The 57,671-nt window shown below is 65.9% G+C and carries 51 protein-coding genes (1 of these 51 running past the window's edge); 48 read left to right on the forward strand and 3 right to left on the reverse strand.

Annotated elements, in window-relative coordinates:
• Window positions 1-315 precede the first annotated feature (315 nt).
• The 13 genes from CH275_RS00105 (at window position 316) to aroB (ending at window position 19,274) form a co-directional block, all read left to right on the forward strand.
• Window positions 316-3,705 (forward strand): transglutaminase family protein, encoded by a 3,390-nt coding sequence (locus tag CH275_RS00105; RefSeq protein WP_094674098.1) that lies wholly within the window; start codon window positions 316-318, stop codon window positions 3,703-3,705.
• 126 nt (window positions 3,706-3,831) lie between these two features.
• Window positions 3,832-6,549: a circularly permuted type 2 ATP-grasp protein gene (locus CH275_RS00110; RefSeq protein WP_094674100.1), complete on the forward strand. Its 2,718-nt coding sequence runs from the start codon at window positions 3,832-3,834 to the stop codon at window positions 6,547-6,549.
• Window positions 6,549-7,448: a transglutaminase family protein gene (locus tag CH275_RS00115; RefSeq protein ID WP_094674102.1), complete on the forward strand. Its 900-nt coding sequence runs from the start codon at window positions 6,549-6,551 to the stop codon at window positions 7,446-7,448. The genes CH275_RS00110 and CH275_RS00115 overlap by 1 nt, the downstream gene beginning before the upstream one ends.
• 158 nt (window positions 7,449-7,606) lie before the next feature.
• Window positions 7,607-8,776 (forward strand): phosphotransferase, encoded by a 1,170-nt coding sequence (locus CH275_RS00120; protein WP_094674104.1) that lies wholly within the window; start codon window positions 7,607-7,609, stop codon window positions 8,774-8,776.
• A 49-nt stretch (window positions 8,777-8,825) separates the two neighbouring features.
• Window positions 8,826-10,232 carry a replication-associated recombination protein A gene (locus tag CH275_RS00125; protein ID WP_373453649.1) on the forward strand — a complete coding sequence of 469 codons (1,407 nt, stop codon included), beginning with the start codon at window positions 8,826-8,828 and terminating at the stop codon, window positions 10,230-10,232.
• A gap of 42 nt (window positions 10,233-10,274) precedes the next feature.
• Complete coding sequence (alaS, locus tag CH275_RS00130) at window positions 10,275-12,944, forward strand: alanine--tRNA ligase (protein WP_094674106.1); 2,670 nt, start codon at window positions 10,275-10,277, stop codon at window positions 12,942-12,944.
• A gap of 2 nt (window positions 12,945-12,946) precedes the next feature.
• Window positions 12,947-13,480 carry a Holliday junction resolvase RuvX gene (gene ruvX / locus CH275_RS00135; RefSeq protein WP_094674108.1) on the forward strand — a complete coding sequence of 178 codons (534 nt, stop codon included), beginning with the start codon at window positions 12,947-12,949 and terminating at the stop codon, window positions 13,478-13,480.
• Window positions 13,477-14,910 (forward strand): endolytic transglycosylase MltG, encoded by a 1,434-nt coding sequence (locus CH275_RS00140; RefSeq protein WP_094674110.1) that lies wholly within the window; start codon window positions 13,477-13,479, stop codon window positions 14,908-14,910. The genes ruvX and CH275_RS00140 overlap by 4 nt, the downstream gene beginning before the upstream one ends.
• A 1-nt stretch (window position 14,911) precedes the next feature.
• Complete coding sequence (locus CH275_RS00145; protein ID WP_094674112.1) at window positions 14,912-15,724, forward strand: shikimate dehydrogenase; 813 nt, start codon at window positions 14,912-14,914, stop codon at window positions 15,722-15,724.
• A 103-nt stretch (window positions 15,725-15,827) separates the two neighbouring features.
• Window positions 15,828-16,400, forward strand: a complete 573-nt coding sequence (locus CH275_RS00150) for a prepilin peptidase (protein WP_256990795.1) — start codon at window positions 15,828-15,830, stop codon at window positions 16,398-16,400.
• 12 nt (window positions 16,401-16,412) lie between these two features.
• Window positions 16,413-17,600, forward strand: a complete 1,188-nt coding sequence (gene aroC / locus CH275_RS00155; protein ID WP_094674114.1) for a chorismate synthase — start codon at window positions 16,413-16,415, stop codon at window positions 17,598-17,600.
• Window positions 17,597-18,151: a shikimate kinase gene (locus CH275_RS00160; protein WP_094674116.1), complete on the forward strand. Its 555-nt coding sequence runs from the start codon at window positions 17,597-17,599 to the stop codon at window positions 18,149-18,151. The genes aroC and CH275_RS00160 overlap by 4 nt, the downstream gene beginning before the upstream one ends.
• A gap of 10 nt (window positions 18,152-18,161) precedes the next feature.
• The gene (gene aroB / locus CH275_RS00165; RefSeq protein ID WP_094674118.1) at window positions 18,162-19,274 is read left to right on the forward strand and encodes a 3-dehydroquinate synthase; all 1,113 of its coding nucleotides are present in this window, start codon (window positions 18,162-18,164) and stop codon (window positions 19,272-19,274) included.
• 115 nt (window positions 19,275-19,389) lie between these two features.
• Here aroB and CH275_RS00170 read toward each other — a convergent pair whose 3' ends face one another.
• Window positions 19,390-20,028, reverse strand: a complete 639-nt coding sequence (locus CH275_RS00170; protein WP_094674120.1) for a B-4DMT family transporter — start codon at window positions 20,026-20,028, stop codon at window positions 19,390-19,392.
• A gap of 107 nt (window positions 20,029-20,135) precedes the next feature.
• On the opposite strand from CH275_RS00170, the gene CH275_RS00175 reads away from it, so the two are divergent.
• The 17 genes from CH275_RS00175 (at window position 20,136) to CH275_RS00255 (ending at window position 38,584) form a co-directional block, all read left to right on the forward strand.
• Window positions 20,136-21,239, forward strand: a complete 1,104-nt coding sequence (locus CH275_RS00175; protein WP_094674122.1) for a M24 family metallopeptidase — start codon at window positions 20,136-20,138, stop codon at window positions 21,237-21,239.
• Between the two features lie 76 nt (window positions 21,240-21,315).
• Window positions 21,316-21,879: an elongation factor P gene (gene efp / locus CH275_RS00180; RefSeq protein WP_027496978.1), complete on the forward strand. Its 564-nt coding sequence runs from the start codon at window positions 21,316-21,318 to the stop codon at window positions 21,877-21,879.
• Between the two features lies 1 nt (window position 21,880).
• On the forward strand, window positions 21,881-22,435 hold the full coding sequence (gene nusB, locus CH275_RS00185) for a transcription antitermination factor NusB (protein ID WP_094674124.1): 555 nt from the start codon (window positions 21,881-21,883) through the stop codon (window positions 22,433-22,435).
• Between the two features lie 139 nt (window positions 22,436-22,574).
• The gene (pyrR, locus tag CH275_RS00190; RefSeq protein WP_094674126.1) at window positions 22,575-23,162 is read left to right on the forward strand and encodes a bifunctional pyr operon transcriptional regulator/uracil phosphoribosyltransferase PyrR; all 588 of its coding nucleotides are present in this window, start codon (window positions 22,575-22,577) and stop codon (window positions 23,160-23,162) included.
• On the forward strand, window positions 23,159-24,205 hold the full coding sequence (locus CH275_RS00195; RefSeq protein WP_094674128.1) for an aspartate carbamoyltransferase catalytic subunit: 1,047 nt from the start codon (window positions 23,159-23,161) through the stop codon (window positions 24,203-24,205). The genes pyrR and CH275_RS00195 overlap by 4 nt, the downstream gene beginning before the upstream one ends.
• On the forward strand, window positions 24,202-25,536 hold the full coding sequence (locus tag CH275_RS00200) for a dihydroorotase (RefSeq protein ID WP_094674130.1): 1,335 nt from the start codon (window positions 24,202-24,204) through the stop codon (window positions 25,534-25,536). Before CH275_RS00195 ends, CH275_RS00200 begins: the two co-directional genes overlap by 4 nt.
• A gap of 4 nt (window positions 25,537-25,540) precedes the next feature.
• Complete coding sequence (locus CH275_RS00205; RefSeq protein ID WP_094674132.1) at window positions 25,541-26,047, forward strand: PH-like domain-containing protein; 507 nt, start codon at window positions 25,541-25,543, stop codon at window positions 26,045-26,047.
• Complete coding sequence (gene carA, locus CH275_RS00210; RefSeq protein ID WP_094674134.1) at window positions 26,044-27,174, forward strand: glutamine-hydrolyzing carbamoyl-phosphate synthase small subunit; 1,131 nt, start codon at window positions 26,044-26,046, stop codon at window positions 27,172-27,174. Before CH275_RS00205 ends, carA begins: the two co-directional genes overlap by 4 nt.
• Window positions 27,174-30,515 (forward strand): carbamoyl-phosphate synthase large subunit, encoded by a 3,342-nt coding sequence (gene carB / locus CH275_RS00215; RefSeq protein WP_094674136.1) that lies wholly within the window; start codon window positions 27,174-27,176, stop codon window positions 30,513-30,515. Before carA ends, carB begins: the two co-directional genes overlap by 1 nt.
• On the forward strand, window positions 30,512-31,339 hold the full coding sequence (pyrF, locus tag CH275_RS00220; protein WP_094674138.1) for an orotidine-5'-phosphate decarboxylase: 828 nt from the start codon (window positions 30,512-30,514) through the stop codon (window positions 31,337-31,339). Before carB ends, pyrF begins: the two co-directional genes overlap by 4 nt.
• Window positions 31,340-31,554: 215 nt before the next feature.
• Window positions 31,555-31,875: an integration host factor, actinobacterial type gene (mihF, locus tag CH275_RS00225; RefSeq protein ID WP_027496987.1), complete on the forward strand. Its 321-nt coding sequence runs from the start codon at window positions 31,555-31,557 to the stop codon at window positions 31,873-31,875.
• Window positions 31,876-31,880: 5 nt separating this feature from the next.
• Complete coding sequence (gene gmk, locus CH275_RS00230; RefSeq protein ID WP_094674140.1) at window positions 31,881-32,492, forward strand: guanylate kinase; 612 nt, start codon at window positions 31,881-31,883, stop codon at window positions 32,490-32,492.
• Window positions 32,493-32,564: 72 nt separating this feature from the next.
• Window positions 32,565-32,870 (forward strand): DNA-directed RNA polymerase subunit omega, encoded by a 306-nt coding sequence (gene rpoZ, locus CH275_RS00235; RefSeq protein WP_032377808.1) that lies wholly within the window; start codon window positions 32,565-32,567, stop codon window positions 32,868-32,870.
• Between the two features lie 23 nt (window positions 32,871-32,893).
• Complete coding sequence (coaBC, locus tag CH275_RS00240; protein ID WP_094674142.1) at window positions 32,894-34,144, forward strand: bifunctional phosphopantothenoylcysteine decarboxylase/phosphopantothenate--cysteine ligase CoaBC; 1,251 nt, start codon at window positions 32,894-32,896, stop codon at window positions 34,142-34,144.
• Window positions 34,145-34,328: 184 nt separating this feature from the next.
• Entirely contained in the window at window positions 34,329-35,543 is a 1,215-nt protein-coding gene (gene metK, locus CH275_RS00245; protein ID WP_094674144.1) for a methionine adenosyltransferase, read from the forward strand.
• A gap of 58 nt (window positions 35,544-35,601) precedes the next feature.
• Complete coding sequence (locus tag CH275_RS00250) at window positions 35,602-37,653, forward strand: primosomal protein N' (RefSeq protein ID WP_373453650.1); 2,052 nt, start codon at window positions 35,602-35,604, stop codon at window positions 37,651-37,653.
• A gap of 79 nt (window positions 37,654-37,732) precedes the next feature.
• A complete protein-coding gene (locus CH275_RS00255) occupies window positions 37,733-38,584 on the forward strand; it encodes a cyclase family protein (RefSeq protein ID WP_094674146.1) in 852 nt (283 codons plus the stop codon).
• Here the strand turns inward: CH275_RS00255 and CH275_RS00260 are convergent.
• Window positions 38,500-40,197 (reverse strand): GGDEF domain-containing protein, encoded by a 1,698-nt coding sequence (locus tag CH275_RS00260; RefSeq protein WP_094674148.1) that lies wholly within the window; start codon window positions 40,195-40,197, stop codon window positions 38,500-38,502. The two genes, CH275_RS00255 and CH275_RS00260, sit on opposite strands and share 85 nt — an antisense overlap.
• A 297-nt stretch (window positions 40,198-40,494) precedes the next feature.
• Between CH275_RS00260 and CH275_RS00265 the strand changes: the two genes are divergently transcribed.
• From CH275_RS00265 to CH275_RS00275, 3 genes are all read left to right on the forward strand, one after another.
• Window positions 40,495-41,199: a PadR family transcriptional regulator gene (locus CH275_RS00265; protein WP_373453657.1), complete on the forward strand. Its 705-nt coding sequence runs from the start codon at window positions 40,495-40,497 to the stop codon at window positions 41,197-41,199.
• A gap of 88 nt (window positions 41,200-41,287) precedes the next feature.
• Complete coding sequence (fmt, locus tag CH275_RS00270) at window positions 41,288-42,211, forward strand: methionyl-tRNA formyltransferase (protein WP_094674150.1); 924 nt, start codon at window positions 41,288-41,290, stop codon at window positions 42,209-42,211.
• Entirely contained in the window at window positions 42,208-43,677 is a 1,470-nt protein-coding gene (locus CH275_RS00275; RefSeq protein ID WP_094674152.1) for an RsmB/NOP family class I SAM-dependent RNA methyltransferase, read from the forward strand. The genes fmt and CH275_RS00275 overlap by 4 nt, the downstream gene beginning before the upstream one ends.
• Here CH275_RS00275 and CH275_RS00280 read toward each other — a convergent pair whose 3' ends face one another.
• On the reverse strand, window positions 43,678-44,067 hold the full coding sequence (locus CH275_RS00280; protein ID WP_094674154.1) for an MmcQ/YjbR family DNA-binding protein: 390 nt from the start codon (window positions 44,065-44,067) through the stop codon (window positions 43,678-43,680). It lies immediately after the preceding gene.
• A 36-nt stretch (window positions 44,068-44,103) separates the two neighbouring features.
• On the opposite strand from CH275_RS00280, the gene rpe reads away from it, so the two are divergent.
• The 15 genes from rpe to ppc all read left to right on the forward strand — a co-directional run.
• Window positions 44,104-44,778 carry a ribulose-phosphate 3-epimerase gene (gene rpe, locus CH275_RS00285; RefSeq protein WP_094674156.1) on the forward strand — a complete coding sequence of 225 codons (675 nt, stop codon included), beginning with the start codon at window positions 44,104-44,106 and terminating at the stop codon, window positions 44,776-44,778.
• Window positions 44,778-45,809 (forward strand): bifunctional diaminohydroxyphosphoribosylaminopyrimidine deaminase/5-amino-6-(5-phosphoribosylamino)uracil reductase RibD, encoded by a 1,032-nt coding sequence (ribD, locus tag CH275_RS00290; protein ID WP_094674158.1) that lies wholly within the window; start codon window positions 44,778-44,780, stop codon window positions 45,807-45,809. Before rpe ends, ribD begins: the two co-directional genes overlap by 1 nt.
• Window positions 45,810-46,421 carry a riboflavin synthase gene (locus tag CH275_RS00295; protein WP_094674160.1) on the forward strand — a complete coding sequence of 204 codons (612 nt, stop codon included), beginning with the start codon at window positions 45,810-45,812 and terminating at the stop codon, window positions 46,419-46,421. It abuts the gene before it with no gap.
• Window positions 46,422-46,506: 85 nt separating this feature from the next.
• Window positions 46,507-47,760, forward strand: coding sequence for a bifunctional 3,4-dihydroxy-2-butanone-4-phosphate synthase/GTP cyclohydrolase II (locus CH275_RS00300; protein WP_094674162.1), 1,254 nt, complete (start codon window positions 46,507-46,509; stop codon window positions 47,758-47,760).
• Window positions 47,757-48,254 carry a 6,7-dimethyl-8-ribityllumazine synthase gene (gene ribH, locus CH275_RS00305; RefSeq protein WP_094674164.1) on the forward strand — a complete coding sequence of 166 codons (498 nt, stop codon included), beginning with the start codon at window positions 47,757-47,759 and terminating at the stop codon, window positions 48,252-48,254. Before CH275_RS00300 ends, ribH begins: the two co-directional genes overlap by 4 nt.
• Window positions 48,251-48,742, forward strand: coding sequence for a PH domain-containing protein (locus CH275_RS00310; RefSeq protein WP_094674166.1), 492 nt, complete (start codon window positions 48,251-48,253; stop codon window positions 48,740-48,742). The genes ribH and CH275_RS00310 overlap by 4 nt, the downstream gene beginning before the upstream one ends.
• A 72-nt stretch (window positions 48,743-48,814) precedes the next feature.
• A complete protein-coding gene (gene uvrC / locus CH275_RS00315) occupies window positions 48,815-50,902 on the forward strand; it encodes an excinuclease ABC subunit UvrC (protein WP_094674579.1) in 2,088 nt (695 codons plus the stop codon).
• A 95-nt stretch (window positions 50,903-50,997) separates the two neighbouring features.
• Complete coding sequence (gene rapZ / locus CH275_RS00320) at window positions 50,998-51,864, forward strand: RNase adapter RapZ (RefSeq protein ID WP_094674581.1); 867 nt, start codon at window positions 50,998-51,000, stop codon at window positions 51,862-51,864.
• Window positions 51,861-52,880 (forward strand): gluconeogenesis factor YvcK family protein, encoded by a 1,020-nt coding sequence (locus tag CH275_RS00325; RefSeq protein WP_094674168.1) that lies wholly within the window; start codon window positions 51,861-51,863, stop codon window positions 52,878-52,880. Before rapZ ends, CH275_RS00325 begins: the two co-directional genes overlap by 4 nt.
• Complete coding sequence (gene whiA / locus CH275_RS00330) at window positions 52,871-53,854, forward strand: DNA-binding protein WhiA (protein ID WP_008716540.1); 984 nt, start codon at window positions 52,871-52,873, stop codon at window positions 53,852-53,854. Before CH275_RS00325 ends, whiA begins: the two co-directional genes overlap by 10 nt.
• Before the next feature lie 120 nt (window positions 53,855-53,974).
• The gene (gene gap, locus CH275_RS00335) at window positions 53,975-54,994 is read left to right on the forward strand and encodes a type I glyceraldehyde-3-phosphate dehydrogenase (protein ID WP_032365753.1); all 1,020 of its coding nucleotides are present in this window, start codon (window positions 53,975-53,977) and stop codon (window positions 54,992-54,994) included.
• A gap of 5 nt (window positions 54,995-54,999) precedes the next feature.
• On the forward strand, window positions 55,000-56,211 hold the full coding sequence (locus CH275_RS00340; protein WP_032377823.1) for a phosphoglycerate kinase: 1,212 nt from the start codon (window positions 55,000-55,002) through the stop codon (window positions 56,209-56,211).
• 3 nt (window positions 56,212-56,214) lie between these two features.
• Window positions 56,215-57,000, forward strand: coding sequence for a triose-phosphate isomerase (gene tpiA / locus CH275_RS00345; protein WP_094674170.1), 786 nt, complete (start codon window positions 56,215-56,217; stop codon window positions 56,998-57,000).
• Window positions 57,001-57,146: 146 nt separating this feature from the next.
• Entirely contained in the window at window positions 57,147-57,380 is a 234-nt protein-coding gene (gene secG, locus CH275_RS00350) for a preprotein translocase subunit SecG (RefSeq protein ID WP_068050526.1), read from the forward strand.
• Window positions 57,381-57,431: 51 nt separating this feature from the next.
• Window positions 57,432-57,671, forward strand: the 5' end (the start) of a protein-coding gene (gene ppc, locus CH275_RS00355; protein WP_094674172.1) for a phosphoenolpyruvate carboxylase. 2,592 nt of this gene lie beyond the right edge of the window; the window shows 240 of its 2,832 coding nt (coding positions 1-240); its start codon is at window positions 57,432-57,434; the stop codon falls past the right edge of the window.

Genomic DNA, 57,671 nt, shown 5'->3' on the forward strand with positions numbered 1-57,671 from the left:
GGGGCGGGTAGTTCCCGGGCGGTGGGTACCCGGACGCTGGATTCGTCGGATATTGGGGTTGGTTCGGATCGGAGCCGTATTGCGGTCCGTTGGGTGGGTTGTCGCTCACGAAATTCCCCTTGGCTGGAAAGTTTGACGTGCGTAGGACGAAGACTCGATTCTCGCTGAGCGAACCGCACCGCGAAGTGGGTGTCAAGCACTACACGCCTAGTCGGTCGGCACATTTCGGACACGATTCCTCGCCGAGCGCAGCGGGCCCGGTCCTACTAGGGTTGGCTGTTCTACCCATACCGGGACTATCACGAGGGGCTCGCCGTGGGCATCAAGGTTGCACTCGAACACCGCACCAGCTACCAGTTCGACCGCACAGTCAAGATCTTTCCGCACGAAATTCGGTTGCGCCCCGCGCCACATTCGCGCACACCGATCGAGGCGTACTCGCTGAAAATCGAACCAGCGGAACATTTCGTCAACTGGCAGCAGGACGTCTTCGGCAACTTTCTTGCTCGGGTCGTGTTCCCCGAGCGCACCGACCATCTGTCGATCACGGTCGGGCTCGTCGCGGACATGGCGTCGATCAACCCCCTGGACTTCTTCGTCGAGGAATGGGCCGAGCACTTCGGCTTCGCGTACGAGGAGCACGACCTTCCCGACCTGGAGCCGTACCTGCGCCCGGTGGACGAGGGCAAGCCCGGATCGGGGCCCGGTCCGGTGGTCGCAGCCTGGGTGGAGAAGCTGCAGGCCGCGGTGGTCGAACGTGGAGAGTCGTTGCGCACCATCGACTTTCTCGTGATGGCCAACCAGGCCGTCATGGGCGACGTGGGGTACTCCGTGCGCATGGAACCCGGGGTGCAGACGCCTGACCTGACGCTGACGTCGGCAATCGGGTCGTGCCGCGATTCGGCATGGTTGCTGGTGTCGGTGCTCCGTCAGATGGGTCTCGCGGCACGCTTCGTCTCCGGGTATCTCGTTCAGCTGTCCTCGGACGTCAAGTCGCTGGACGGACCGTCCGGACCGATGGAGGATTTCACCGACCTGCACGCGTGGACGGAGGTGTATCTCCCCGGAGCGGGCTGGGTCGGGATGGATCCGACGTCGGGTCTGTTCGCCGGCGAGGGCCACATCCCACTGTCGGCTACGCCGCATCCGTCGACTGCTGCCGCCATCTCGGGTGCGACGAGCAAGTGCAAGGCCGAGCTCGACTTCTCCAACACCGTCGTCCGCGTGCACGAGGATCCGCGGACGACGTTGCCGTACACGGCAGAGCAGTGGGAGTCGATCAAGGCCACCGCCGAGAAGATCGACCAGCGCATGCTCGATCAGGACATTCGATTGACGGTCGGCGGTGAGCCGACGTTCGTCGCCATCGAGAATCAGGAAGCGCCCGAGTGGAACACCACAGCCGATGGCCCGCACAAGCGCGAGCGGGCAAGTGTTCTGGCAGAGAAGCTTCGGACCATCTACGCGCCCGACGGGCTGGTGCAGCGCAGTCAGGGCAAGTGGTACCCCGGTGAGCCGCTACCGCGGTGGCAGGTGGGATTGTTCTGGCGCACCGACGGTCAGGCACTGTGGCACGATTCCGACCTGATCGCCGATCCCTGGTTGGCCGAGGAACTGCGACCGGAACCGGTGGACAACTCGGCGTCGCAGGAACTGATCGACGAGTTGGTCGAGGCGCTCGGACTGCCTGCCTCCCAAGCGCGTCCCGCCTACGAGGACCCATTGGTGAAGCTGCTGGACCTGGTGCGTCAGCCCTACGGTGACCCGCCCGCCGACGACGATGATCTCGAGCCGGGAGCCGATTCCGCGGACGCCAGAAAACAATTGCTCGAACGGCTCGACGCCAGTACCGACGAGCCGGCGGCATTCGTGTTGCCGATCTCTCGCACCGAGGACGGCTCCGGCTGGGAGAGCTCGGACTGGAAGTTGCGACGCGGCCGAATCGTGTTGCTGGAGGGCGATTCTCCCGCGGGCCTACGGTTGCCGCTGCGGGCGATCTCCTGGGACGGCGGGCCGGTCGAGAATCCGGCCGACCCCACCGCGCCCAAACCCGATCTGCCCACTCCGCAATTGACGCAGCAACCGCCACGTGCGGTGAACCCGGCCGAGTCGCGATATGCGCAGTTGGTGAACGAGACGTCCGGGGTCGGCGGCACCGCCGTCACGGCCCTGGTTGCCGAGGTCCGCGACGGCATCCTGCACGTGTTCATGCCGCCGATGGATCGACTGGACGATTTCGTCGACCTCGTCTCGCGCGTCGAACAGGCGGCGTCGAGCATCGACACGCCCGTCGTCATCGAGGGCTACGGTCCGCCGTCGGATCCTCGGATCCAAACACTGACCGTCACACCGGATCCCGGTGTGATCGAGGTCAACGTTCAACCGACGTCCTCGTGGGCCGAACAGAACGAGCTGATGGAGCGTCTCTACCTGGAGGCTCGTAAGTCCCGGTTGAGTACCGAGGGATTCGACAACGACGGTACGACTCGGGGAACGGGCGGCGGCAACCACATCACGCTCGGTGGCGTGACGCCGGTGGATTCGCCCGTCCTGCGACGCCCGGACCTGCTGGTGTCGATGCTGACGCACTGGCAGCGGCACCCGTCGTTGTCGTACCTGTTCTCGGGCCGATTCATCGGAACCACGTCGCAGGCCCCTCGCGCCGACGAGGGTCGAGAAGAATCGCTCTACGAACTCGAAGTGGCGTTCAGTGAGATCGAGCGCCTCACCGGTGCCGATCGATCGGCGTCGCCCTGGGTGGTCGATCGGGCGCTGCGTCACCTGCTGACCGATATCACCGGGAACACGCACCGCGCCGAGTTCTGCATCGACAAGCTGTACAGCCCCGACTCCACCCGCGGCCGATTGGGACTGCTCGAGCTGCGCGGATTCGAGATGCCACCACATCATCAGATGGCCATGGTGCAGTCGCTGCTCGTGCGATCCATGGTCTCGCGGTTCTGGGACACCCCGTTGAAGGCACCTCTCATCCGGCACGGTGCCAACCTTCACGGTCGCTACATGCTGCCGCATTTCGTCATCAACGACATCGGCCGCGTCGTAGAGGACCTCCGCGAGCACGGAATCGACTTCGACACCAGCTGGCTCGACCCGTTCACCGAGTTCAGATTTCCCAGGATCGGGACCACGGTGGTCGGTGACGCGGAGATCGAACTTCGGGGTGCGATCGAGCCGTGGAACACTCTCGGCGAGGAATCGACGTCGTCGGGTACCGCACGCTACGTGGACTCGTCGGTGGAGCGAATTCAGGTTCAGGTCGCCGGAGCCGACGCGGGCCGGTACCTGTTGACATGCAACGGGGTGCCGGTGCCGATGCTGCGCACCGATCGTCAGGATGTTCAGGTCGCCGGGGTGCGCTATCGCGCGTGGCAGCCGCCGAGCGCCCTGCACCCGACGATCGAGGTGCAGAGCCCCTTGCGTTTCGATCTCGTGGAGATGCAGACCGGCCGCGCGGTCGGAGGCTGCTCGTACCACGTCGTGCACCCGGGCGGGCGGTCGTACGACGGCCCGCCGGTCAACTCGGTCGAAGCCGAAGCGCGCCGCAACGGCCGCTTCGAGGAGGGCGGGTTCACCTCGGGAAAGGTGGACATAGCAAGATTGCTCGAGATACACGCTCGACAGGCGATCGATGTGACCGCTCCCGGCATGCTGGACCTACGCCGAACAGGAGTTCACACGCCCTGAGACGTGCCTGCACGAGAGAACGAGTCGACCGGTAGCGATTCTCGGTCCGACGCGCATCGGGTGAATTCGAACACGTACGCACCCGGCGTCGGAGTGTGATCGACCGACGGAAGGAACAGCGGCTCGATGGTGCCCGTAGATACCACCCTGAGTGGAGCCGGCAGGAACGAAGATGTCTCGAGTGGAGCCGGCAGGAACGAAGATGTCTCGAGTGGAGCCGGCAGGAACGAAGCTGTCTCGAGCGAGGCACCGTGGCTTGCGTATCGCGGTCGGCGTGAGGCCGTGACCGGTCGCGCCGATCGGTTCGACGAGATGCTCGATGCGCAGGGCTCTGTCCGTCCGCATTGGGCGGAATTGATCGACGGTATGCGCGAGGCGGGCTCCGGCGCCATGCAGACGCTGCAGTCGCGGGTCAGTCGGCTGGTCGACGACCATGGCATCACGTACAACCCCATTCCTTCCGGCGCTGGTGAAGCCATGCCCAGTGCGGTCCGGTGGGGGTTGGACAGCGTTCCATTGGTGGTCGCGGCGGACGAGTGGGATCGTCTGGAAGCCGGTTTGGTTCAGCGTTCGATGTTGCTCGATGCGATCCTCACCGACATCTACGGAAGCCAGGAGACCATTCGTCGAGGTCTGATCCCACCCGAGTCGATCTTCGGTAACCCCGGTTATCTGCGGACGGCCCATGCGATCACCATTCCCGGACCGCATCAGCTGTTCATGCATGCCGCCGACGTGGCCCGCGGTTCGGACGGTCAGTTTCGGGTGATCGCCGACCGTACGCAGGCACCGTCCGGGGTGGGCTATGCGCTGGCGGATCGGCGAGTGATGTCGCGGGCAATGCCGGAGTTGTTCCAGGCGAGCAATCCGAGGCCGCTCTCGACTTTCGCGCGGGCGATTCGGTTGGCGCTGCGCGACGCCGCGCCCGCATCGGCCGAGGATCCTGTGGTGGTGGTGCTGAGCCCCGGTTCGCATTCCGAGACGGCGTTCGATCAAGCTTATCTCGCAACGGTTCTCGGCTTCCCGCTCGTCGAGAACGCCGATCTGGTGGTGCGGGACGGTTGCTTGTGGATGCGCTCGCTCGGGAAGTTGCGCCGAGTGGATGTGGTGCTCCGCCGGGTCGACGCCGAGTTCGCCGATCCACTCGATCTGCGCCCCGATTCGCACCTGGGTGTCGTCGGGTTGGTCGAGGTCCTTCGGCGTGGGGCTGTCAGCGTCGTCAACACCCTCGGTAGTGGGGTCCTCGAGAACCCGGCACTCCTTCCGTTGTTGCCTGCGTTGAGCAGGGCATTGCTGGACGAGGATCTGGTTCTCGGTTCGGTCCCGACCTACTGGGGCGGTGAGCCGAATCAGCTCTCGCACATGCGAAGTCGACTGCGTTCGCTGGTGCTGCGATCGACCACGTCGCGTCGTACGGTGGTGGGGCACGATCTGACGGACGTCGCCGCCCGCGAATTGTGGGATCGGATCAGTGCCGAGCCATGGAAGTGGACCGGTCAGGAAGTGCCCGAGTTCTCGTTGGCACCGGTCGGTTCGTCGCTCGACGGTGGACCGGGGGAGCAGCTGTCGGTTGCACCCGCGCAGGTGGGGATGCGGTTGTTCACGGTTGCTCAGCGGGTCGGGTACACGCCGATGCGAGGCGGTCTGGGACAGGTGGTCATCACGGCTCCGGTCACCGATCCGCTCATCACGGTGGCGTCGAAGGACGTGTGGGTCAAGTCGGTGGAGCGGGTCACCCCGGCCGACTCTGCTCCGCATACCCCGCCGGCGACGGTGGAGGAGCTGCCGCAGTACGCCGCGACGGACATCGAGGTCGTCAGCTCGCCGCGTGTGCTGGGCGATCTGTTCTGGTTCGGCCGCTACAGCGAACGCGCCGAGGACATGACCCGCTTGCTCATCGCCGCCCGGGAACGCAATCAGGACTATCGTTCGATGCCCTGGTTGGAGGGCAGTGCGAGTCTGCCGATTCTGCTCGAAGCGGTCACCAAGGTCTCGCGCACCGGTCCGGGATTCTTCGACGAGAAGACCCGTGCCGATGCGATCGTCGAAATGCGATCGCTGATGCTGTCGACGGCACGTCTCGGTTCGCTTGCGCACTCGGTGGACCGGATGCAGCAGGCGGCGCGAGCAGTGCGCGACCAGCTCTCCAACGACACCTGGGCGGTGCTCAATCGAATAGACACCGCACTCGAAGAGCTGGCCGAATCCCCTGTGCAGAACGGCGCGCAGTTGGCTGCGTCGCAGTCCGGTGTGCTGAGGGGACTGCTCGCGCTGGCCGGCCTGGCGTCGGAGTCGATGGTTCGAGACGCCGGTTGGTACCTGATGGATGCGGGCAAACGGATCGAACGTGGCCTGCAGCTGACGGCGCTGGTCTCGGCCACGCTGAGCCACGCCCTCACCCCGTCCACCGAGCAGGCGGTCATCGATTCGGTGCTGTCCGCGGCGGAGTCCTCGGTGATCTACCGCAGGCGCAACAGCGGACGTGCGAGGCCGGCCGCCGTCGCACAACTGTTGTTGTTCGACGAAGGCAATCCGCGAGCCCTGGTCTACCAGCTCGATCGCCTTCGCGAGGACTTCGGATCGCTTCCCGACGCCTCGGGCACGTCACGGCCCGAGCAGCTCGTCGAGCAGATGCGGGTGCGTTTGCGGCGCGTCGATCCGGGCGATCTGGAATCGGTCGACGCGAACGGTCGCAGAGTCGAGCTCATCGAATTGGTGGACGGCATCCACGACTCTCTCGAAGAGTTGTCTCGAGTGGTCCTCGCGACTCACATGTCGTTGCCGGGTGGCACGCAGCCGCTGTGGGGCAGCTCCAACATCCGGACTACGAACGGGGTGCGGTGATGAGCCGTCGGTACCGAATCAAGCACATCACCACCTATACCTACTCCGATCGCGTGTCCTCCTCGTACGGACGGGGATTCCTCGCGCCGCGAGACATGGACGGACAGCACTGCGTGGAGAAATCCGTCACCGTGGAGCCTGCACCCACGGACCAGTCCTTCGGTGTCGACGTCTACGGCAACGAGGACGTGTACTTCCACGTCACACACGATCACGTGAAGTTGGTGGTGACCGCGGATTCACTGGTGGAGGTGTATCCACGCCCAGTGGACGAGACGACGTCGTGGCCGGCGACGGCAGCGTGGGAGTCCGCCCGGATGGCGTTGTTCGACGCGAACGTGCCTGCCGATCCGGCCCGCGCGTCGGCGGTGGAGTTCGCCCTGGATCTCCCGAGTCCCGAGATCACCGATGAGGTGCGTGCGTACGCAGCACCCAGCTTCTGGCCCGGGCGTCCACTCGCGGACGTCATCGTCGACCTGACGCATCGCATCTTCACGGATTTCCGATATCTGTCCGGCTCGACCACGGTCTCGACCACCGTGGTCGATGTGCTCGCCGCTCGTTCGGGGGTCTGTCAGGACTTTGCGCGTCTGGCCATCGCCTGCCTGCGGTCGCAGGGTCTGGCCGCCAGGTACGTCTCGGGGTATCTGGCGACCGAGCCGCCACCCGGCAAGGAGAGAATGATCGGTGTCGACGCCACCCATGCGTGGGCCGCGGTGTGGATGCCCAACGATCGGTGGCTCGCGTTCGATCCCACCAACGATCAATTGGTCGACGAGCGGTACGCAACCGTGGCGTGGGGGCGTGACTATGCCGATGTGCCACCGTTGCGCGGGGTGATCTACACCGAGGCGGAAGAGAGCACGATCGCCGTGTCGGTGGACGTTGCGCCGCAGTAGCGAACTCGGCATAATCGTGTGGCTCGGGGGTTAACCGACCATCTGGTCGAATGTGGGGTTCTGACGGGGGCGAAAAGCCGCAAAACGGACAATCGTGTCTCATTCGTAGCCTTCGACACGCCACAGCAGAACGCAGCGAACGGGTAGCTTGGACATCGATGACCGCAACACTGGCAGACCCTGTATCAGAGGTAGTAGCAGCCGCTCAGCGACTGCTCGCCAAGCGCACCGGAGCTCCGGTGACGTTGATCGATCCGGTGAATCTGGGAGGTAGCGGCCAGGCGATCGTGCTGCGAGTCAGGGTTTCCGAGAACCCTTTTCAGCTGCCCCGTACCCTGGTGCTCAAGCAGGTACGCGATGTAGTCGGCGAGTCCGAACTGCATTCCGAACTGGCCGACGTCGCGGGCTCGAGTGCATTCCTTCGGGAAGCTGCGTCCTACCAATTCGCCAACGCACTGGCCACCGACAGCAGGCCGGGGCCGGAACTGCACGCCTACGATCTCGACGCCCGACTGCTCGTGCTCAGCGATCTCGGTGACGCAAGCCCGATCACCAGCCTGCTGCGCAATTCGGACGAAGCCGCAGTGACGAACTCGCTGATGGCAATGGCGCAGGCGCTCGGCCGAATGCACGCCGCAACGGTCGGCCGCGAGGACGATTTCGCAGCCCTCCTGCGTCGCGTAGGGCAGCCGGATTCGACCGATGGAATCTCTGCGCAGATCCCCGACGCCCTCGCGGAGGTCCCCGGCCTGCTGGCCGTTCTTTCGGGCGTCGGCACGACGCCGGATGCGATTCTCGAACGAGTGTCCCGCAGCGCACGACTGTTCGCTCACGGTGCCTTCCGTGCGTTCAGCCCGTCCGATCTGTGCCCCGACAACATCATCGTCAACGACGAAGGCGTGCGGTTCCTCGATTACGAGTGGGGCGGGTTCCGCGATGCCACCCTCGACATCACCTACGCATTGGCGTCGTTCCCCGGGTGCCTGTGCAGCTTCGAGCTCTCGCACGACCGCGAGCAGGCGATGATCGACGCGTGGCGCGCGGAGGTCGTGGGCATCTGGCCGGCGTTGGCCGACGACACCGCCCTGGCGAGCAAGATCCTGGATGCGCGTCTGATCTGGGTGTGGCTGACCACCTACTGGTTCCTGCCGGATGATCACACTCGGATCGCGGCGGCGCGGGCACACCATCTGTCGGTACCGCGGTCGCAGGCGCTGATCTCGCGGTGGGCCGTGCTGGCCGACAGTGCCGAACGATCCGGGGAGATCGGTATCGCCGAATACGCGGCATCGGTCGTTGCCGCTCTGCGGTCGAAGTGGGAACGGTAGCGACAGCGTCGTTGGCGTTTTCGACACCTCGATCGGTAGCGTTCGACAAGTGAGTGGCGGCTTCGGTAGTGACATCTCGGGCGGCGATAGTTCGAGCGGCGACGAATCCGGTGACGGGCTCTTCGACGCACCCGCGCCGCCGGAGGCAATGGTTGCCGAATCGCGTCCTGCCACGACGTACATCAGGCCTGACGCCCCGTTGGCCGTGAGAATGCGTCCGACGACCCTCGACGAGGTGGTCGGCCAATCTCATCTGCTGGCACCTGGCGCGCCGCTGCGTCGCCTCGTCGAGGGCTCCGGCGCATCCTCGGTGATGCTCTACGGTCCGCCGGGGACGGGAAAGACGACGCTCGCGTCGTTGATCTCGGGGGCGACCGGACGCAAGTTCGAGGCGCTGTCTGCGCTCTCTGCCGGGGTCAAAGAGGTTCGCAACGTCATCGAACTGGCCCGGCGCCGACTGCTGTCCGGTGAACAGACCGTGCTGTTCATCGACGAGGTGCACCGCTTCTCCAAAACTCAGCAGGATGCATTGCTCGCAGCCGTCGAGAATCGAATCGTGTTGTTGGTGGCGGCCACGACCGAGAATCCGTCGTTCTCCGTGGTGTCGCCTCTGCTGTCGCGGTCACTGGTGTTGCAATTGCAGCCGCTGGGATCCGAGGACATCGAGCTGTTGCTCACTCGCGCTGCCAACGACCCACGTGGTCTGGACGGTGCGGTGACGATCGCCGAGGACGCGATGGACCACCTCGTTCGGCTCGCAGCCGGTGATGCGCGCAGGGCGCTGACGGCCCTCGAGGCCGCAGCGGGCGCCGCGACGGACGGGATCCTGGACCTGGCGACGGTCGAGGCCAGTGTCGACAAGGCCGCCGTGCGTTACGACCGCGACGGAGATCAGCACTACGACGTCATCAGCGCGTTCATCAAATCGATCAGAGGGTCCGACGTCGACGCCGCCCTGCACTACCTGGCGCGGATGATCACGGCAGGCGAGGACGCGCGTTTCATTGCTCGACGGCTGGTGGTCCACGCCAGCGAGGACATCGGCATGGCCGACCCCACGGCACTGCAAACTGCGACCGCCGCAGCGAGCGCAGTGCAGATGATCGGAATGCCCGAAGCGCGGTTGGCTCTGGCCCAGGCGACGATCCACCTGGCCACCGCGCCGAAATCGGGTGCCGTGATCGCGGCGCTCGGCGCGGCCATGGCCGATGTCGCGGCAGGCAAGTCGGGATCGGTGCCGCCGCATCTGCGCGACGGGCACTACAAGGGAGCTCAGGGGCTGGGCAACGCCGTCGGATACAAGTACCCGCACAGCAGTCCCGGTGGCGTGCTCGGTCAGCAATACCCGCCGGACGAACTGGTGGGTGTGAACTACTACGAGCCGACCGAACACGGTGCCGAGCGCGAAATTGCGACCAGGGTGGGCAAACTCCGTCGGATCATCCGAGGCCGATAGGCCCTGGAGTCGGCACGGGGTCTCGAACGCTAACCTGTATCAGTGCAGACCCATGAGATCCGCAGGCGTTTCCTCGACCACTTCGTCAAGGCGGGACACACCGAAGTACCCAGTGCGTCGTTGATTCTCGACGACCCGAACCTGCTGTTCGTCAATGCGGGAATGGTCCCCTTCGTGCCGTTCTTCCTCGGTCAGCAGACGCCGCCGTACAACACCGCGACGAGCGTCCAGAAGTGCGTTCGCACCCTCGACATCGAGAACGTCGGCATCACCACACGGCACAACACGTTCTTCCAGATGGCCGGCAACTTCTCGTTCGGCGACTACTTCAAGCGCGACGCGATCAGGCAAGCCTGGTCGCTGTTGACCGACAGTGTGGAGGACGGTGGGTACGGATTCGACCCCGAGCGCATCTGGGCCACCGCCTATCTCGACGACGACGAGGCGATCGAACTGTGGAAGGAGATCGCGGGTCTGCCAGACGAGCGCATTCAACGGCGCGGTATGGCCGACAACTACTGGTCGATGGGCATACCGGGACCGTGTGGCCCATGCTCGGAGATCTACTACGACCGCGGTCCCGAGTTCGGTGTCGAGGGAGGCCCCGAGGCCGACGAGGATCGGTACATCGAGATCTGGAACCTCGTGTTCATGCAGAACGAGCGTGGCCAGGGGATCAGCAAGGACGACTTCGAGATTCTCGGTCCGCTGCCGAAACAGAACATCGACACCGGCATGGGCGTCGAGCGCGTCGCGTTCCTGCTGCAGGGCGTGGACAACGTGTACGAGACCGACCTCGTCCGACCGGTGATCGCCAAGGCCGAGGAACTCTCGGGGCGCGCATACGGTGCGAATCACGACGACGACGTGCGCTTCCGCGTCATCGCAGATCACGCTCGCACCGCTGCACTGCTCATCTCCGACGGAGTCAACCCCGGCAACGACGGTCGGGGCTACGTACTGCGCCGACTGCTGCGCCGCATCGTGCGCTCGGCGCGCCTGCTCGGTGCGCCCGACGAGACGATGGCGCAGTTCGTCACCGTCGTGCGCGACACGATGGCGGAGTCGTACCCGAATCTGGTCACCGACTTCGATCGCATTCTGACCGTCGCAGTGGGGGAGGAGACGGCATTCCTCAAGACCCTCACCTCCGGTTCGCGACTGTTCGAGGGCGCGGCGGAGGCCGTCAAGGCGTCGGGCGCGAAGAAGATCGGCGGTGCCGAGGCGTTCGCGCTGCACGACACCTACGGCTTCCCGATCGATCTGACTCTCGAGATGGCCGCCGAGGCGGGTCTGTCGGTCGACGAGGACGGTTTCCGGTCGTTGATGGCCGAGCAGCGCAACCGAGCCAAGGACGACGCACGCGCTCGTAAGCATGCGCACGCCGACCTCACGGTCTACAAGGACTTCGTCGACGGTTCGCCGACCGAGTTCACCGGGTTCGACGAACTCGGCTCCGAGGCAACGGTATTGGCGTTGATCTCCAACGGCGTCCGGGTTCCGACCGCGATAGCGGGAGAGAACATCGAGGTCATTCTCGACCGCAGCCCGCTCTACGCCGAGTCCGGTGGCCAGATCGCCGACATCGGCACCATCTCCGCACCCGGCCTCGTCGTCAAGGTCAACGACGTGCAGAAGATCGCCAAGAAGGTCTGGACGCACAAGTCCGTGGTCGAATCGGGTCAGATCACCGAGGGCGACACCGTTCACGTCGATGTCGACCACGCATGGCGTAAGGGCGCGACTCAGGGTCACTCGGGCACCCACATGGTGCACGCCGCCCTGCGACAGGTCCTCGGGCCCAACGCGACGCAGGCGGGATCGCTCAACAAGCCCGGTTACCTGCGATTCGATTTCTCCTGGCAGGGCGCGCTCTCCGAGGCGCAGCGCGACGACATCGAGAATGTCGCCAACGACGCCGTCGGTTCGGACTTCGAGGTCAACACACTGGTCACCGATCTCGACAGCGCCAAGAAGATGGGCGCGATGGCGCTGTTCGGTGAGAACTACGGCGACGAAGTCCGCGTGGTCGAGATCGGCGGACCGTTCTCGATGGAGCTGTGCGGTGGTACGCACGTGCAGCACTCGTCGCAGATCGGCCCCGTCACCATTCTCGGTGAATCGTCGGTCGGCTCGGGAGTGCGCCGCGTCGAGGCCTTCGTCGGTCTCGACTCGTACCGCTACCTGGCCAAGGAACGTGCGCTGCTGGCAGGCATCGCATCGTCGCTGAAGGTGCCGTCCGAGGAAGTGCCGGCGCGCATCGAGACACTGGTCGAACGTCTTCGCGTCGCCGAGAAGGAACTCGACGCCGTCAAGGCCGCAGCGGTGCTGGCCTCGGCGGGTGAGTTCGTCGGCAAGGCCGAGCGATTCGGTGATGTGCGAGCGGTGATCGCGCAGGCACCCGACGGCGTGGGAGGCAACGATCTGCGCACTCTGGTGACCGACATTCGTGGACGACTCGGCGCGGACCCGGCCGTGGTGGTGCTGTTCGGCACGGCCGGCGGCAAGGTTCCGTTCGTCGTCTCGACCAACAAGGCTGCTCAGGATGCGGGCATCGCTGCCGGTGACCTGGTAGCTGCCTTCGGTCCGAGCATCGGTGGCCGGGGCGGCGGCAAGCCCGAGCTGGCTCAGGGTTCGGGTTCGGATGTATCCGGAATTTCTGCCGGTATCGATGCTGCTCGGGCCCGACTGTCCGAACTCACGACCCGCTGACGATCGTGACAACTCAGGGGCGCGGCCCCGATCGGCCGGGCGTGGACGATCCCGGGCGGGGCCGTCGCATCGGCATCGACGTCGGCAGTGTCCGCATCGGAATTGCCTCCAGCGATCCCGACGGTGTACTCGCCACCCCGGTCGAGACCGTGCCGAGATCGAAGATCAAGGGGCCCGATGCCCCGGATGTGGTGCGAGTATCGGAGATCGTCGCCGAGTACGAGGCCGTCGAGATCGTCATCGGATTGCCCCGCACACTTCGCGGCGAGCGTGGCAGCGCCGTCGATGCCGCCGAGAGATTCGGACGCTCGTTGCACAGGCGTTTGGGTGACGTACCGATTCGGATGGCCGACGAGCGACTGACTACCGTGAGTGCGTCGCGCGCCCTTCGAGACAGCGGTGTGCGAGCCAAGAATCAACGATCGGTGATCGATCAGGCTGCAGCGGTGGCGATATTGCAAGGGTGGCTGGACGAGCGCCGTGCCGTGTCCGATCGTGCAGCGAACAATTCAGGATCGACGGAGGTCGACGAGTGAACTACCAGGGGTCCGATCGGGAACGGCGACATGCGCGCTCGGACGAGGCGCATACCGATCCGATCGGGTATCGCGTGGACGAGGGCAGCGACTTCGATCGACGTATGCACGGCAATTCGCGACCGCCGCAGCGGCACGAGCCGCACCCCACACCGACCCGCGGCTCCGACCGGAACTCCGAGCGCAACTCCGGCCCTGCTGCGGACCGTGGCGCAGCGCCACGGGAAGTGGGCCGCAGTCGCGCTGCGAGGCGCAAGGACCGGGCCGCGAGCAGTCGCAAGCGTCGCGGCCGGTTGGTGGCTCTGATGCTCGGGCTGGTGCTGGTCGTCGCAGTGGCAGGCGGAGGTTATTTCGCGGTGAGCAAGTTCGGTAATCGCACCACTCCTAACGCGGACTTCGCCGCCGGCTCTCCCGGCGACGGCGTCGTCATTCAGGTTCGGCCGAACGACACGGCGCAGCAGATCGGCACCGAGGCCGCAGACAAGGGTGTCGTCGCCAGCTCGGGGGCGTTCCTCGAAGCCGCGTTGCTGAACAACGCCATCACCTCCGTCCAACCGGGATTCTATCTGCTCACCAGCAATGTGCCCGCGTCGCGAGCAGTGAGCGAACTGGTCGACCCCACCTCCCGCGTGGGCAACATGGTGATCTCGGAGGGACGACAGCTGCACGACGCACGCGACGTGAACACCGGCGCGGTCAAGAAGGGTATCTACACACTGATCTCGGAGGCCAGCTGCGTGGATCGAACCGGGAATGGCAGTCCTACCTGCGTGAGCTACGACGATCTCAACGCCGCGGGAGCGGTGGACGACCCCGCGGCACTGGGTGTTCCCGGCTGGGCCACCGATCGTGTCGAGGGAGTCCCGGATCGCGATCGCCAACTCGAAGGCCTGATCGCTGCGGGCACATGGGATTTCGATCCGAGTGCCGCCCCCGCAGACATTCTGAAGCAGCTGGTGTCGGAGAGCGCCACTCGCTACGAGGACACCGGCATTCTGACCGCGGGTGCCAATTCCGGGCTGACGCCGTACGACACCTTGGTCGCCGCGTCTCTCGTCGAACGTGAGTCTCTGCCTCAGGATTTCAGCAAGGTGGCCCGAGTGATTCTCAATCGACTCGCGGTGCCGCAGAAGCTCGAATTCGACTCGACGGTGAACTACTCGCTCGATACGACCGAGGTGGCCACCACCGACGCGGACCGTGCTCGCGTGACTCCGTGGAACACCTACGCGAGCGAAGGACTACCGGCAACTCCGATCTCCTCGCCGAGCATCGGTGCGGTTCAGGCGGTCGAGATGCCTGCCGACGGAGACTGGTTGTACTTCGTGACCATCAACCAGGCGGGCGAAACACTGTTCACCCGCAGCTACGAGGAGCACCTGGCCAACATCGGCAAAGTCGAGGGCGGCTTCCTCGACAGCGGACGCTGAGGTGCGCGCCGCCGTTCTGGGCAGCCCGATCGAGCACTCGAAGTCGCCGCTGCTGCACCGCGCGGCCTACCGTGCCCTCGGCCTGGACGACTGGACCTACGAACGCATCGAGTGCACGGGTGAGCAGCTGCCGGCCCTGCTCGACGGTTTCGGTCCCGAGTGGGTCGGCGTGTCGGTCACGATGCCCGGCAAGGTCGCAGCGTTGACGTTCGCCACCGAGCGCACCGAACGGGCAGTCCTGGCCGGCTCGGCCAACACTCTCGTGCGCACGGCATCGGGCTGGCGTGCCGACTGCACCGACGTCGACGGTGTCGTGGGTGCCCTGCGCGACGCCGGGGTCGTGGACCTGTCGGGTGCCTCCGTGACTGTGGTGGGCGCCGGTGGCACGTCGCGGCCGGCGATCGTCGCACTGGCCGAACTGGGCGCGGCCGCCGTCACCGTGGTCGCACGCTCGGCCGACCGCGCCCGGGACACGGTGGACTGCGCCGTCGCCGCAGGCATGCGCGCGGAGTTCTCCGCCATGACCGATCCGCGTCTCGCCGCGATAGCAGCGGGGTCGGCGGTACTGGTCAGCACCGTTCCGGCGGCCGGAGCCGCAGACATCGCGACGGCTCTCGCACACGCACCGATCGTCCTCGACGCCATCTACGACCCGTGGCCGACGCCCCTGGCAGCCGCTGTGGCCGCAGCCGGGGGAACTGTGATCAGCGGCTTGTCGATGCTGCTCGAGCAGGCGTATGGACAGGTCGAGCAGTTCACCGGTAGACCGGCACCCCGAGCGGTCATGCGGGAGGCGTTGACCGCCGCCGAGTGAGCGCGGACACCTGATTGTCCACAGACAGCAGTTTGTCCACAGGTCAATCTGCGGCCAGGTCTTTCTCGCGGCCGAGCACTACGGGGGTGCGACCCTGTGGACCATGTTCAGTCTGTGTACTGCAGCCGCGGTCGGTGCCGTTGCCGGTGTGGCGATGCGTTCCGGCCTGGTCCGGTGGAATCCTCGGTGTCTGCCGTTGTTGTGCGCGGTCGCCACGGGGTGGATCTGGTGGCGGTTCGGCGGTACCGAGTATGCAGTCCCGTTGTGCATCCTCACGTGGTGGTTCGCGGCGCTCAGCGCCGTCGACCTGCGGCGGCGTCGACTGCCGAACGTCCTGACCGTTCCGGGTGCCATCGTGGTGACCGCGGCGCTGGTCTCGACAGGCTCGGCCGACGCAGTGCTCGGCGGAGCTCTGCTGTTCGCGATCTATCTGATCGTGCACCTTCTCGCACCTGCGGCATTCGGGGCGGGAGATGTGAAACTCGCGTGGTCGGTGGGATCGATAGCGTCCCTCGGCGGTGCGGAGGGATGGGCGATCGCGGCGCTGTCGGCCCCGCTGGCGACCGCCGTGGTGGGCTGTGTCGTCGCGACATTCGTGCACCGGCGAGCGCGCATCCCGCACGGCCCGTCCATGTGCGCGGCGACCCTGCTGGCATCCGCAGCTTGCCTGACGTGAAAAGATGCTCGAGTGCTGCGCTGGATAACTGCCGGAGAATCCCACGGACCCGCTCTCGTCGCCATCCTCGAAGGAATGGTCGCGGGAGTCGAGGTGACCTCGGACGATATTGCCTCCCAACTCGCTCGCCGTCGCCTCGGTTACGGACGCGGTGCCCGAATGAAGTTCGAGGCGGACAAAGTAACGCTCACCGGTGGTGTACGGCATGGACGAACCATGGGCGGGCCCGTCGCTATCGAGGTCGGCAACACCGAGTGGCCCAAGTGGGAGCAGGTGATGTCTGCCGACCCCGTCGACGAGGCAGTGCTTGCCGATCTCGCACGCAACTCTCCGCTGACGCGACCACGGCCGGGGCACGCAGACTTCTCCGGAATGCTCAAGTACGGCTTCGACGACGCTCGTCCCGTCCTCGAACGCGCCAGTGCGCGGGAGACCGCTGCCCGGGTCGCGATCGGGACTGTGGCGCGTCTGTTCCTGAAGCAAGCGTTCGGTGTCGATGTCGTCTCTCATGTGATCTCGATCGGTGCATCGGATCCCTATGTGGGGCCGCCGCCCACCGGTGACGATCTGGAGGCGATCGACTCCAGTCCGGTGCGTTCGTTCGACAAGGCCGCGGAAGAGTCGATGATCGCCGAGATCGAAGCAGCCAAGAAGGACGGCGACACCCTCGGTGGAGTCGTCGAGGTCGTCGTGCACGGCCTGCCCGTCGGCCTCGGGTCGTTCGTCTCCGGGGAGCGCAAGCTGGACGCGAGGCTGGCCGCTGCACTGATGGGAATTCAGGCCATCAAGGGTGTCGAGATCGGTGACGGTTTCGAGACCGCGCGTCGACGCGGCAGCGTCGCCCACGACGAGATCAAGCCGGGGCCCGACGGCGTACTGCGCTCCACCAACCGTGCAGGTGGTGTCGAGGGCGGAATGACCAACGGGGAAGCACTGCGAGTGCGGGCGGCGATGAAGCCCATCTCCACGGTTCCACGCGCGCTGGCGACCGTCGACATGACGACCGGCGACGAGGCAGTGGCCATTCATCAGCGCTCGGACGTCTGTGCTGTTCCGGCCGCCGGTGTCGTGGCCGAGACGATGGTCGCCCTGGTCATCGCGCAGGCAGCGTTGGAGAAGTTCGGTGGGGACTCGCTGGCGGAGACGACGAGCAACGTCGACCACTACGTGAAGGGCACCGCCGCCCGACCTCCACGATGACCCCGTACGCGGTCCTCGTCGGACCGCCGGGAGCTGGGAAGTCGACCATCGGCAGACGGCTAGCTCAGGCGTTGAACATCGATCTGTTCGACACCGACGTGGCCATCGAGCGAGACACCGGGCGGACGATCGCCGATATCTTCTCGCACGACGGTGAACCGGCTTTTCGGCAGATCGAGGAGCGGATAGTGGCCGGTGCTCTGGCCTCGCACAACGGGATCGTCTCCCTCGGTGGTGGTGCTGTGCTGTCGCCCGCGACCCGGGCCCTGCTGTCCGAGCACACCGTGGTGTACCTGGAAATCAGTGTGGCAGAGGGGCTTCGGCGTACCGGCGCGAACACTGTTCGGCCGCTGCTCGCCGGTCCCGACCCGCGTGCGAAGTATCAGGAACTCATGCGTCATCGTCGGCCGCTCTATCGTTCGGTGGCCACGGTACGAGTGCGCACCGACAGTCGCAGCCCGGCTCGGGTGGTGGGCCAGTTGGTGGCGAAGCTGACGGCGATCGCCCCTGTTCCCGGGCGCGACGCGAACGACGAAACCCCCAGTAGATGAAGGTGATTCGATGACAGAGCCAGTGCGCGTCCAGGTCGAGACAGCCAACCCGTACCCGGTGATCATCGGTCGAGGTCTGTTGACGGACCTCGTCGACGAGCTCGCCGGAACTGCCACGGTGGCGATCTTCCACCAACCACCGTTGGCCGAGACCGCCGAGGCTGTGCGAGCGGCCCTGGCGGACAAAGGAATCGACGCGCACCGCATCGAGATCCCGGACGCCGAGGACGGCAAGGACCTGGCTGTGGCGGGGTTCTGCTGGGAAGTCCTGGGTCGAATCGGTCTCACGCGGAGCGACGCCATCGTCAGCCTGGGCGGGGGAGCCGCAACGGACTTGGCCGGATTCGTCGCAGCGACGTGGATGCGCGGAGTCCGTATCGTTCACGTTCCGACGACGCTGCTCGCCATGGTCGATGCGGCAGTCGGCGGCAAGACGGGTATCAACACCGATGCCGGCAAGAACCTCGTAGGGTCGTTCCACGAACCGGCCGCAGTGTTGATCGATCTGGCGACGCTCGAGACCGTGCCGAAGAACGAGATCGTGTCCGGCCTGGCCGAAGTGATCAAGACCGGGTTCATCGCCGATCCGGTGATTCTGGACATCATCGAGGCCGATCCTGCCGCGGCACTCGATCCCAGCGGCGACGTTCTGCCGGAGTTGATCAGGAGGTCGGTGGAGGTGAAGGCGAAGGTCGTGGCGGCGGATCTACGCGAGTCGAACCTCCGCGAGATTCTCAACTACGGACATACGCTCGCCCACGCCATCGAGCGGCGCGAGCAGTATCGCTGGCGCCACGGCGCGGCTGTGTCCGTCGGTCTCGTGTTCGCGGCCGAGCTCGGCCGCCTCGCCGGTCGCCTGGACGACGCCACGGCCGATCGGCACCGCTCGATTCTCGAATCGGTCGGCTTGCCGGTCACCTACGACGAGCATGCGTTCTCGGACTTGCTGAAGGGAATGCAGACGGACAAGAAGAACCGTGCCGGTCTGTTGCGGTTCGTGGTTCTGGACGGTCTGGCCAAGCCCGGACGGCTCGAGGGCCCCGATCCGGCATTGCTCGTCGCCGCATTCTCCGCGGTCGGTCGTGAGGCCCCTGCTGCTGGAGGTTCGGCCATCCTGCTGTGAGGCCGGGCCGGCCCCGACCCCGGACGAGATGATTCCGACTCGGACGAGAAAGACTATGGGCGGTGAGCGACGCGTAGTGCGTCGGTCACCGCCCGTTTGTCGTACAGGAGGAGTGTCAGGAACCGTCGGCAGTCCCGTGCCGACTGCTTCGCTTGTCCATCCGGGGCTTGCCGTCGGCGTCCACCGCCGAGAACACCTCGGTGTCCGCCTCGTCGTGCTCGGCGGCCCACTGTGGCTCAGCTCTGTTGGGCTCCGCGTTGCCTGCGTTGCCTGCGTTGACCAGCTGGCGGTCGTGTGCCCGTTCGGCGTCGGACGCCGTCAACTTCTTCTTCGCCTCGCGGTTGACGATCAGCCGACCCACGAACACCGCAATGCTGGCGGTCACGAAGATGGTGAGAACAGTGAATGCAGCACCGGACGTGAGCTCGAAGATCAGTCCGTTCTGACCCAGGCTGAAGTCGACGAAGAAGTCGACGATCCAGCTCAGTAGGCCACCGAGGAGTCCACCGACGACGGCCGCCTTGAGCCAGACCATCGTCAGGTCCTCGCCGTTGTCGGGGTCCGGATGCTTGCGACGATCGCGAACTCCGTCGATGCCGGCCCACACGATGATCACGAGCAGCACCAGGGCGTACGCCACCCAGCGCAACGCCGATCCGCTCAGCGGCCACATCGACACTGCTGCCCCCAGCAACAGTCGAACGACGACGTTGAACAATCCCATACCTATGCCACGCACTGCCCACCCAGTCATGCGGCACAGCATATCCGCACGTCGGGCAATTGTGTGTCAGGGCCCACAAAGTTCCGGTCGGATCCGTCCGGCCGGAGTCGGGCGGAACGAGCAGTAATGTCGAACGCATGCCTGCTGATTTCGGTGCCCGTCGTGGTGCCCTGCGAGAACTGTTGGCCGCCGACGGCCTCGATTCGATGTTGATCACCGATCTGCTCAATGTCCGATACCTGACCGGATTCACCGGCTCGAATGCCGCGTTGCTGGTCGCGGCGGCCGATTCTGCAGGGGACGAGGATCGGACGGTGATCTGCACCGACGGTCGATACGTCACTCAGGTGGCGGAGCAGGTGCCGGATCTACGCGCCGAGATCGACCGGGCATCCGCCGTGCATCTACTTCGCACGGGTGCGCCCGGGAGCGGTGGTCGAGTGGGTTTCGAAAGCCACGTGGTGACGGTGGACGCGCACCGAGCGTGGTCCGAGCTCGACAGCGCTGTGGAGTTGGTGCGTGCACCGGGTGTCGTCGAGTCGTTGCGCATGGTCAAGGACGAGTTCGAGGTGGGGTTGCTCAGGGACGCGTGCCGCGCTGCCGACGATGCCCTTGCCCAATTGGTGAGCGGTGGCAGCATTCGCGCCGGTAGAACCGAGCGTGAGGTGGCCCGCGAACTCGAATCTGCGATGCTCGACCGCGGTGCCGATGCGATCTCGTTCGAGACCATCGTTGCTGCCGGGGCCAACTCGGCGGTCCCGCATCACCGGCCCACCGATGCGGTGCTGGCCGACGGCGACTTCGTCAAGCTCGACTTCGGTGCACTCGTCGGCGGCTACCACTCGGACATGACTCGGACCTTCGTCATCGGGACTCCCGCGCAGTGGCAGCGCGATCTGTACGAGCTGGTGCAGCGGTCGCAGACGGCCGGTCGAGAAGCGCTGGCACCGGGAGTGACCACCGCCTCGGTCGACGCGGCGTCGCGCTCGGTGATCGAGGATGCGGGGTACGGGGAGTACTTCCTGCACGGGCTCGGCCATGGCGTGGGCCTGGAAATCCACGAAGCGCCGGGAATCGCGAAGACGAGCACCGGTACACTGCTGAGCGGTGCAGCGGTCACCGTCGAGCCGGGTGTCTACTTCTCCGGTCGCGGCGGCGTTCGGATCGAGGACACACTCGTCGTTCGCGACGGGGGTCCGGAACTGCTCACCCTGACAAGCAAGGAACTCACGTCCGTCTAGCGCGCGGGCGGGAGCGAATCCCGCACGTGACCGACGGCGCGTCACGCGCACAAACGATTGAGGAGACGCGAAGCAAGTGGCTTCCACCAGCGATTTCAAGAACGGACTGGTTCTCAACCTGGAGAACCAGCTGTGGTCGATCATCGAATTCCAGCACGTCAAGCCCGGCAAGGGACCCGCATTCGTGCGGACCAAGCTCAAGAACGTGCTCTCGGGCAAGGTCGTAGACAAGACGTTCAACGCCGGTGTGAAGGTCGAGACCGCAACGGTCGACCGACGCGACATGACGTACCTGTACCACGACGGTAGCGACTACGTGTTCATGGACGCCGACACCTACGACCAGCTCTCGATCGGTGAGGCCACCGTCGGTGACGGCGCACGCTTCCTGCTCGAGAACCTGCGCGTTCAGGTCGCCATGCACGAGGGCGTTCCGCTGTACGTCGAGCTCCCCGTCACCGTCGAGCTCGAGGTCAAGCACACCGATCCCGGCCTGCAGGGCGATCGATCCACCGGCGGCACCAAGCCTGCGACCCTCGAGACCGGTGCCGAGATCTCGGTGCCCCTGTTCATCAACACCGGCGACAAGCTCAAGGTCGATTCGCGTGACGGCAACTACCTCGGGCGTGTGAACTCCTAACGTGTCATCGAAGAAGTCGACATCCTCCGCCTCGCAGAACGGTGCGCCCGGTGCGAAGAAGCTGGGTGCGCGTCACAAGGCGCGCAAGCGTGCGGTGGACTTTCTGTTCGAGGCGGAGGCGCGCAACGTCGATCCGGTGAACCTCACCACCGAGCGCATCGAACTCGCACGGGGCGACGACACCATTGCCCCGGTCAGCGACTACACCTCAACTCTGGTCGAGGGCGTCGCGGAGAACCTGGATCGACTCGACGGCGTGATTGCCGATCACCTCAAGGATTGGACGCTCACCCGTCTGCCTGCGGTCGACCGGGCAATCCTTCGGGTCGCGGTGTGGGAGTTGTTCCATGCCACCGATGTACCGCCGGTCGTCGCCGTCGACGAGGCCGTCGAGCTGGCCAAGCAGTTGTCCACTGACGATTCGCCCGGCTTCGTCAACGGCGTGCTGGGTCAGATCGTGTTGGTCGCGCCGCAGGTCCGTGCCGCGGCTGCGGCGGTATCGAGCCGTACGCAGACCGACGCGCCCGATGCAGCGCCGGTCGACGCCGAGCAGTGATCGGACGTTCGACGCACGTGTGACCGAACGCTCTGCGAGCCTGCTTCTCCTGGTTCGCAGAGCGTTGCTAGGCTCTACGCAGCTGTTGTCAGACATCCTTTAACGATCCGTCCAGAGAGGCGGAGAAGGAGGTCGTAGTTTGCCTGCGCCCGAAAGCTCGTCCGCGAACTCTGCCGTTCGCGAATTGCTGTCCTCGGCCGATGTGGGACGCACCATCTCCCGCATGGCCCACCAGATCATCGAGAAGACGGCCCTCGACGCCGCAGACTCGCCGCGCGTCGTCCTGCTGGGCATTCCCACTCGCGGTACCACCCTGGCCGAGCGCCTCGCCGAACGCATCGAGGCGTTCTCCGGCGTGCGGCCCCCGCTGGGGTCTCTCGACATCACCCTGTACCGCGACGATCTGCGGAACAAGCCGCACCGCCCACTCGAGCGGACGTCGGTCCCGGTCGGCGGCGTCGACGACGCGTTGGTCGTCCTGGTCGACGACGTGCTGTTCTCGGGCAGAACGGTCCGCTCCGCGCTCGATGCGCTGCGTGACCTCGGTCGTCCCCGAGCGGTTCAGCTGGCGGTCCTCATCGACCGCGGCCACCGCGAACTGCCCCTCCGCGCGGACTACGTGGGCAAGAACGTCCCCACTGCGCGCACCGAGGACGTCTCGGTGTTGCTCTCCGAGCACGACGGCCGCGACGGAGTCAGCCTGTCCGAGGGCGAGGCAGCTCGATGAAGCATCTGCTCTCTGTCGCCGACCTCACCGTCGACTCGGCCACCGAGCTCCTCGACGAAGCCGAACGCTTCGAGCAGGCTCTCCTCGGCCGCGAGGTCAAGAAGCTGCCCACGCTGCGCGGTCGTACGATCATGACGGTCTTCTTCGAGAACTCGACGCGCACTCGCGTCTCGTTCGAGGTGGCAGGCAAGTGGATGAGTGCGGACGTGATCAACGTCAGTGCCAGCAGTTCGTCGGTGTCGAAGGGGGAGTCGCTGCGCGACACCGCGATGACGTTGCGCGCTGCCGGAGCCGACGCCCTCATCGTTCGACACCCGGCATCGGGTGCGGCACACCAGATCGCCCAATGGACCGCCGATCAAGGCACCGGCCTCGATGGTCGTTCCGGAAGCTCGACTCCTGGCCTCGATGGTCGTTCCGCAGGCTCCACTCCTGGCCTCGATGGTCGTTCCGCAGGCTCCACTCCTGGCGGTGGTCCTGCGGTGATCAATGCCGGTGACGGCACTCACGAACACCCCACCCAGGCCTTGCTCGATGCTTTGACGGTTCGTCAGCGTCTGGGAACCATCGCCGGCCGTCGGATCGCGATCGTCGGCGACATCCTGCACAGTCGGGTAGCGCGCTCGAATGCGATTCTGCTGGCCAAGCTCGGTGCCGAGGTAGTGCTCATCGCACCGCCCACTCTGCTTCCCGTCGGAGTGAGCGGCTGGCCGGTGCGGGTGTCGCACGACATCGACGCCGAGCTGCCCGGGTTGGACGCGGTGCTGATGCTGCGAGTCCAAGCAGAACGAATGAACGGCGGCTTCTTCCCCTCCGCCCGGGAGTACTCCATCACGTACGGGCTGTCGCAGCGCAGGCTGGAACTGCTGCCGGAGCACGCCGTCGTGTTGCACCCCGGTCCGATGCTGCGCGGGATGGAGATCGCGTCCTCGGTGGCCGATTCTCCGAAAACTGCAGTCTTGCAACAGGTTACGAATGGAGTTCACGTGCGGATGGCGGTGCTGTTCCGATTGCTGGTCGGTTCGGACGGGGGTGCTTCATGACTGCATCCACTACCTCGGTTCTGCTGCGGGGCGTCCTGCTGTACGGCGAGGGCTCCGAAACCGACGTCCTGATCACCGGTGAGGCGATCGCTGCGATCGGCTCGGACCTCGACGCCGACGGTGGCGAGGTGGTCGACGCCCGTGGTCAGGTTCTGCTGCCCGGTTTCGTCGACATGCACACGCACCTGCGCGAGCCCGGCCGAGAGGACACCGAAACGATCGAATCGGGCTCGGCAGCAGCGGCTCTGGGTGGCTACACCGCCGTGTTCGCGATGGCGAACACCGACCCGGTGGCCGACTCGGTGGTGGTGACCGACCACGTGTGGCGTCGGGGACAGGAGGTCGGCCTCGTCGACGTCCACCCCGTCGGAGCCATCACCGTCGGATTGAAGGGCAAGCAGCTCGCCGAGATGGCCACGATGGCTGCTGGAATCGGCGGAGTGAGGATGTTCTCCGACGACGGCCACTGCGTCGACGATCCGCTGATCATGCGTCGGGCATTGGAGTACTCGAGTTCTCTCGGTGTGCTCATCGCTCAGCACGCCGAGGAGCCCAGGCTGACGGTCGGTGCCGTCGCGCACGAGGGGCCGAACGCGGCCCGGCTCGGACTCGCGGGCTGGCCGCGCGCGGCAGAGGAATCGATCGTCGCACGGGACGCGCTGCTGGCCCGGGACGCCGGTGCACGAGTGCACATCTGCCATGCGTCCACCGCGGGAACCGTCGAGTTGATGAAGTGGGCACGCGGACAGGGCATTTCGATCACCGCCGAGGTCACTCCGCACCACCTGCTGCTGGACGATTCGCGGCTCGAGACGTACGACGCGATCAACAAGGTGAACCCGCCGCTGCGTGAGAAGTCCGATGTCGAGGCCCTGCGCAAGGGCTTGGCCGACGGTGTGATCGATTGTGTGGCAACCGATCACGCTCCGCATGCCGAACAGGACAAGTGCTGTGAGTTCTCGATCGCCCGTCCCGGGATGCTCGGGCTCGAAACCGCACTGTCCATTGTCGTCGACACGATGGTGACTCCCGGTCTGCTCGATTGGCGGGGTGTGGCGCGCGTGATGAGCGAGCGTCCTGCGCAGATCGTCGGACTTGCCGACCAGGGCCGGCCGATCGAGGTGGGCGAGATTGCCAACCTCACCGTGGTCGATCCGGACGCGAGCTGGACGGTCTCGGGCAAGAAGCTGGCCAGCGTCGCACACAACACGCCGTTCGAGGACATGACCTTCTCCTCGAAAGTGACCACGACGGTGTTGCGTGGACGAATCACCGTCCGCGACGGCGCAGTAGCAAACAGAGGCTCAGTGGCGAACAGAGCGGGAGAGTAGCGCCGTGGACAGAGTTCTCATCGTCATCGGATTCGTCCTGTTCTGGGCACTGATGATCGCGCTGATCTTCTGGGGTTGGCGAGGCCGGCAGAAGCGTCAGGAAGATCGCATCGGTGAATTCCCGGCCGTGCCGGACGACCTGGGTGCCACCCACATCGAGCCGACCACCGGCCTGTACGTCGGCAGCACCATCGCGCCGAGCTGGCAGGACCGGATCGCCGTCGGCGACATCGGCCACCGCGCTACCGGTGAACTCTCCCGATACGAGAAGGGAATTCTCCTCGATCGGAACGGCGAATCTCCCATCTGGATCCCGGCGGACTCGATTCGCGCGATCCGCACCGAACGCGGGTTGGCAGGCAAGGTCATGACCAAGGACGGTCTCCTGGTCATTCGCTGGGAGCTCCCGACGGGGACCGAGATAGACACCGGCTTCCGGGCCGACGACAAGCAGATCTACCCGGTGTGGACAGCGAGTTCCACCGGAGAAACCAAGGAGGAAACCGCGTGAACAGCGCAGTTCTTGTTCTGGAGGACGGCCGAACATTCCGCGGCACCACATTCGGCGCACAGGGGCGCACCCTCGGCGAGGCCGTGTTCTGTACCGGAATGACCGGGTACCAGGAGACCCTCACCGACCCGAGCTATCACCGACAGATCGTCGTCGCGACCGCGCCCCAGATCGGTAACACCGGCTGGAACCAAGAGGACGGCGAAGCCGCCAGTGCCCAGGATCCCAACAAGATCTGGGTCGCCGGGTACGTCGTGCGGGATCCGGCGCGCCGCATCTCGAGCTGGCGCTCGACCGGATCTCTGCAGGATCAGCTCGAAGCCCAGAACGTCGTGGGCATCGCCGGAATCGACACGCGCGCGTTGGTACGGCACCTGCGCACCCGCGGCTCGATGCGAGCGGGAGTGTTCTCGGGCGACGCACTCGGCACCTCGGACGAGATGCTGGCGCAGGTGGTCGGTCAGCCGTCGATGCTCGGTGCCGACCTCGCCGGTGAGGTGACCACGGGAGCCGGCTACACCATCGAGCCGACCGGCGATGCTCGATTCACCGTCGTCGCAGTCGACCTCGGTATCAAGACCAATACTCCCCGGATGTTCGCCGAGCGCGGTATCCGTGTGCACGTGGTGCCCTCGAATACCACCATCGAGCAGGTACTCGAGTTGAACCCAGACGGTGTCTTCCTCTCGAACGGCCCGGGAGACCCCGCCACGGCCGACACCAGCGTCGCCTTGACCAGGCAGGTGCTCGAACGTGAGCTGCCGCTGTTCGGTATCTGCTTCGGCAACCAGATCTTCGGGCGGGCGCTGGGCCGAGGCACGTACAAGATGAAGTTCGGCCACCGCGGCATGAACATCCCGGTGATCGAGCACACCACCGGCCGCATCGCGATCACCGCACAGAACCACGGATTCGCGCTCGAAGGTGAAGCAGGCGAGGAGTTCGACACCGATTTCGGTCGAGCCCGCATCAGCCACACGTGTGCCAACGACGGCACGGTGGAGGGCGTCGAACTGATCGGCGGCAGCGCTTTCTCGGTGCAGTACCACCCCGAGGCCGCGGCAGGCCCACACGATGCCGCCTACCTCTTCGACCGTTTCACCAGCGTCCTTCAGGAGAAGAAGTAATGCCACGCCGCACAGACCTGAACCACGTCCTGGTCATCGGATCGGGCCCGATCGTCATTGGTCAGGCCTGCGAGTTCGACTACTCCGGCACCCAGGCCTGCCGGGTGCTCCGCGAGGAGGGGCTCCGCGTCAGCCTGGTCAATTCCAACCCTGCGACGATCATGACCGACCCCGAATTCGCCGACGCCACCTACGTCGAGCCGATCACCGCGCAGTTCATCGAGAAGATCTTCGCCCGCGAAGCCGAGCAGGGGCACCCCATCCAAGCCGTGCTCGCCACCCTGGGTGGACAGACAGCTCTCAATGCCGCTGTTGCACTGCATGATCAGGGCATTCTCACCAAGTACGGCGTGGAGCTCATCGGTGCCGACTTCGACGCCATCCAGCGCGGCGAGGACCGGCAGAAGTTCAAGGACATCGTCGCCAAGGTCGGCGGAGAGTCCGCCAAGTCGGCCGTCTGCTACACGATGGACGAGGTCCGGGCGACCGTCGCCGAGCTCGGTTTTCCGGTGGTCGTGCGGCCGTCGTTCACCATGGGTGGTCTCGGATCCGGACTTGCCTACAACGACGAGGACCTGACTCGGATCGCCGGTGGTGGGCTGGCCGCGTCGCCATCGGCGAACGTCCTCATCGAGGAGTCGATCCTCGGGTGGAAGGAATACGAGCTCGAGCTCATGCGCGACGGCCGCGACAATGTGGTCATCGTGTGTTCCATCGAGAACGTCGACCCGGTCGGCGTGCACACCGGTGACTCGGTGACCGTCGCGCCCGCGATGACGCTGACCGACCGCGAGTACCAGAAGATGCGCGACCTCTCGATCGACATCCTGCGCGAGGTGGGCGTCGACACCGGCGGCTGCAACATCCAGTTCGCGATGGACCCAGCGGACGGTCGCCTCGTCGTCATCGAGATGAACCCGCGGGTGTCCCGGTCCTCGGCCCTGGCGTCGAAGGCGACCGGGTATCCCATCGCCAAGATGGCGGCCAAGCTGGCCATCGGCTACACCCTCGACGAGATCGTCAACGACATCACCCGCGAGACCCCGGCGTGCTTCGAGCCGACCTTGGACTACGTGGTCGTCAAGGCTCCGAGGTTCGCGTTCGAGAAGTTCCCGGGCGCCGACGGAACGCTGACCACGACGATGAAGTCCGTCGGTGAGGCGATGTCGATCGGACGCAACTTCACCGAGGCCTTCGGCAAGGTGATGCGCTCGCTCGAAACCAAGCGCGCGGGCTACTGGACCGGTCCCGAGGTCGAGGCCGAGAGCCTCGAGGCGCTGCTGCAGGATCTCTCCGTTCCTCAGGACGGTCGGATGTACGGGATCGAGAAGGCCTTCGCGATGGGTGCCACTCTCGAGCAGCTGTTCGAGGCGACCAAGATCGATCCGTGGTTCCTCGATCAGTTCCAGCAGATCCACGAACTCGGCGTGCAGGTTCGCGAGGCTGCCGAATTCGACGAGGCGCTGCTGCGGCAGGCTAAGTACCACGGCCTGTCCGATCGCCAGATCGCGGCTCTGCGCCCCGAACTCGGCGGCGAGGACGGCGTGCGCGGCCTGCGCGACGAGCTCGGTGTGCACCCGGTCTACAAGACGGTCGATACCTGCGCGGCCGAATTCGAGGCCAAGACGCCGTACCACTACGGCACCTACGAACTGGACCCCGAGGCCGAGTCCGAGGTCACCCCGCAGCCGGACCGCCCCAAGGTGCTCATCCTGGGCTCGGGGCCCAACCGGATCGGTCAGGGCATCGAGTTCGACTACAGCTGTGTGCACGCGGCACTGACGTTGTCCGAGGCCGGCTACGAGACGGTCATGGTCAACTGCAACCCCGAGACCGTCTCCACCGACTACGACACCGCGGACCGCCTGTACTTCGAGCCGCTCACGTTCGAGGACGTGCTCGAGGTGTATCGGGCCGAGGCCGCGTCGGGGACCGTGCGCGGCGTCATCGTGCAGCTGGGCGGCCAGACTCCACTGGGACTGGCCAAGAGGCTGAAGGCCGCAGGCGTCCCGATCGTCGGAACATCGCCCGAGGCAATCGATCTGGCCGAGGATCGCGGCGAATTCGGCAAGGTGCTCGATGCCGCGGGCCTTCCGGCAGCGAAGTACGGCACCGCGACCACGTTCGACGGCGCCCGCGAGATCGCTGCAGGAATCGGTTACCCGGTGCTGGTGCGTCCTTCGTACGTTCTCGGCGGACGCGGCATGGAGATCGTGTACGACGAGGCCTCGCTCGCGACGTACATCTCCAACGCGACGGAGATCTCGGACGACCGTCCGGTGCTGGTCGATCGATTCCTCGAAGATGCGGTCGAAATCGATGTCGACGCGCTGTGCGACGGCACCGAGGTCTACATCGGCGGCATCATGGAACACATCGAGGAGGCCGGTATCCACTCCGGCGACTCGGCGTGCGCGTTGCCGCCGATCACGCTCGGGAAGACCGACATCGAGAACGTCCGACGGTCCACCGAGGCTCTCGCGAAGGGCATCGGCGTGCGCGGCCTGCTCAACGTGCAGTACGCGCTCAAGGACGACATCCTGTACGTCCTCGAGGCCAACCCGCGCGCGAGCCGGACGGTTCCGTTCGTCTCCAAGGCGACTGCCGTACAGCTCGCGAAGGCCTGTGCCCGAGTGATGCTGGGGGAGAGCATCGCCGAGCTGCGGACCGCAGGCATCCTGCCCGAGACCGGGGACGGTGGCACCGTCCCGGCCGGTGCCCCGATCGCAGTGAAGGAAGCGGTGTTGCCCTTCAACCGGTTCCGTCGTGCGGACGGAACCGGAGTGGACACCCTGCTCAGCCCGGAGATGAAGTCCACCGGCGAGGTGATGGGAATCGACTTCGACTTCGGCACCGCATTCGCGAAGAGCCAGACCGCTGCGTACGGCTCGTTGCCTGCCGGTGGCGCGGTCTTCGTGTCGGTTGCCAACAAGGACAAGCGGTCGCTGATCTTCCCGGTCAAGCGACTCGCGGATCTGGGCTTCACCATCCTGGCGACCGAGGGGACCGCAGATGTCCTGCGGCGCAACGGAATCAAGTGTGAGCAGGTGTACAAGCAGTCGGGTGAGGATGTGCCCGAGGGGGAGCGGACGATCGTCGACCGCATCCTGGCAGGCGACATCGCCATGGTGATCAACACTCCGTACGGAAACTCCGGCCCTCGCGTCGACGGGTACGAGATTCGTAGCGCCGCGGTGGCGCAGAACATTCCGTGCATCACCACGGTGCAGGGCGCGTCGGCTGCCGTGCAGGGCATCGAAGCCGGTATCGCCGGAGGAATCGGTGTTCGCTCGCTGCAGGATCTGCATGCCGGGCTGAAGGAAGGTCTGGTTCTGCCATGAGTCACCGGAGTTGGTCGGATCGGGTGCGTTCGGCGGTCGCGGCGCGCGGTCGACTGTGTGTCGGCATCGATCCGCATCCGGCTCTGCTCGAGGCCTGGGACCTGCCACGGTCGGCGGACGGTCTCGAGGTGTTCGCCGAGCTGTGCGTCGAGGCGTTCGTCGGCGAGGTGTCGATCGTCAAGCCTCAGGTGGCGTTCTTCGAGGCGTACGGATCTGCCGGGTACGCGGTGCTCGAGCGCACCGTCAGTGTGTTGCGCGACGCGGGCACGCTGGTGATCGCCGATGCGAAGCGCGGCGATATCGGCACCACGATGGACGCGTACGCCCAGGCCTGGCTCGAACCCGAGTCGCCGTTGTCGTCCGATGCCGTCACGGTGTCGCCGTACCTGGGTTTCGATTCCCTGGGGGAGACCGTCGAGCGAGCGGTACGACACCAGCGTGGTCTGTTCGTGCTGGCTCGGACCTCGAACGCGGAGGGGACGGGCCTCCAGCAGGCTGCGACGTCGAACGGCGCCTCGGTGGCTCAGACGATCGTCGACGCGGCAGCTGCGCGCAACCGCGTCGATGCCGACACGGTGGGGATCGTCGTCGGCGCCACTCGTGATCATGGTCTCGATCTGGCGAACTACACCGGTCCGATCCTCGCACCGGGTCTGGGGGCACAGGGAGCGACGATTGCCGATCTCGCGGAGATCTTCCGCGATTCGCGTGAGCTGTTGCTGCCCAACTCCTCTCGCGGTGTCCTTGCCGCTGGCCCGTCGGTGACGGCGTTACGCGACGCGGCGACGCGACTGCGTGACGAGATCGAAGCCGGTCTCGCGTAGTCGATGCTTCGGCGCTTCGGCGCTCGGGGCCGAGTTAGCGATGCACGCGGGTCGTCGGTACGGTCGCTAACGCTGCCGCAGAACAGCCCGGGACAGACCTCGCCGATTGCCGATGGTCGGAGCCGCGGTCCGTGGCGGTGAATTACCGATGGTCGGCGTACCGATCGAGATCGATACGCCGTATCGCCCAGAACGAGAAGACGGAGGAACCGACAATGGCCCTTCCCCAGTTGACCCCCGAGCAGCGCGCCGCTGCCCTCGAGAAGGCAGCTATCGCGAGGAAAGCGCGCGCCGAGCTCAAGGAGCGTCTCAAGCGCGGTGGCACCGATCTCAAGCAGGTGCTCAAGGATGCCGAGACGGACGAGATTCTCGGAAAGATGAAGGTGTCCGCGTTGCTCGAGGCCCTGCCGAAGGTGGGCAAGGTCAAGGCCGCAGAACTGATGACGGAACTGGAAATCGCGCCCACCCGTCGACTGCGTGGTCTCGGGGATCGGCAGCGCAAGGCGCTGTTGACGAAGTTCGATTTCGAGGCCTGACGACGGTGAGTGACACTGCGGCGACATCGGCTCCGGCGACCGAGCGGGGCCGGTTGGTGGTGCTGTCCGGCCCCTCCGGCGTCGGCAAGTCCAGTGTCGTTCGGCTCGTGCGCGCGGCGCTTCCCGAGCTGGTCTTCAGCGTCTCGGTCACGACGCGATCGCCACGGCCGGGCGAGACCGACGGTCAGGACTACCACTTCGTGTCGGCCGACGAGTTCGACCGGATGATCGCCGACGGTGAGCTCCTCGAGTGGGCGAGCATTCACGGTGGTCTGCAACGATCCGGTACTCCGGCCGCGCCGGTGAACGCTGCATTGGAAGCCGGTAGCCCGGTGTTGCTCGAGCTCGATCTGGCCGGTGCCCGCGCGGTGCGGGTGTCCAAGCCCGAGGCTCTGCTGGTGTTCATGGCCCCGCCCACGTGGGACGATCTGGTCTCCCGCCTGGTCGGCCGCGCGACGGAGGAGAGTGCGGCTACCGAGCGTCGGCTGGAGACCGCACGGGTGGAATTGGCCGCACAGGACGAGTTCGACACGGTGGTTGTCAATACCGATGTCGACCATTCGTGCGAACAGTTGGTATCCTTGTTGGTCGGTAGGTCGTCGGTCGGCAACAGTTGACCAGTTTCACGGCGCACGAGGCCCCGACCAGCTAGTTCGTAGCACCAACGATGCAATTTCAGGAGATCATCAGTGAGCAGCATTTCAGCGGCCGTTTCCGACTTCGACGGACGCAGCGCTCTGCCGGCCTACGACACGCCGCTCGGCATCACCAATCCACCCATCGACGAGCTGCTCGCCCGCACCTCGTCCAAGTACGCTCTGGTGATCTACGCGGCCAAGCGTGCGCGCCAGATCAACGACTACTACAACCAGCTCGGTGACGGCATCCTGGAGTACGTGGGACCGCTGGTCGAGCCGGGTCTGCAGGAGAAGCCGCTGTCGATCGCTCTTCGCGAGATCCACGCAGACCTTCTCGAGCACACCGAAGGCGAATAAGAACCTCACAGAGGACATCTGACTTGCACGTTGTCGTCGGAGTCGGCGGAGGTATCGCCGCCTACAAGAGTTGTTCGCTGATCCGTAGTTTCACCGAGAGTGGGCATCAGGTTCGGGTGATTCCGACTGCATCCGCTCTGGAGTTCGTCGGGCGCGCGACGTTCGAAGCGCTGTCCGGTCAACCGGTGCACACCGGGGTCTTCGCGGATGTTCCGGAGGTCCCGCACGTTCGCCTGGGTCAGGAAGCAGACCTCGTCGTGGTTGCTCCGGCCACGGCGGACCTCATGGCTCGCATCGCAGGCGGGCGTGCCGACGACCTGCTGACGGCGACCCTGCTCACTGCTCGGTGTCCGGTAGTTCTGGCACCGGCGATGCACACCGAGATGTGGGAGCACCCCGCCACGGTCGCCAACGTCGCCACGCTTCGTGCCCGCGGCACGCACGTGATCGAGCCGGCGTCGGGGCGACTGACCGGACGCGACACGGGGTCCGGTCGACTGCCCGAGCCCGACGAGATCTTTGCGTTGTCCATGCTCGTGACCGAACGAGCGGATGCGCTCCCTCGTGATCTGGAGGGACGCCACATCCTGGTGTCCGCAGGTGGTACCCGCGAGCCCCTCGATCCGGTTCGGTTCCTGGGCAATCGAAGTTCCGGCAAGCAGGGATACGCACTGGCGAGAGTGGCTGCGCAGCGCGGAGCCCAGGTGACGTTGGTCGCCGGATACATCAGTGACCTCGACGCTCCGGCCGCAGTCGATGTGGTGCACGTGAAGACGGCGTCGGACATGCAGGATGCCGTTCGTAGACTCGCCGATGGCGTGGACGCAGTGGTGATGGCCGCCGCAGTTGCCGATTTCCGCCCGGAGTCCATCGCGGGCAGCAAGATCAAGAAGGGCGCGAACGAACCGTCGTCGATCCCGCTGGTCCGCAACGACGACATCCTCGCCGGCCTCGTTGCGGCTCGCCGCGATGGCGAGCTCGAATCGTCGGCAGTCATCGTCGGGTTCGCCGCCGAAACCGGTGACGCAGACGGCGACGTGTTGACGTACGCGCGAGCCAAGCTCGAACGAAAGGGCTGCGATCTGCTCGTGGTCAATGCCGTCGGTGACGGCAAGGCATTCGAGGTCGATCACAACGACGGCTGGTTGCTCGGCTCCGACGGTTCGGAGGTTGCGCTCGGCGAAGGCTCCAAAGCACTCCTCGCGAGCCGCGTGCTGGATTCGGTGGCGCAGATGCTCGATACGCGGAACCCGCGATCGAGTTCGAATCCGTGATGATGCCAAGGGTGCACGATCGATGTCGTTGCGGCTACCGTGCTGAGCACCTGCTGTACCGGTCGTAGATGTTTGCGGGAGTGCGGCAGGGGCGATAATCCCCCAGGGAACATGAATTTTCGTGGAGTGCCCCGGCCGGCGCGAGCCGTCGGGTCGGGCAAGAACATGCGTCGAGAGGAAGTCCGTGAGCAAGTCCGGTAGTCGGCTTTTCACCAGTGAGTCCGTCACAGAGGGTCATCCCGACAAGATCTGTGACGCCATCAGCGATTCCATTCTCGATGCTCTGTTGACAGAGGATCCGCGTGCTCGTGTTGCGGTGGAGACGTTGGTCACCACCGGGCAGGTTCATGTCGCGGGCGAGGTCAACACCACCGCGTATGCCGACATCCCCAAGATCGTGCGCGAGAAGGTGCTCGAGATCGGGTACGACTCGTCGGCCAAGGGCTTCGACGGAAACTCGTGTGGAGTCAACGTCGCGATCGGCGCGCAGTCTCCGGAAATCGCTCAGGGCGTCGACCACTCGCACGAGGCTCGTGTCGAGGGTTTGTCCGACGACGAGATCGACCGTCAGGGTGCAGGCGACCAGGGACTGATGTTCGGGTACGCCAACACCGACACTCCCGAGTTGATGCCGTTGCCGATCGCGTTGGCACACAGGCTTTCTCGGCGTCTGACCGAGGTGCGCAAGAGTGGCGTGTTGCCCTACCTGCGGCCGGACGGAAAGACACAGGTGACGATCGAGTACGACGGAGACAACGCCGTTCGACTCGATACCGTGGTGATCTCGACCCAGCACGCGGCCGACATCGACCTCGACAATCTGCTCACGCCCGACATTCGGGAGAAGGTGCTGGGCTCGGTGCTCGCCGAGTTGAACGTGCCGTCGTTGGACACCTCCGATGTGCGGCTGTTGGTCAACCCCACCGGCAAGTTCGTGCTCGGTGGACCGATGGGTGACGCCGGGCTGACCGGTCGCAAGATCATCGTCGACACCTACGGCGGCATGGCACGCCACGGCGGCGGAGCGTTCTCCGGCAAGGATCCGTCGAAGGTCGACCGCAGTGCTGCGTACGCTATGCGATGGGTCGCCAAGAACGCTGTTGCCGCAGGCCTGGCCGATCGCATCGAGGTGCAGGTGGCGTACGCCATCGGCAAGGCTGCGCCGGTGGGTCTGTTCGTCGAGACGTTCGGCACCGAGAAGACCGATCCCGCGCGTATCCAGGCGGCGATCAGCGAGGTGTTCGATCTGCGCCCGGGTGCCATCATTCGCGATCTCGACCTGCTGCGGCCGATCTACGCGCCGACCGCGGCATACGGTCACTTCGGTCGAACCGACATCGATCTGCCCTGGGAGTCCACCGATCGCGCAGGCAAGCTCCGGGAAGCTGCCGGTCTGTAGCACCGCGTCGAAGTTCGGCACGTACCCTGCTCGCACCGGCTCGGTGTTCCTGTATCGAATGCCGGAAGAGAATCGAGAAGGAGGTGCGGTGGCGGGCGTGACACGGGTGGCGGCGTCGGACCTCCCGATCGCGCGGATTCTGCCGATGCTGCCGCTGCCGCATCTCGACCGCGAATTCGACTACCTCGTTCCCGAGGAAATCAGCAACGACGCGCAGCCCGGTGTTCGGGTTCGAGTGCGGTTCGCGGGCCGACTCGTCGACGGCTTCGTGCTGGCCAGACTGGCCGAAACCGAGCATTCCGGGAAGCTCGGGTGGCTCGATCGGGTGGTGTCGGCCGAGCGAGTCCTGACCCCGGAGATCGCCGAGCTCGCCGAGGCGGTGGCCGATCGCTACGCCGGGACCAGGGCGGACGTGCTGCGCCTGGCGATTCCCGCTCGCCACGCGCGAGTCGAAGCGGAGGACACACCCGTACTCGATCCGCCGGACGAGCCCGCCGTCGACCATGCGGCATGGTCGGCCTACACACACGGCTCGAACTTCCTCGACGCCTTGGCTTCGGGGCGCATTCCGCGAGCGGTGTGGCAAGCGTTGCCCGGTGAGCAGTGGCCGGTCCGGTTGTCGGAGGCCGCGGCCGTGACGGTGGCAGGCGGTCGCTCCGCCGTGCTGGTGGTACCCGATCAGCGAGATCTCGATCGACTGGAGACGGCCTGCACGGCGCTGCTCGGTGCCGACCGGGTGGTGGCGTTGTCGGCCGGATTGGGTCCGGCAAAGCGATATCGACAGTGGTTGCGGGGTCTGCGGTCCGGCCCGGTCGTCGTGGTGGGGACGCGCAGTGCCGTGTTCGCTCCGGTGTCTTCGCTCGGCATGATCGCCGTCTGGGACGACGGTGACGACAGTTTCTCCGAGCCCCGCTCGCCCTATCCACACGCCCGCGAGGTTGCACTGCTCCGAGCGCACGTGTCCGGGGCAGCGGTGGTCATCGGCGGACATTCACGGACCGCCGAGGCCGAGGCCCTCGTCGATTCCGGTTGGGCACACGACCTGGTTGCTCCACGTGAGCTGATCCGTGAGCGTCAGCCCCATGTGGTGGCGCTGGCCGACTCGGATCATGCGCTCGCTCGGGATCCGGCGGCCCGTGTCGCGCGGTTGCCCGCCATCGCCTTCGAAGCGGCTCGAGCGGCCCTGAAGGTCGATGCTCCTGTGCTGGTGCAGGTTCCACGAGCCGGTTACGTGCCGTCACTGGCGTGCGCGAAGTGCCGTAATCCGGCGCGGTGTCGCCGCTGCAACGGGCCGCTGGCTTTGCCCTCGGCCCCGGGCAGCGACGGTGCGGGCAGTCCGACGTGCTCGTGGTGCGGGATCGCCGACGCCGCGCATCGGTGCACGGTCTGCGGATCGCGCAACCTTCGCGCCGTCGTGATCGGAGCCGGCCGCACGGCCGAGGAGCTCGGACGGGCGTTTCCCGGTGTGCCGGTGCATAATTCGGGTGGTGCCACCGTGCTGGACACAGTTCGGCCGGGTGCGGCCCTCGTGGTATCGACCGTGGGTGCCGAGCCGACGGTCGAGGGTGGCTACGGAGCGGCCCTGTTGCTCGACGGCTGGGCGTTGCTCGGCCGCGCAGATCTGCGTGCCGCCGAGGAGACGCTCCGTCGGTGGATGACGGCGGCCACCATGGTCCGGCCGGGGTCGGCAGGCGGCCGCGTCGTCGTCGTCGCCGAGTCCGAGATCCCCACGGTACAGGCGCTGGTTCGCTGGGATCCGTTGTGGCACGCTCGAAGTCAATTGGACGAACGTGCCGAGGTGCGCTTCCCGCCCGCGGTGCACGTCGCGGCGATCGACGGAACCACCGACGCGATCACAGCATTGGTGGACAGTGCCGATCTCCCCGACGCAGTGGAGATCCTGGGACCGGTCGATCTGCCGGACGGTCAACGCGCTCCGGCGGGCAGCGAGGACGGTCTCACCGGAGACGTGCAGCGACTGTTGATACGCGTGCCCCGCAGTACGGGGGCGGCGCTGGCTCGGGCGTTGTCCACCGCACAGGCATCTCGCAGTGCCAAGAAACACGGCGGCGGAGTGCGGGTTCAAATAGACCCGATACGAATCGGTTGAGGCTGCGGTCCGGCCGCCGCGTCGCCTAAAGTTGCGTCGGGGCAGCGCGAGGGCGCTGACGGAGGGACGGGTCGGGGATATGAAAAGAAGGCAGCTCTTTCGCCGTGCGACGACAGGTCTTGCGGTGGTGATCGGGGCCCGCCTGGCGCTGCCCACTGTCGCCGACGCACTACCCGGTACCGGCTCCGCGCAACCGCCGAGGCCGAGTGTTCCACTGGATCGACTGCTCCGGATCGTGTCTCTGTCGCACGTCAACGATCCGGCGCTCACCCCGATCTTTCCCGGCGACCCCGAGTTCTCGCTCGAGACGGCGTTCACCGTTGCCGACGACGGCTTCTATCTCCAGTACGTCAAGGAGGGCGAGCACACCGGCACACACTGGGGTGCGCCCGCACACTTCCAGGAAGGTGGGCTGACCGCCGACCAGCTCGACCCCGAGGATCTGTTTCTGCCTGCAGTGAAGATCGACATTCGTGATCGGGCGGCAGCCGACGCCGACTACGCCGTGACGGTGGCAGATCTGCAGAACTGGGAAGCGGTCAACGGAGCAATTCCGTCCGGGGCGGCCGTCATCCTGTGGACCGGATGGGCGTCACGCTGGGGGACCGACGCCTACGCCAACGCGGACGCGGACGGTGTGACGCACCAACCGGGGTTCTCCGCGGAGGCGGCGCAGTGGTTGATCGACACGGGCAGGCTCGCTGACAGAGGAGCCCTCGGTACCGACACATTCGGACCCGATCTGGGGAACGACGAAACCTATCCGGTGTCCGTCAAGCTCTACGATCGACGTCGGATCAGCCTGGAGAACCTGACCAATCTGGAGTCGATTCCGACCACGGGTGCCTACGTTCTCGTCGGTGGCCCGATCAACCGGGCGGGATCCGGTTCGCCTGCAACCATTTTCGGTTTGGTTCCCAAGCTTCCCTGATCGGGACGGCTCGGCACCACGCTGAGTGTGCCGGCGGTGTCGTAGGCGTAGATGCCGGCTTTTCCCGAGCGCTTGGCCGTGTACATCGCCCGATCTGCCAATCGCATCAGTTCGTCCTCCTCGACTGTGGAGGTACCTTGGCCCGTCACGGCCGCGGGTCCGTTGGGTGCGCGGTCGAGCTGACCGATCTGTACGACGCCCACGCACGCGCCGATCGAGACCGGATGGCCGTCTATCTCGTGCACGACGCGCATCGCTTCCGTGATGCGGACCGCCGTCTCACGGCCGGCGTCGAGATCGGCGTACACGAGCGCGGTGAACTCGTCGCCGCCGAAGCGCGCCACCACACCGTCGGTGACGCATCGGTCGAGGCGGCGTGCGAGTTCGACCAGCAGCCGGTCGCCGCCGCCGTGGCCGAATCTGTCGTTGATACCTTTGAAGTCGTCGAGGTCGATCAGTAGCAGAACGGCGCGTCCCAGACCTGCTCGGGCGTCGTTCACCGCCGCTCGAAGGTGTTCGTCGAACGACGACCGATTGAGCAACCCGGTCAGCCCGTCATGATGGGCGCGGTAGGTCAGCTCTGCCTGTGCCCGAGACAGGCTCCGGAGCAGATTGTCGTTCTGTACCAGGGTGATCACCTGGCGAACGAGCGAGAGCAGAACTACTGCCACCCCGAGTACCACGACGGTCGAGTCCAGTTCGCCGGTCAGCACACGCAAGATCGCCAGGACGATACCGATGGCACCCATGAGTGCGTACGGCAACAGCAGCTGCGCGCGTTCACCGGTGACGGTGGCTGCCGACGCCTGGGTAGTGGGGTCCGACCGGTCGATCTGGGCAGTGCTCGGGGTGGCGGCGGCAAGGGCGATCAGCGCGGTTCCCGCGATGAATCCCCCGTCGGTCAGAACCGGCATGAACTCTGCCCCGATGGCGACCAGGTAGGCGTAGATACTGTCGGAGATCGCCATCATGAGGATCCCGGCACCGAGCAGGGTGAGCTGCGTCCGGTATCGCGCTGCGATCGTAGGGATCACCGCCAGCAGCACGATCATGGCCACGAGTACCAGGTCGGTGATGGGATACATGATCGCCACGAGAAACTCGATCGATTCGGACTCCGAGGCGTGTACGACGGCACCGAGCACTGTGGCCCACGAGAGAACGAACAGCGATCCGACGACGATGGCGCCGTCGAGCAGTGACATCACCCAGACATGGCGGGTGCCTGCGGCCGCCCGCCGGGGCGACAGGCCCACGAATGCGAGCAGGGCAGGAACGGCGAAGATCGGGAAGAGGAAGAATCCGATGTCGGCGACCGATGCTGTGGGCAGCGGCGTTTCGAGAGCGGATCGGTAGAACGCCCAGACCGCCATGCCTGCAGTCCAGCACGCCATTCCTGCGGCCATCAGCACGCGCCACTGCCGTTCGGAGCACGTCCTTCTCGACGCCGTCCGCCAGCAGACGATCGTCGCGGTGATACCACCTGCGAGCTGTGCGGCGTCGTCGATCAGTACGGAGATTCGCTGGCCGAGAACGTTGGAGCCGGCGAGCAGGACGATGGCGAGGACGCAGCCGAGCACGACGGCTGTGCGCCGCCTCGGTGATGCGGCCATGCAGCCCCCCTCGTTCGTGAGCGAGCGTCGTGGACAGGCCGACGGTGCCGGTGCGCCCGACGAGAGCTCGTACCGACGGCGTCATTCTAACGAGTGGGAGGGGTCGACGACGCATTCCTCGTGCGGAGAAACATGGAGGTTGCCTCTGGACCTTGTGAAAGATCTATTGCCGATATATCGTCGACTTGTCACTCGATACCAAAGGAGAACGAGATGAACTACGCATTCGAAGGATTCGCACACGAATTCGGACGCCGTGCAGGCGCACGTACACACATGCGAGGCACGCCGTTTCAGATGTGGGTCGCACACAGCGACGAACATGGCCCGTCGGAGGACCACGGTCCACGAGAGCGAGGTCGCGGAAAGAGAGGTCACGGCGAACGAAGTAGGCACGGTGCCGGTGGCCCGTTCGGGCGAGGAGGACGAGAAGGCATGCGCCCAGGCTTCGGTCCCGGCGGTTTCGGGCCGAATGCAGATTTCGGCCGCGGCCGGGGTAGAGGAGGACGAGGGCGACGCGGGGACGTGCGCGCTGCGATCCTCCTACTACTCGAGGAACGTCCGATGCACGGATACGAACTGATCCAGCAGATCGCCGAGAAGAGCAACGGTACCTGGAAGCCGAGTCCGGGTTCCATCTATCCGGCCTTGTCGCAACTCGAGGACGAAGGCCTGGTCCTGATCGACAAGGTGGCCGGTCGTAAGACGGCTGCGCTGACCGACGAGGGGCGAACTCACACGGAGAATCATCGAGCCGAGCTGGGCAGCCCGTGGGACGACGTGGCAGAGTCCGTCGGTGTCGACGCCCGTGATCTTCGAGCACTCATCGGCCAATTGATGGGCGCAGCAGGTCAGGTCGCCGGAGTCGGCACACCGAAACAGGTGGAACAGGCCGCGGAGATTCTGACCGAGGCGCGTCGGTCGCTGTACCGGATCCTCGCCGAGGACGAATCGGACGATCGGGGTTCCGACGAGACGGGCCACACTCCCGACGCACCGTGACGTTCGAGAGCAGAATCGTCGGTAGCTCTGGCGACTCCCTAGGATGGACACCCGAGATCCTTTCGTCCATCCCAGGGAGTTGCCACCAGTGCGTGTTGTCTTTGCCGGAACACCGGAGCCCGCGGTTCCGTCGCTGCGGCGACTGCTGGAGTCCGAACGCCACGAGGTGATCGCAGTGGTGACCCGGCCCGACGCCGCTGCCGGTAGGGGCCGCAAGACGATGCGCTCGCCGGTCGGGCAGCTGGCCGACAAGCACGGAATCTCCGTGCTCACACCCGCGAAGCCCTCGGATCCGGAATTCATGGCGCAGCTCACCGAGCTCGCGCCCGACGTGTGTCCGGTCGTCGCATACGGTGCCCTGCTGCCGCAGCCGGTGCTCGACATCCCTCGATTCGGGTGGATCAATCTGCACTTCTCGCTGCTGCCCGCATGGCGCGGTGCCGCGCCGGTACAGGCCGCCATCGCCGCAGGCGACGAGATCACCGGTGCCTCCACCTTCCTGCTCGACGCCGGAATGGACACCGGACCGGTGCTCGGCGTCGTCACCGAAAGGGTCCGCGTCACCGACACGACAGGGGATCTGCTCACCCGTCTGGCGTCGAGTGGTGCAGACCTGCTGGCCGCCACCCTCGATGCGATCGAGGACGGCACCGCGTCCGCACATCCGCAGCCCGAAGACGGCGTCTCGTATGCGAGCAAGGTGAGCGTCGACGCCGCGCGCATCGATTGGACCCGGTCCGCAGCGTTCGTCGATCGACACATCCGATCTGTCACCCCGGCACCGGGCGCATGGACGACGATCGGTGACCTCCGCGTCAAGGTCGCCCCGATCCAGCTGTCGCAGGAGGCACTGGCACCGGGTGAGATCGACGTGCGCAAGTCCGGCGTACACATCGGAACAGGCACAACAGCAATCGTTCTCGGCGATGTTCAACCGCAGGGCAAGAAACTCATGAAAGCACTCGACTGGGCGCGCGGCGCTCGACTGGACGATACGGCGGTAGCGCGATGACAGAACCTGACAGGCCTCGTAAGCGCGAGTCGAGCCCACCCCGCAAGTTCGTCAAGAAGTCACCCGGAGCTCGCGGCCCGAAAGGAAACCGGCCCCCGCAGGGTGCAGGGCCCCGTGCCGTCGACGCGATCGACCCGGCCCGTCGAGCCGCCCGGGATGTGCTGAAGGCGGTGCGTGAACGGGACGCGTACGCCAACCTGGTTCTGCCCGGCCTGCTGCGAGAGCGGAAACTCGACTCGCGCGACGCCGCGCTCGCGACCGAACTCGCGTACGGCGCGTCCCGCGCACGAGGGGTGCTCGACGCAGTGATCGCCCACGCGGCCGGGCGTCCGGCAACCGAGATCGACGGGCCGCTGCTCGACATTCTGCGACTCGGGTCCTACCAACTGCTGCGGACGCGGGTAGCGCCGCACGCGGCCGTCGCCACGTCGGTGGATCTGGCTCGGTCCGAATTCGGTACCGGCAAGGCAGGTTTCGTCAACGCGGTGCTGCGGCGCGTCTCCGAGCGCACGGCGGCACAGTGGGTGGACGAGCTCGCGCCCGCTGCGGCGGTCGATCCCGTCGGCCATCTCGCATTCGAGTACGCCCACCCCAAGTGGATCGCGCAGGCTTTCGCCGATGCACTCGGAGCTGATGCCGGCGAACTCGCCGCGGTGCTCGAGGCAGACGACGCACGCCCCTCGGTCCACCTGGTCGCGCGGCCGGGAGAGATTTCCGCCGAAGAGTTGGCGCTGATCACCGGGGGAGAGGAAGGCCCCTACTCGCCGTACGCGGTTCACCTGGACGGCGGAGACCCCGGCAAGCTCGACGCCGTCCGTGACGGACTGGCCGGAGTTCAGGACGAGGGCAGTCAACTCGTCGGCCGGGCACTGACCCTCGCACCCCTCGTCGGCGAGGACGGTGGACGGTGGCTGGATCTGTGCGCCGGACCTGGAGGAAAGGCTGCTCTCCTCGGAGCCATCGCCGAGATCGACGGTGCCACGGTCGACGCTGTGGAGCCGACGCCACACCGCGCCGATCTGGTGTCGAAAACGACCAAGGATCTTCCCGTAACGGTGTACACCGTCGACGGTCGAGCGTCCGGACTCGACGGCGGCTACGACCGTGTACTCGTCGATGCGCCGTGTACCGGACTCGGTGCCCTGCGCCGCAGGCCGGAGGCACGCTGGCGTCGCCAACCCTCCGATGTGGCGGCGCTGGTGACGCTGCAGAAAGAGTTGCTGGCAGCGGCGATCGAGTTGGTCCGTCCCGGTGGAGTGGTGCTGTATTCGACGTGTTCGCCGCACCTGTCCGAAACCACCGCCGTCGTCGCCGACGCGGTCCGCCGCTACGGCGTCGAACAGCTCGATACCCGTGAGCTGGTGCCAGGAGTCCCGCAGCTCGGCGACGGTACGTCCGTGCAACTGTGGCCGCACCGACACGGCACGGATGCGATGTTCATGGCGGCGCTGCGTAAGCCGATGTGATCAGCTACCGGCGAGGAACGTCTCGGCTACGTCCTTCGGTGCGTAGACCAGCCACCCGTCGATGATCAGTTCTCGCAGTTCGTCGTCCTCGGTGTTGTCGATATCGACCAGCACTGCGGCGAACCCGTCGAAGTGCGAGATGGTGAAGCACGCCCGCGGGTGTGCGGCGAGGATGGCTTCCTTCTCGTTGAGATCAGCGGTACGGACGGCGAGGATCGGACCGCTGGGCGGAGCCTCGTCGCCGAACCGCTTCAGATCCGCTTTGCTGAACGGGCGAACCCACGCGAACACGTCCTTGCCGACCGCCCACGCCGAGTGCCCGTACCTGACGCCTTCGGTGACCTCGGGCAGTTCGGCGATCACCGCCGTCACGGGATCCATGGTGGTCATGGGCGAACGATACCGGCTCGGCTAGGCTCGTCAATCGTGGTTTCCCCGATGATTGCCCCCTCGATCCTGTCCGCAGACTTCGCGCGTCTGGCTGCCGAAGCCGATGCCGTGGCCGGAGCCGACTGGCTGCACGTCGACGTCATGGATGCGCACTTCGTGCCCAACCTCACCTTGGGACTGCCGGTCGTGGAGAGCCTGCTGAAGGCGACGAACATCCCCCTCGACTGCCACCTGATGATCGAGGATCCGGCACGCTGGGCCCCGCCGTACGCCGAGGCAGGCGCGTACAACGTCACCTTTCACGCCGAGGCGACCGACGACCCGTCCGCCGTCGCGCGCGACATCCGGGCAGCGGGGGCCAAGGCGGGCCTGTCCGTCAAGCCGGGAACACCCATCGAGCCGTACCTCGAGATCCTGCGCGATTTCGACACGCTTCTGGTGATGAGCGTCGAGCCGGGCTTCGGTGGACAGTCGTTCATGCCGGAGGTACTCGCGAAGGCGAAAGCGGTTCGGGCACTGGTCGATTCCGGTGATCTGCGACTGGTCGTGGAAATCGACGGTGGCATCAACTCCGACACGATCGAGCAGGCAGCGGAGGCAGGCATCGACTGCTTCGTCGCCGGGTCGGCCGTCTACAACACCGCCGACCCCGCCGCAGCTGTACGCGATCTGCGCGCCAGGGCCGCTCACGCATCACACCACCTGTCGTAATGAACGGCCAGGGCACAGCAGTGTCCATCGCGGACGCCATGGCCCTCGCCATCGAGGCATCGGAGTCCGCGCGGGGTATCAGCAGTCCGAACCCTCCGGTCGGGGCGGTGATCCTCGATGCCGACAGTGTCATCGTCGGTATCGGCTCGACCCGTCCACCCGGCGGACCGCACGCCGAGATCGTCGCCCTGGCCGAGGCCGGGGATCGCGCCCGCGGCGGCACCGCCGTGGTGACCCTCGAGCCGTGCAACCACACCGGCCGCACCGGACCGTGCTCGCAGGCCCTGATAGACGCGGGCATCGCCGCGGTAGTGCATGCCGTCGCAGATCCCAACCCCCTCGCATCCGGCGGCGGAGCCACCTTGCGCGCTGCAGGCATTCGCGTCGAGCAGGGCATCGGTGAGACCGAGGTGCGGCAGGGACCACTGCGAGCCTGGCTGCACAAGCAACGCACCGGGCGGCCGCACGTGACATGGAAATATGCCGCCACGCTGGACGGACGCAGCGCCGCGGCGGACGGCACGAGCCAGTGGATCACCGGACCGCAGGCCCGGGCCCACGTTCACGCCGAGCGGGCCAAGCTCGACGCCATCGTCGTCGGAACCGGGACCGTGCTGGCCGACGACCCGCGCCTGACTGCACGACGTCCCGATGGCACCCTCGCACCGCATCAACCTGTTCGCGTCGTCGTCGGGTCCAGACCGATCCCGACGACCGCCGCGGTTCGCGGGCCGGAGGCAACTACGGTGTTTCTCGACACACACGATCCGGCGGTGGTGATCGAGGCGCTCTCCGAACACACCGATGTTCAGATCGAAGGCGGTCCGACGTTGGCCGGAGCGTTTCTTGCCGCCGGCTTGGTGGACCGCGTGGTTGCGTACGTCGCCCCTGCCGTGTTGGGTAGCGGCCCCGCAGCCGTGGAGAATGCGGGCATCGGAACAATTGCCGACGCAATTCGGTTCCGCACGGAGACAGTCACCATGATCGGCAACGACATTCTGATCGGCGTCGTGCCCGAAGGAGCGAAGTAGATGTTCACCGGAATTGTCGAAGAGCTCGGCGAGATCGTCGCCAAGGACGAACTGCCCGACGCCGCCCGTTTCACGGTCCGGGGCCCGGTGGTGACCTCCGACGCCGGTCACGGCGACTCCATCGCAGTGAACGGGGTGTGTCTCACCGTCGTGGAGGTGCTGCCCGACGGCGGATTCACCGCGGATGTCATGCAGGAAACGCTGAACCGATCGAGCCTGGGAGCCCTCGACGTGGGCAGCCGCGTCAACCTCGAGAGGGCGGCCGCACTCGGCAGCCGGCTCGGCGGGCACCTCGTCCAGGGCCACGTCGACGGTACCGGAACCGTCCTCGGGCGTTCCCCGTCCGAGAACTGGACCGTCGTGCGCATCGCAATGCCCACCTCGGTCGCGCGGTACGTCGTAGAGAAGGGCTCGATCACCGTCGACGGCGTCTCGCTCACGGTGTCCGGACTGGGGGTCGACGACGGTTCGCATTGGTTCGAGATCTCCCTGATCCCCACCACCCTCGACCTGACCACCCTCGGCACGGCCCAGGTCGGATCACCGGTGAACCTCGAAGTCGACGTCATCGCCAAGTACGTGGAGCGGCTGCAGAGCATCGACGCGCAGTAAGTACTGTTGACGTGCACGCGACTAGTGGTGCACCGGAGAAATTTCAGGGTGCTGAGGCAGGCCCGAGACGTATGGAGCACAGGACGTGACCAGGTTCGACAGTATCGAGCGCGCAGTTGCGGACATCGCTGCGGGCAAAGCAGTGGTGGTCGTCGACGACGAGGACCGCGAAAACGAAGGCGACCTGATCTTCGCCGCCGAGAAGGCCACCCCGGAACTGGTCGCCTTCATGGTTCGCTACACCTCCGGTTACCTCTGCGTTCCGTTGTCCGGTGAGGACTGCGACCGCCTCGGCCTCCCGCCGATGTTCGCCACCAATCAGGACAAGCACGGAACCGCGTACACCGTCACCGTGGACGCCCGCGAAGGTATCGGAACCGGCATCTCGGCCTCCGACCGCGCGGCCACGATGCGACTGCTGGCAGACCCCGACACCGGGGCCGGTGACTTCACCCGCCCCGGCCACGTCGTTCCGTTGCGTGCTAAGGACGGGGGAGTGCTGCGTCGCCCCGGCCACACCGAGGCAGCTGTCGACCTGGCCCGCATGGCCGATCTGCGGCCGGCGGGCGTCATCTGCGAGATCGTCAGCCAGAAGGACGAAGGCGCGATGGCCCAGACCGACGAACTGCGGGTCTTCGCCGACGAACACGACCTCGCGCTCATCTCGATCGCGGACCTGATCGCGTGGCGTCGCAAGCACGAAAAGCACGTCCTTCGTGTCGCCGACGCCCGAATCCCTACCAGCCACGGCACCTTCCGAGCCGTCGGCTACCAGAGCATCTACGACGAGGTCGAACACGTCGCGTTGGTGCGCGGCGACATCGCCGGGCCGGACGGCGACGGCAACGACGTCCTCGTTCGCGTGCACTCCGAGTGCCTCACCGGTGACGTCTTCGGATCGCTGCGCTGCGATTGCGGACCACAACTGGACGCTGCGTTGGAGATGGTCGCCGCCGAGGAACGCGGAATCGTGCTGTACATGCGCGGACACGAGGGCCGCGGCATCGGCCTGCTGCACAAGCTGCAGGCGTACCAGCTGCAGGACGCCGGTTCCGACACGGTCGACGCCAACCTACAGCTCGGCCTGCCCGCCGACTCACGTGACTACGGAATCGGTGCACAGATACTCGTCGACCTCGGCGTCTCCTCGATGCGGCTGCTGACCAACAACCCGGCCAAGCGGGTAGGGCTCGACGGTTACGGCCTGCATGTCACCGAGCGAGTCCCGATGCCGTTGCGCGCCAACGCCGAGAACCTCACCTACCTGCGCACCAAGCGGGACCGCATGGGCCACGATCTCACCGGTCTCGAGGAGTACGAGAACGGGGTCAACCCATGAGCGGCGACGGCGAACCCACTCTGCAGCTCGCGGGCGCAAGTGACCTCAAGCTGGCGATCGTGGCAGGCCAGTGGCATCGACAGATATCCGAGGCGTTGCTCGACGGTGCGCTGCGCAAGGCGGAGTCCGCAGGTGTTCGGGACGTCACGGTCATCCGAGTCGCCGGTGCCATAGAACTACCGGTGGTTGCACAGGCGCTTGCCCGCAACCACGATGCCGTCGTCGCGCTCGGCGTCGTCATCCGCGGGGGCACACCGCATTTCGAGTACGTGTGCGACGCCGTGACCGCAGGACTGACACGAGTGTCGCTGGACGAGGGAACTCCGGTCACGAACGGGGTGCTCACCACCAACGACGAGCAGCAGGCGCTCGATCGCGCCGGGTTGCCCGGTTCGTTCGAGGACAAGGGTGCGCAGGCCACGGCCGCCGCGATCGACACTGCCCTGACGCTCAAGCACCTGCGCCAACCATGGACGAATCAGGAGTTCACATGAGCGGCCGCGCACCGTCCGCACACTGGGACATGGAAGTGAAGTCACGCAAGTCGGCTCGCTACGCCATCGCGGCGGCAGTACTGCTGGTCGTGGCGCACTCGACCGTCGCCGTCCTGCTCCGGGTGTCACCGACCGGGGTGTACTTCAGAACCGCCGACCAACTCGCGATGGCGGGAATCGGCCTTCTCCTGGGAAGCCTCGCGCTGGTGCTGACGCGCCCGAGAATTCGCGTCGGCCCTGCCGGTGTTGCGGTGCGAAACCTACTCTCGGAGCGCCTGATCGAATGGGATCTGGTGCGCGGGCTGTCCTTTCCCGACGGGGCGATGTGGGCGCGAGTGGACATTCCCGACGACGAGTTCATCAACGTGATGGCCATCCAGTCCAACGATCGTGACCACGCTGTCTCCGCGGTTCGTACGTTCCGCACACTCGAACGCAAGTACGCGCCCGCCGCTTCTGTTCCGGACATCGCGGTCGATCAGGACTGACGTCGACGGGTGCGCACTGCAGCTGAGCTGCGGATGCGGAGAACGTCGGACCCGACGGCTAACGTGGATGTCGTGTCCGACCCCGCTACCTACCGCCCGGCCACCGGAACCATCCCGGTGGAGCCGGGTGTGTACAAATTCCGAGATCCACACGGTCGCGTCGTCTATGTAGGAAAGGCGAAGAGCCTTCGCAGTCGGCTCAATTCCTACTTCGCCGACGTCGCCTCGCTGCATCCCCGCACCCGGCAGATGGTCACCACCGCGGCGTCCGTGGAATGGACCGTGGTCACCACCGAGGTCGAAGCGCTGCAGCTCGAGTACAACTGGATCAAGGAATTCGATCCTCGGTTCAACGTTCGGTACCGCGACGACAAGAGCTATCCGATGCTCGCGGTGACGATGAACGAGGAGTTTCCGCGGTTGTTCGTCTACCGCGGACCCAGGCGCAAGGGTGTTCGCTATTTCGGTCCGTACGCGCATGCATGGGCCATTCGCGAGACGCTGGACCTCTTGCTCCGGGTGTTCCCCGCACGCACCTGCTCGACCGGAGTGTTCAAGCGGCACAATCAGATCGGCCGGCCCTGCCTGCTCGGGTACATAGACAAGTGCTCGGCACCGTGCGTCGGTCGGGTCAGCGCCGAGGAACACCGCCGCACCGTCGAGGACTTCTGCGACTTTCTCGCCGGTAAGACCGACAAGCTCGTACGGCAGCTCGAGAAGAAGATGCAGGCGGCATCCGAGGACCTGGACTTCGAGACCGCCGCGCGGCTGCGTGACGATGTCGGCGCGTTGCGTCGAGCACTGGAGAAGCAGGCCGTGGTACTCGGGGACGGCACCGACGCCGATCTCGTGGCCTTCGCCACCGATGCCCTCGAAGCTGCCGTTCAGGTCTTCCACGTCCGCGGCGGCCGAGTGCGAGGACAACGCGGCTGGGTGGTGGAGAAGGCGGGCGAGGTGATCGAACGGCAGGACGAGGCCGATCTGCCCGCACTGGTCGAGCAGTTCCTCACTCAGTTCTACGGCGAGCAGGCTGCGCTGACCGCACAGGCACCGGGTGGTGACGACGGTGGATCCAACGCGGTACCTCGGGAAGTACTGGTGCCGGTCCTACCGGACAACGCCGACGAGGTGCAGGTGTGGCTCAGTGAACTCCGTGGTTCGAACGTGACCCTGCGCGTTCCCCAGCGCGGCGACAAGAAAGCGTTGGCCGAGACCGTCGAGCGCAACGCCAAGGAAGCCCTGCAACAGCACAAACTCAAGCGGGCGGGCGATTTCACGTCGAGATCGGCTGCGCTGCAGGGCATCCAGGAGGCGCTCGATCTCGATTCTGCACCGCTGCGCATCGAGTGCATCGACATCTCCCACGTTCAGGGCACCGATGTGGTGGCATCGCTCGTCGTGTTCGAGGACGGGTTACCTCGGAAGAGCGACTACCGCCACTACGCGATCAAGGAAGCGGCAGGCGACGGTCATTCCGACGACGTCGCCAGCATCGCCGAGGTGACACGGCGCAGATTCCTCCGACACTCCGCCGATGGTTCGTCCGAGTCCGGTGGCGATCTGGCCCCCGAGGCTGCGCTCGATCCGCAGACCGGACGGCCGCGAAAATTCGCCTACCCACCCAACCTGTTCGTCGTGGACGGCGGCGCTCCTCAGGTGGCCGCAGCGGCGGCGGTACTGGACGAGCTCGGCGTGACCGATGTCGCGGTGGTGGGTCTGGCGAAACGGCTGGAGGAAGTCTGGGTGCCGGGCGAGGACGACCCGGTCATTCTGCCGCGAACGAGTGAATCGCTCTATCTGCTGCAACGGGTTCGCGACGAGGCGCACCGGTTCGCGATCACGTTCCATCGCAGCAAGCGATCGCGGCGCATGACGGCCTCCGCTCTGGATTCGGTTCGCGGACTCGGCGAGTCGCGTCGAACGGCACTGGTGGCGCACTTCGGATCGGTCGCCAATCTCAAACGTGCGACGGTTGCGGAGATCATGGAGGTTCCGGGAATCGGTGAGACAACCGCGACGTCGGTGCTGGCCGCGCTGGGTTCCGACACGGACGTCGCCGATGTAGGCGATGATGGCAGCGCAACTGCAACGACATCGGGCGAGAACACGACGGAACATGCGACCGCACCGCGTGTGGAATCGGCGGGACAGGCTTCGTAGTGAGCGAACATCAGACGCAGGGACATCAGACACAGGGACATCCACCGTCCGACCACCTCGAACAGTCCTTCGAGGCCGAGTCGGGCCACGACGAGATCGAGGTCGCGCTGGTCACAGGGGTCTCCGGTGCAGGATTGCGCACCGCGGCCAAGATCCTCGAAGACCTCGGCTGGTACGTCGCCGACAACCTGCCTCCCGAACTCATCTCCAAGATGGTCGATCTCGGACGCGAATCCAAGCCCCGAATCGAGCGACTCGCACTGGTGATGGACGTCCGAAGCCGGCTGTTCACCGGCGATCTGGGTTGGGTGGTCAAGGAGCTCGACTCCAAAGGGGTGCGCAACCGAGTCCTGTTCCTCGACGCGTCCGACGCTGTGCTGATTCGTCGATTCGAATCGAACCGACGTAGTCATCCACTGCAGAACGACGGCCAGGACGGAACGCTGACCGAGGGCATCACGGCCGAACGGCTGCGGCTCGCTCAGGTCAAGGCTGCGGCGGATCTCACCGTGGACACCACCTCCCTGTCCGTCCATCAGCTGCGGCGCAAGATCGAGACGGTGTTCGGCGACGCCGAGACCACCGGCGTCGGCATCACCGTGCAGTCGTTCGGCTTCAAGTACGGGCTACCGATGGACGCCGATCTCGTCTGCGACGTACGTTTTCTCCCCAACCCGCACTGGGTGCCGGAGCTGCGTGAACACACCGGACAGGACGCGGACGTACGCGACTACGTGCTGGAACAGAACGGCGCGCGAGACTATCTGCAGACGTACACACACCTGTTGAATCTGACGATCGAGGGGTACGTGCGGGAAGGCAAGCGATACATGACGGTGGCCGTGGGCTGCACCGGAGGAAAGCACAGAAGCGTCGCCATGACCGAGGCGTTGGCCGCGATCCTCGCCGACCAGGGTGATGTGTCGGTGCGCGTTCTGCATCGGGATCTGGGTCGCGAATGAGCCAGGCCAACAGCGAAGTATCGGGCCCCAGGATCGTCGCCCTCGGAGGCGGTCACGGTCTGTACGCCACCCTGTCGGCGTCCCGGTTGCTCGGTCACGACGTCACCGCCATCGTCACGGTCGCCGACGACGGCGGTTCCTCAGGGCGCCTGCGCGCCGAGCTCGGCGTCATTCCGCCCGGAGACCTGCGTATGGCTCTGGCCGCGCTGGCGCGCTCGGACGAGAGAACGCAGCTCTGGACCGACGTCCTGCAGCACCGCTTCGGTGGCACCGGCGCGCTGGCCGGACATTCGGTGGGCAACCTCATCCTCGCCGGCCTCACCGAGGTCCTGGGCGACCCGATCGCCGCACTGGACGAGATGGTGCGGATGCTCGGAATCGACGGACGAGTACTGCCGATGTCGCCGATCGCACTCGACATCGAGGCCGACGTCTCCGGTCTCGAGGACGACCCCCGGGTGAGCCGTGTCATACGCGGACAGGTCGCGGTGGCTACGACGCCGGGCAAGGTTCGCCGCGTTCGTCTGCTCCCACCCGAACCGCCTGCGTCGGCGGATGCACTCGCCGCGATCGAGAAGGCCGATCTCGTGGTGCTCGGACCGGGATCGTGGTTCTCCAGCGTCATCCCGCACGTGCTGGTGCCGGATCAGCTCACCGCACTGGCTCGCACGAGCGCCCCGAAGGTACTGGTGTTGAACCTGGCACCCGAACTGGGGGAGACCACCGGATTCTCCGCCGAGCGCCATGTCCACGTACTCTCCCAACACGCACCTGATTTGGGAATCGACTACGTACTGGTCGATTCCGCCTCGGTCCCGGAAGGCAGCAACCGCGAGCACGTGGCGCGGGCCGCAGCCCGGCTCGGTGCCGAGGTCGTCTACGTCGACGTTGCCGAAAACGGCACCCACGCACATCATTACGGCAAGCTTGCTGCGGCTCTCGGTTCCATCGTGTCGTCCACCGACGGCACCGCACCGAGTGCCGCACGCAGAGAGGGGATCACTTCGTGGCCATGACAGCGGAGGTCAAGGACGAGCTGAGCAGGCTCACCGTCAGTCAGGTCAGTTGCCGCAAGGCCGAGGTGTCCGCACTGCTGCGATTCGCCGGCGGACTGCACATCGTGGCGGGCCGGGTGGTGGTCGAAGCAGAGGTGGACCTCGGGTCCATTGCGAGACGGCTGCGTCGGGAGATCTTCGAGCTGTACGGCTACTCCTCCGACGTGCACATGCTCGGAGCAGGCGGCCTCCGGAAGACCTCTCGCTACGTGGTGCGGGTCGCGAAGGACGGCGAGGCGCTGGCGCGGCAGACGGGTCTGTTGGACCTGCGCGGACGACCGGTTCGGGGCCTGCCCGCGCAGGTCGTCGGCGGCACGGTGGGGGATTCCGAGGCAGCGTGGCGCGGGGCATTCCTGGCGCACGGTTCGCTCACCGAACCGGGTCGATCCTCGGCCCTCGAGATCAGCTGCCCCGGACCGGAAGCGGCGCTCGCGCTCGTCGGAGCCGCTCGACGCCTCGGGGTGGCCGCGAAGGCTCGTGAGGTACGCGGCACCGACAGAGTGGTCGTCCGCGACGGCGAGGCGATCGGAGCGTTGCTCACGCGCATGGGGGCACAGGACACCCGGCTCGTCTGGGAAGAGCGACGCATGCGACGCGAGGTCAGGGCCACGGCCAACCGACTCGCCAATTTCGACGACGCGAACCTGCGGCGCTCGGCCAGAGCCGCCGTCGCGGCCGCAGCGCGCGTCGAGCGGGCCTTGCACATTCTGGGCGACGACGTTCCCGACCATCTTGCCGCCGCGGGTTCGCTCCGAGTCCAGCATCGACAGGCGTCACTCGAGGAACTCGGCCAGTTGGCCGACCCTCCGATGACCAAGGACGCCGTGGCGGGCCGGATCCGACGCCTCCTGTCCATGGCAGACCGCAAGGCGAAGGAAACCGGCATACCCGACACCGAGTCCGCGGTCACCGCCGAGCTGCTCGACGAGGCGTGATCGGCCCGATCACGTGATGCGCGCGCTCTGCCTGCGCGCACACTAGGGTGGGAACCGCGTGTGGCACCCCGCACGCAGGCACAATCAGACATCTGTTTTCACAACTTTTAGGAGCGAACAGTGACGATCCGGGTAGGCGTCAACGGCTTCGGCCGCATCGGGCGTAACTTCTTCAGGGCTGTCGACGCGCAGAAGGCGCTCGGTACCACCGACATCGAAATCGTTGCTGTCAACGACCTGACCGACAACGCATCGCTCGCACACCTGCTCAAGTACGACTCGATCCTGGGCCGCTTGCCGCACGATGTCTCGCTCGAGGGCGAGGACACCATCGTCGTCGGTGGCCAGAAGATCAAGGCGCTGTCGCTGCGCGAGGGCCCGTCCGCACTTCCGTGGGGTGACCTGGGCGTCGACGTCGTCGTCGAGTCCACCGGCATCTTCACCGACGCTGCGAAGGCCCAGGGCCACATCGACGCCGGTGCCAAGAAGGTCATCATCTCCGCGCCCGCCAAGGGCGAGGACATCACCATCGTGATGGGCGTCAACGACGACAAGTACGACGGCAGCCAGAACATCATCTCGAACGCGTCGTGCACCACCAACTGCCTCGGCCCCATCGCCAAGGTTCTCGACGACGAGTTCGGCATCGTCTCCGGCCTCATGACCACGATCCATGCGTACACGCAGGATCAGAACCTGCAGGACGGCCCGCACAGCGATCTGCGTCGCGCCCGCGCCGCAGCCCTGAACGTGGTGCCGACCGGCACCGGCGCAGCGAAGGCCATCGGCCTGGTTCTCCCGCAGCTGCTCGGCAAGCTCGACGGCTACGCGCTCCGGGTTCCGATCCCCACCGGCTCGGTCACCGACCTGACCGCACTGTTGAAGAAGAAGGCCAGCGCCGACGACATCAACGCCGCGATGAAGGCAGCTGCCGAAGGTCCCCTCAAGGGCATCCTGAAGTACAACACCGACCCGATCGTGTCCTCGGACATCGTCACCGACCCGCACTCGTCGATCTTCGACGCGCCGCTGACGAAGGTCATCGACGACCAGGTCAAGATCGTCTCCTGGTACGACAACGAGTGGGGCTACTCCAACCGCCTCGCCGACCTCATCGGTCTCGTCGGCAAGTCCCTCTGACACCGATGGCTGTCAAGACACTGCAGGATCTGCTCGATGCCGGTGTCGAAGGCCGTGGCGTCCTCGTGCGATCGGACTTCAACGTCCCGCTCGAGGACGGCACGATCACCGATCCCGGCCGCATCCAGGCGTCGATCCCGACTCTCCGGGCTCTGGTCGAGGCCGGTGCCAAGGTCATCGTCACCGCGCATCTCGGGCGTCCCGACGGCAAGCCCGACGCGAAGTACAGCCTGGCTCCGGTCGCAGCGAAGCTCGGGGAGTTGCTCGGACGCCACGTTCAGCTCGCGGGCGACGTGGTGGGTCAGGATGCCGAGGCTCGCGCCGAAGGTCTGACCGACGGCGACGTGCTGCTGCTCGAGAACATTCGCTTCGATCCGCGCGAGACCAGCAAGGACGAGTCCGAGCGAGCTGCTCTGGCTCGTGAGCTCGTGGCCCTGGCCGGCGACGACGCGGCGTTCGTCTCCGACGGATTCGGCGTCGTGCATCGCAAGCAGGCGTCGGTCTACGACGTGGCACAGTTGCTGCCCCATTACGCGGGCACTCTGGTTGCTGCCGAGGTCGAGGTGCTGGCCAAGCTCACCGAGGACGCTGCGCGTCCGTACGCGGTGGTGCTCGGCGGCTCCAAGGTCTCGGACAAGCTCGGCGTCATCGAGGCGTTGGCCCCCAAGGTCGACACCCTCGTCATCGGCGGCGGCATGGCCTTCACCTTCCTTGCGGCGCAGGGATATTCGGTCGGCAACTCGCTGTTGCAGGAGGATCAGATCGGGGTCTGCAAAGACCTGCTCGAGCGTTTCGGCGACGTGATCCACCTGCCCGTCGACATCGTCGTCGGAGACAAGTTCGCGGCGGACGCCGAGGCCAAGACCGTCAAGGCGTCCGAGATTCCGGATGGCTGGATGGGCCTGGACATCGGACCGGATTCGGTCAGTCGTTTCGCTGTCGTTCTCTCGAACGCCAAGACCGTCTTCTGGAACGGACCGGCCGGAGTGTTCGAGTTCGACAAGTTCTCGGCAGGCACCAAGGGCATCGCGGAAGCGATCATCGGAGCTACCGAGAAGGGCGCGTTCAGCGTCGTCGGTGGCGGCGACTCCGCGGCTGCGGTGCGCACGCTCGGACTTCCCGACGACGGCTTCTCGCACATCTCCACCGGCGGCGGTGCATCCCTCGAATACCTCGAAGGCAAGCAGCTCCCCGGCCTATCCGTCCTGGAGGCGTAACGCATGGCACGTAAGCCGCTCATCGCGGGCAACTGGAAGATGAACCTCAACCACCTCGAGGCCATCTCGCTGGTGCAGAAGATCGCTTTCTCGTTGCCCGAGAAGTACTTCGACAAGGTGGACGTGACGGTGATCCCGCCGTTCACCGACATCCGCAGCGTGCAGACTCTGATCGAGGGCGACAAGCTTCTGCTCACCTACGGTGCGCAGGACGTCTCTTCCGAGGACAAGGGTGCCTTCACCGGCGAGATCAGCGGATCGATGCTGGCCAAGCTGGGGTGCACCTTCGTCGTCGTCGGACACTCCGAACGACGCACCCTGCACAGCGAGGACGACGCGGTCGTGCTGGCCAAGACGAAGGCGGCGCTGAAGAACGGCCTCACCCCCATCGTGTGCATCGGCGAGGGGCTGAACATCCGCGAAGCGGGCGAGCACGTGGCCTACAACGTCGCGCAGCTCCGCGGGTCACTCGACGGACTGTCGGCCGAGGACATCTCCAAGGTCGTCATCGCCTACGAGCCGGTCTGGGCAATCGGAACCGGTCGGGTCGCGTCGGCGTCGGACGCACAGGAAGTGTGCGGTGCCATCCGTGAGGAGCTGAAGTCGCTGTCCTCGGACGAGGTCGCGGCCGGTGTGCGGGTGCTCTACGGCGGCTCGGTGAACGCGAAGAACGTCGGCGAAATCGTCGGCCAGCCCGATGTCGACGGCGCACTGGTCGGTGGAGCGTCGCTCAAGGCGGACGAGTTCGCGACGCTGTCGGCAATCGCCGCAGGCGGACCGCTGCCCTGATCGCCGCGTTCGTCGATCGCGGCGTTGCCGGGTCGGGGATGCTGCGCGGAACGGATTTCGGACACCCTGCATTTCGGCGGGGTGTCCGAAGCCGTTCGTGGGGCCAGGTAGGCTGCTGAAGGCATCGAATCGAGTTTGAGGTGGACATGGATCTGTTTCTGGATATTCTGCTGGTCGTCACCAGCCTGGCGCTGATCTTGCTGATCCTGCTGCATCGCGGCAAGGGCGGCGGATTGTCCAGTCTGTTCGGTGGCGGAGTGCAGTCCAGCCTGTCCGGTTCCACGGTCGTCGAGAAGAACCTCGACCGCCTCACCGTCTTCACCGGCATCATCTGGCTCATCGCCATCCTCGGTATCGGCCTGGAGATCAAGTACACCTGATCGAGTTCGGCTCCGAGTGCGAGTTGGTGACGGAGCGACGATACTGGGTGGATGAGCGAATCCTCCTACGAGTCAGTCGGTTCCCCAGCCTTCGTCCCACCGACAGCTCAGGGTCGGGAGTTGACCGAGCCTCTCCGTGAGGACATCCGCTATCTCGGCGGGATCCTGGGTGAGATCATTCGTGAACACGAGGGCAACGACGTCTTCGATCTCATCGAGTCGGCGCGCGTCGAGTCGTTCGCGGTACGCAGATCCGAGATCGAGCGAGATGATTCGGTCGGGCGCTACACC

Origin of the sequence: Rhodococcus sp. 06-235-1A (genome assembly GCF_002258785.1) — a bacterium.
In the GTDB taxonomy this organism is placed as follows: domain Bacteria; phylum Actinomycetota; class Actinomycetes; order Mycobacteriales; family Mycobacteriaceae; genus Rhodococcoides.

Excerpts from the sequence above, each read along its gene's own strand:
- CH275_RS00110 (WP_094674100.1), top strand. The coding sequence starts at position 3,832 with ATGGTGCCCGTAGATACCACCCTGAGTGGAGCCGGCAGGAACGAAGAT.
- CH275_RS00115 (WP_094674102.1), top strand. The coding sequence starts at position 6,549 with ATGAGCCGTCGGTACCGAATCAAGCACATCACCACCTATACCTACTCC.
- CH275_RS00120 (WP_094674104.1), top strand. The coding sequence starts at position 7,607 with ATGACCGCAACACTGGCAGACCCTGTATCAGAGGTAGTAGCAGCCGCT.
- CH275_RS00150 (WP_256990795.1), top strand. The coding sequence starts at position 15,828 with ATGTTCAGTCTGTGTACTGCAGCCGCGGTCGGTGCCGTTGCCGGTGTG.
- CH275_RS00160 (WP_094674116.1), top strand. The coding sequence starts at position 17,597 with ATGACCCCGTACGCGGTCCTCGTCGGACCGCCGGGAGCTGGGAAGTCG.
- aroB (WP_094674118.1), top strand. The coding sequence starts at position 18,162 with ATGACAGAGCCAGTGCGCGTCCAGGTCGAGACAGCCAACCCGTACCCG.
- CH275_RS00170 (WP_094674120.1), bottom strand. The coding sequence starts at position 20,028 with ATGACTGGGTGGGCAGTGCGTGGCATAGGTATGGGATTGTTCAACGTC.
- CH275_RS00175 (WP_094674122.1), top strand. The coding sequence starts at position 20,136 with ATGCCTGCTGATTTCGGTGCCCGTCGTGGTGCCCTGCGAGAACTGTTG.
- CH275_RS00195 (WP_094674128.1), top strand. The coding sequence starts at position 23,159 with ATGAAGCATCTGCTCTCTGTCGCCGACCTCACCGTCGACTCGGCCACC.
- CH275_RS00200 (WP_094674130.1), top strand. The coding sequence starts at position 24,202 with ATGACTGCATCCACTACCTCGGTTCTGCTGCGGGGCGTCCTGCTGTAC.
- carB (WP_094674136.1), top strand. The coding sequence starts at position 27,174 with ATGCCACGCCGCACAGACCTGAACCACGTCCTGGTCATCGGATCGGGC.
- pyrF (WP_094674138.1), top strand. The coding sequence starts at position 30,512 with ATGAGTCACCGGAGTTGGTCGGATCGGGTGCGTTCGGCGGTCGCGGCG.
- mihF (WP_027496987.1), top strand. The coding sequence starts at position 31,555 with ATGGCCCTTCCCCAGTTGACCCCCGAGCAGCGCGCCGCTGCCCTCGAG.
- CH275_RS00250 (WP_373453650.1), top strand. The coding sequence starts at position 35,602 with ATGCCGGAAGAGAATCGAGAAGGAGGTGCGGTGGCGGGCGTGACACGG.
- CH275_RS00255 (WP_094674146.1), top strand. The coding sequence starts at position 37,733 with ATGAAAAGAAGGCAGCTCTTTCGCCGTGCGACGACAGGTCTTGCGGTG.
- CH275_RS00260 (WP_094674148.1), bottom strand. The coding sequence starts at position 40,197 with ATGGCCGCATCACCGAGGCGGCGCACAGCCGTCGTGCTCGGCTGCGTC.
- CH275_RS00265 (WP_373453657.1), top strand. The coding sequence starts at position 40,495 with ATGTGGGTCGCACACAGCGACGAACATGGCCCGTCGGAGGACCACGGT.
- CH275_RS00275 (WP_094674152.1), top strand. The coding sequence starts at position 42,208 with ATGACAGAACCTGACAGGCCTCGTAAGCGCGAGTCGAGCCCACCCCGC.
- CH275_RS00280 (WP_094674154.1), bottom strand. The coding sequence starts at position 44,067 with ATGACCACCATGGATCCCGTGACGGCGGTGATCGCCGAACTGCCCGAG.
- ribD (WP_094674158.1), top strand. The coding sequence starts at position 44,778 with ATGAACGGCCAGGGCACAGCAGTGTCCATCGCGGACGCCATGGCCCTC.
- CH275_RS00295 (WP_094674160.1), top strand. The coding sequence starts at position 45,810 with ATGTTCACCGGAATTGTCGAAGAGCTCGGCGAGATCGTCGCCAAGGAC.
- ribH (WP_094674164.1), top strand. The coding sequence starts at position 47,757 with ATGAGCGGCGACGGCGAACCCACTCTGCAGCTCGCGGGCGCAAGTGAC.
- CH275_RS00310 (WP_094674166.1), top strand. The coding sequence starts at position 48,251 with ATGAGCGGCCGCGCACCGTCCGCACACTGGGACATGGAAGTGAAGTCA.
- CH275_RS00325 (WP_094674168.1), top strand. The coding sequence starts at position 51,861 with ATGAGCCAGGCCAACAGCGAAGTATCGGGCCCCAGGATCGTCGCCCTC.
- CH275_RS00340 (WP_032377823.1), top strand. The coding sequence starts at position 55,000 with ATGGCTGTCAAGACACTGCAGGATCTGCTCGATGCCGGTGTCGAAGGC.
- tpiA (WP_094674170.1), top strand. The coding sequence starts at position 56,215 with ATGGCACGTAAGCCGCTCATCGCGGGCAACTGGAAGATGAACCTCAAC.
- secG (WP_068050526.1), top strand. The coding sequence starts at position 57,147 with ATGGATCTGTTTCTGGATATTCTGCTGGTCGTCACCAGCCTGGCGCTG.